The 53218-nt window shown below is 63.7% G+C and carries 65 protein-coding genes (2 of these 65 cut by a window edge); 36 read left to right on the top strand and 29 right to left on the bottom strand.

Going from position 1 to position 53218, the window contains the following annotated elements:
- Window positions 1-257 carry the end of an Hvo_1808 family surface protein gene (locus ACGYLY_RS08805; protein ID WP_395282032.1) on the top strand. It extends 1201 nt beyond the left edge of the window, so only the last 257 of its 1458 coding nucleotides appear in the window; its start codon lies off the left edge, out of view; it ends in the stop codon at window positions 255-257.
- Window positions 258-325: 68 nt separating this feature from the next.
- Here the strand turns inward: ACGYLY_RS08805 and ACGYLY_RS08800 are convergent, their stop codons facing one another.
- Window positions 326-1402 carry a transcription initiation factor IIB family protein gene (locus ACGYLY_RS08800; RefSeq protein WP_395284132.1) on the bottom strand — a complete coding sequence of 359 codons (1077 nt, stop codon included), beginning with the start codon at window positions 1400-1402 and terminating at the stop codon, window positions 326-328.
- A gap of 213 nt (window positions 1403-1615) precedes the next feature.
- Here ACGYLY_RS08800 and ACGYLY_RS08795 point away from each other — a divergent pair, with 213 nt between their 5' ends.
- Both ACGYLY_RS08795 and msrA read left to right on the top strand, forming a co-directional pair.
- Complete coding sequence (locus ACGYLY_RS08795) at window positions 1616-1942, top strand: hypothetical protein (RefSeq protein ID WP_395282033.1); 327 nt, start codon at window positions 1616-1618, stop codon at window positions 1940-1942.
- A complete protein-coding gene (msrA, locus tag ACGYLY_RS08790) occupies window positions 1939-2472 on the top strand; it encodes a peptide-methionine (S)-S-oxide reductase MsrA (protein WP_231184080.1) in 534 nt (177 codons plus the stop codon). Before ACGYLY_RS08795 ends, msrA begins: the two co-directional genes overlap by 4 nt.
- Window positions 2473-2479: 7 nt before the next feature.
- Here msrA and pabB read toward each other — a convergent pair whose 3' ends face one another.
- The 6 genes from pabB to ACGYLY_RS08760 all read right to left on the bottom strand — a co-directional run bounded on the left by pabB (window position 2480) and on the right by ACGYLY_RS08760 (window position 8300).
- Window positions 2480-3940 (bottom strand): aminodeoxychorismate synthase, component I, encoded by a 1461-nt coding sequence (pabB, locus tag ACGYLY_RS08785; RefSeq protein ID WP_395282034.1) that lies wholly within the window; start codon window positions 3938-3940, stop codon window positions 2480-2482.
- Window positions 3924-4601: a helix-hairpin-helix domain-containing protein gene (locus tag ACGYLY_RS08780; protein ID WP_395282035.1), complete on the bottom strand. Its 678-nt coding sequence runs from the start codon at window positions 4599-4601 to the stop codon at window positions 3924-3926. Before ACGYLY_RS08780 ends, pabB begins: the two co-directional genes overlap by 17 nt.
- 26 nt (window positions 4602-4627) lie before the next feature.
- Window positions 4628-5431 carry a shikimate dehydrogenase gene (locus ACGYLY_RS08775; protein ID WP_395282037.1) on the bottom strand — a complete coding sequence of 268 codons (804 nt, stop codon included), beginning with the start codon at window positions 5429-5431 and terminating at the stop codon, window positions 4628-4630.
- 39 nt (window positions 5432-5470) lie between these two features.
- Entirely contained in the window at window positions 5471-6613 is a 1143-nt protein-coding gene (locus tag ACGYLY_RS08770) for a sodium:calcium antiporter (protein ID WP_395282038.1), read from the bottom strand.
- 52 nt (window positions 6614-6665) lie between these two features.
- On the bottom strand, window positions 6666-7826 hold the full coding sequence (locus ACGYLY_RS08765; protein ID WP_395282039.1) for a sodium:calcium antiporter: 1161 nt from the start codon (window positions 7824-7826) through the stop codon (window positions 6666-6668).
- A gap of 78 nt (window positions 7827-7904) precedes the next feature.
- Entirely contained in the window at window positions 7905-8300 is a 396-nt protein-coding gene (locus tag ACGYLY_RS08760) for a universal stress protein (RefSeq protein ID WP_395282040.1), read from the bottom strand.
- An 80-nt stretch (window positions 8301-8380) separates the two neighbouring features.
- On the opposite strand from ACGYLY_RS08760, the gene ACGYLY_RS08755 reads away from it, so the two are divergent.
- The 5 genes from ACGYLY_RS08755 (at window position 8381) to ACGYLY_RS08735 (ending at window position 13706) form a co-directional block, all read left to right on the top strand.
- Window positions 8381-9724 (top strand): D-aminoacyl-tRNA deacylase, encoded by a 1344-nt coding sequence (locus tag ACGYLY_RS08755; protein ID WP_395282042.1) that lies wholly within the window; start codon window positions 8381-8383, stop codon window positions 9722-9724.
- 116 nt (window positions 9725-9840) lie between these two features.
- The gene (ftsZ, locus tag ACGYLY_RS08750) at window positions 9841-10986 is read left to right on the top strand and encodes a cell division protein FtsZ (RefSeq protein WP_395282043.1); all 1146 of its coding nucleotides are present in this window, start codon (window positions 9841-9843) and stop codon (window positions 10984-10986) included.
- 65 nt (window positions 10987-11051) lie between these two features.
- A complete protein-coding gene (locus ACGYLY_RS08745; protein ID WP_231184071.1) occupies window positions 11052-11228 on the top strand; it encodes a protein translocase SEC61 complex subunit gamma in 177 nt (58 codons plus the stop codon).
- A 10-nt stretch (window positions 11229-11238) separates the two neighbouring features.
- On the top strand, window positions 11239-11676 hold the full coding sequence (locus ACGYLY_RS08740; protein ID WP_007981573.1) for a transcription elongation factor Spt5: 438 nt from the start codon (window positions 11239-11241) through the stop codon (window positions 11674-11676).
- Between the two features lie 236 nt (window positions 11677-11912).
- Window positions 11913-13706, top strand: a complete 1794-nt coding sequence (locus tag ACGYLY_RS08735) for a M3 family oligoendopeptidase (RefSeq protein ID WP_395282045.1) — start codon at window positions 11913-11915, stop codon at window positions 13704-13706.
- Here ACGYLY_RS08735 and ACGYLY_RS08730 read toward each other — a convergent pair.
- Entirely contained in the window at window positions 13679-14650 is a 972-nt protein-coding gene (locus tag ACGYLY_RS08730; protein ID WP_395282046.1) for a type II CAAX prenyl endopeptidase Rce1 family protein, read from the bottom strand. The two genes, ACGYLY_RS08735 and ACGYLY_RS08730, sit on opposite strands and share 28 nt — an antisense overlap.
- A gap of 118 nt (window positions 14651-14768) precedes the next feature.
- Window positions 14769-16769, bottom strand: coding sequence for an ATP-dependent protease LonB (lonB, locus tag ACGYLY_RS08725; protein ID WP_395282047.1), 2001 nt, complete (start codon window positions 16767-16769; stop codon window positions 14769-14771).
- A 236-nt stretch (window positions 16770-17005) separates the two neighbouring features.
- Here lonB and ACGYLY_RS08720 point away from each other — a divergent pair, with 236 nt between their 5' ends.
- From ACGYLY_RS08720 to ACGYLY_RS08700, 5 genes are all read left to right on the top strand, one after another.
- Window positions 17006-17524, top strand: a complete 519-nt coding sequence (locus tag ACGYLY_RS08720) for a nicotinamide-nucleotide adenylyltransferase (protein ID WP_395282049.1) — start codon at window positions 17006-17008, stop codon at window positions 17522-17524.
- Window positions 17525-17683: 159 nt separating this feature from the next.
- Window positions 17684-18451: an S-adenosyl-l-methionine hydroxide adenosyltransferase family protein gene (locus ACGYLY_RS08715; RefSeq protein WP_395282050.1), complete on the top strand. Its 768-nt coding sequence runs from the start codon at window positions 17684-17686 to the stop codon at window positions 18449-18451.
- A 25-nt stretch (window positions 18452-18476) separates the two neighbouring features.
- Window positions 18477-18962 (top strand): NUDIX hydrolase, encoded by a 486-nt coding sequence (locus ACGYLY_RS08710; RefSeq protein ID WP_395282051.1) that lies wholly within the window; start codon window positions 18477-18479, stop codon window positions 18960-18962.
- 40 nt (window positions 18963-19002) lie between these two features.
- Window positions 19003-19149, top strand: a complete 147-nt coding sequence (locus tag ACGYLY_RS08705) for a hypothetical protein (RefSeq protein ID WP_395282052.1) — start codon at window positions 19003-19005, stop codon at window positions 19147-19149.
- 179 nt (window positions 19150-19328) lie between these two features.
- A complete protein-coding gene (locus ACGYLY_RS08700) occupies window positions 19329-19478 on the top strand; it encodes a hypothetical protein (RefSeq protein WP_395282054.1) in 150 nt (49 codons plus the stop codon).
- A 37-nt stretch (window positions 19479-19515) separates the two neighbouring features.
- Here the strand turns inward: ACGYLY_RS08700 and ACGYLY_RS08695 are convergent, their stop codons facing one another.
- Both ACGYLY_RS08695 and ACGYLY_RS08690 read right to left on the bottom strand, forming a co-directional pair.
- Complete coding sequence (locus ACGYLY_RS08695) at window positions 19516-20583, bottom strand: asparagine synthase C-terminal domain-containing protein (protein WP_395282056.1); 1068 nt, start codon at window positions 20581-20583, stop codon at window positions 19516-19518.
- Window positions 20583-21269 (bottom strand): PHP domain-containing protein, encoded by a 687-nt coding sequence (locus ACGYLY_RS08690; RefSeq protein WP_395282057.1) that lies wholly within the window; start codon window positions 21267-21269, stop codon window positions 20583-20585. The genes ACGYLY_RS08695 and ACGYLY_RS08690 overlap by 1 nt, the downstream gene beginning before the upstream one ends.
- 857 nt (window positions 21270-22126) lie before the next feature.
- Here ACGYLY_RS08690 and ACGYLY_RS08685 point away from each other — a divergent pair.
- Window positions 22127-22297 carry a hypothetical protein gene (locus ACGYLY_RS08685; protein WP_395282059.1) on the top strand — a complete coding sequence of 57 codons (171 nt, stop codon included), beginning with the start codon at window positions 22127-22129 and terminating at the stop codon, window positions 22295-22297.
- 154 nt (window positions 22298-22451) lie between these two features.
- Here ACGYLY_RS08685 and ACGYLY_RS08680 read toward each other — a convergent pair whose 3' ends face one another.
- Window positions 22452-22679 carry a hypothetical protein gene (locus ACGYLY_RS08680; RefSeq protein WP_395282060.1) on the bottom strand — a complete coding sequence of 76 codons (228 nt, stop codon included), beginning with the start codon at window positions 22677-22679 and terminating at the stop codon, window positions 22452-22454.
- Between the two features lie 119 nt (window positions 22680-22798).
- On the opposite strand from ACGYLY_RS08680, the gene purL reads away from it, so the two are divergent.
- Window positions 22799-24934: a phosphoribosylformylglycinamidine synthase subunit PurL gene (gene purL / locus ACGYLY_RS08675; RefSeq protein WP_395282062.1), complete on the top strand. Its 2136-nt coding sequence runs from the start codon at window positions 22799-22801 to the stop codon at window positions 24932-24934.
- 158 nt (window positions 24935-25092) lie between these two features.
- Here the strand turns inward: purL and ACGYLY_RS08670 are convergent, their stop codons facing one another.
- The gene (locus ACGYLY_RS08670) at window positions 25093-25245 is read right to left on the bottom strand and encodes a hypothetical protein (RefSeq protein ID WP_231184059.1); all 153 of its coding nucleotides are present in this window, start codon (window positions 25243-25245) and stop codon (window positions 25093-25095) included.
- Window positions 25246-25633: 388 nt separating this feature from the next.
- Here ACGYLY_RS08670 and hisF point away from each other — a divergent pair, with 388 nt between their 5' ends.
- Window positions 25634-26449, top strand: a complete 816-nt coding sequence (gene hisF, locus ACGYLY_RS08665; RefSeq protein ID WP_395282063.1) for an imidazole glycerol phosphate synthase subunit HisF — start codon at window positions 25634-25636, stop codon at window positions 26447-26449.
- A 43-nt stretch (window positions 26450-26492) separates the two neighbouring features.
- On the opposite strand, the gene ACGYLY_RS08660 is transcribed toward hisF, so the two are convergent.
- The 4 genes from ACGYLY_RS08660 to coxB form a co-directional block, all read right to left on the bottom strand.
- On the bottom strand, window positions 26493-27509 hold the full coding sequence (locus ACGYLY_RS08660; RefSeq protein WP_395282064.1) for a lysylphosphatidylglycerol synthase transmembrane domain-containing protein: 1017 nt from the start codon (window positions 27507-27509) through the stop codon (window positions 26493-26495).
- 105 nt (window positions 27510-27614) lie between these two features.
- Entirely contained in the window at window positions 27615-27899 is a 285-nt protein-coding gene (locus tag ACGYLY_RS08655; protein ID WP_395282066.1) for a DNA-directed RNA polymerase subunit L, read from the bottom strand.
- A 120-nt stretch (window positions 27900-28019) separates the two neighbouring features.
- Complete coding sequence (locus ACGYLY_RS08650; RefSeq protein ID WP_395282067.1) at window positions 28020-28883, bottom strand: heme-copper oxidase subunit III; 864 nt, start codon at window positions 28881-28883, stop codon at window positions 28020-28022.
- A gap of 105 nt (window positions 28884-28988) precedes the next feature.
- Window positions 28989-29765, bottom strand: a complete 777-nt coding sequence (gene coxB, locus ACGYLY_RS08645) for a cytochrome c oxidase subunit II (RefSeq protein WP_231184055.1) — start codon at window positions 29763-29765, stop codon at window positions 28989-28991.
- 108 nt (window positions 29766-29873) lie between these two features.
- Here coxB and cyoE point away from each other — a divergent pair, with 108 nt between their 5' ends.
- The 5 genes from cyoE (at window position 29874) to ACGYLY_RS08620 (ending at window position 34371) form a co-directional block, all read left to right on the top strand.
- Window positions 29874-31256 carry a heme o synthase gene (gene cyoE / locus ACGYLY_RS08640; RefSeq protein ID WP_395284133.1) on the top strand — a complete coding sequence of 461 codons (1383 nt, stop codon included), beginning with the start codon at window positions 29874-29876 and terminating at the stop codon, window positions 31254-31256.
- Window positions 31253-31915, top strand: a complete 663-nt coding sequence (locus tag ACGYLY_RS08635) for a hypothetical protein (RefSeq protein ID WP_395282068.1) — start codon at window positions 31253-31255, stop codon at window positions 31913-31915. Before cyoE ends, ACGYLY_RS08635 begins: the two co-directional genes overlap by 4 nt.
- A 194-nt stretch (window positions 31916-32109) precedes the next feature.
- Entirely contained in the window at window positions 32110-33048 is a 939-nt protein-coding gene (locus ACGYLY_RS08630) for an ABC transporter ATP-binding protein (RefSeq protein ID WP_395282069.1), read from the top strand.
- The gene (locus ACGYLY_RS08625; RefSeq protein WP_231184051.1) at window positions 33045-33806 is read left to right on the top strand and encodes an ABC transporter permease; all 762 of its coding nucleotides are present in this window, start codon (window positions 33045-33047) and stop codon (window positions 33804-33806) included. Before ACGYLY_RS08630 ends, ACGYLY_RS08625 begins: the two co-directional genes overlap by 4 nt.
- A 64-nt stretch (window positions 33807-33870) precedes the next feature.
- Window positions 33871-34371: an SHOCT domain-containing protein gene (locus tag ACGYLY_RS08620; RefSeq protein ID WP_395282072.1), complete on the top strand. Its 501-nt coding sequence runs from the start codon at window positions 33871-33873 to the stop codon at window positions 34369-34371.
- 39 nt (window positions 34372-34410) lie between these two features.
- Here the strand turns inward: ACGYLY_RS08620 and ACGYLY_RS08615 are convergent, their stop codons facing one another.
- Window positions 34411-35001, bottom strand: a complete 591-nt coding sequence (locus ACGYLY_RS08615) for a hypothetical protein (RefSeq protein ID WP_395282073.1) — start codon at window positions 34999-35001, stop codon at window positions 34411-34413.
- A gap of 73 nt (window positions 35002-35074) precedes the next feature.
- Window positions 35075-35662 (bottom strand): DUF420 domain-containing protein, encoded by a 588-nt coding sequence (locus ACGYLY_RS08610; RefSeq protein ID WP_395282075.1) that lies wholly within the window; start codon window positions 35660-35662, stop codon window positions 35075-35077.
- 121 nt (window positions 35663-35783) lie between these two features.
- Here ACGYLY_RS08610 and ACGYLY_RS08605 point away from each other — a divergent pair, with 121 nt between their 5' ends.
- From ACGYLY_RS08605 to ACGYLY_RS08585, 5 genes are all read left to right on the top strand, one after another.
- Window positions 35784-36128, top strand: coding sequence for a hypothetical protein (locus ACGYLY_RS08605; protein ID WP_395282076.1), 345 nt, complete (start codon window positions 35784-35786; stop codon window positions 36126-36128).
- Between the two features lie 93 nt (window positions 36129-36221).
- The gene (locus ACGYLY_RS08600; protein ID WP_395282077.1) at window positions 36222-36416 is read left to right on the top strand and encodes a hypothetical protein; all 195 of its coding nucleotides are present in this window, start codon (window positions 36222-36224) and stop codon (window positions 36414-36416) included.
- Window positions 36417-36561: 145 nt separating this feature from the next.
- Window positions 36562-36978: a cobalamin B12-binding domain-containing protein gene (locus tag ACGYLY_RS08595; RefSeq protein ID WP_395282078.1), complete on the top strand. Its 417-nt coding sequence runs from the start codon at window positions 36562-36564 to the stop codon at window positions 36976-36978.
- Entirely contained in the window at window positions 36975-37970 is a 996-nt protein-coding gene (gene meaB, locus ACGYLY_RS08590) for a methylmalonyl Co-A mutase-associated GTPase MeaB (protein WP_395282079.1), read from the top strand. Before ACGYLY_RS08595 ends, meaB begins: the two co-directional genes overlap by 4 nt.
- 44 nt (window positions 37971-38014) lie before the next feature.
- Entirely contained in the window at window positions 38015-38953 is a 939-nt protein-coding gene (locus ACGYLY_RS08585) for an alpha/beta fold hydrolase (RefSeq protein ID WP_395282080.1), read from the top strand.
- Here the strand turns inward: ACGYLY_RS08585 and ACGYLY_RS08580 are convergent.
- The 4 genes from ACGYLY_RS08580 to ACGYLY_RS08565 form a co-directional block, all read right to left on the bottom strand.
- Window positions 38930-39307, bottom strand: a complete 378-nt coding sequence (locus ACGYLY_RS08580; RefSeq protein WP_395282081.1) for a Zn-ribbon domain-containing OB-fold protein — start codon at window positions 39305-39307, stop codon at window positions 38930-38932. The genes ACGYLY_RS08585 and ACGYLY_RS08580 overlap by 24 nt on opposite strands.
- On the bottom strand, window positions 39304-40470 hold the full coding sequence (locus ACGYLY_RS08575) for a thiolase domain-containing protein (RefSeq protein ID WP_395282082.1): 1167 nt from the start codon (window positions 40468-40470) through the stop codon (window positions 39304-39306). The genes ACGYLY_RS08580 and ACGYLY_RS08575 overlap by 4 nt, the downstream gene beginning before the upstream one ends.
- A 337-nt stretch (window positions 40471-40807) precedes the next feature.
- Window positions 40808-41074, bottom strand: a complete 267-nt coding sequence (locus tag ACGYLY_RS08570; RefSeq protein ID WP_231184041.1) for an HAH_0734 family protein — start codon at window positions 41072-41074, stop codon at window positions 40808-40810.
- A gap of 73 nt (window positions 41075-41147) precedes the next feature.
- The gene (locus ACGYLY_RS08565; protein ID WP_395282083.1) at window positions 41148-42050 is read right to left on the bottom strand and encodes a hypothetical protein; all 903 of its coding nucleotides are present in this window, start codon (window positions 42048-42050) and stop codon (window positions 41148-41150) included.
- 167 nt (window positions 42051-42217) lie between these two features.
- On the opposite strand from ACGYLY_RS08565, the gene ACGYLY_RS08560 reads away from it, so the two are divergent.
- The 5 genes from ACGYLY_RS08560 to ACGYLY_RS08540 are packed head-to-tail and all read left to right on the top strand — an operon-like array spanning window position 42218 to window position 44417.
- Window positions 42218-42499, top strand: a complete 282-nt coding sequence (locus ACGYLY_RS08560; RefSeq protein ID WP_066143248.1) for a 50S ribosomal protein L44e — start codon at window positions 42218-42220, stop codon at window positions 42497-42499.
- A 4-nt stretch (window positions 42500-42503) separates the two neighbouring features.
- Window positions 42504-42677: a 30S ribosomal protein S27e gene (locus tag ACGYLY_RS08555; RefSeq protein ID WP_231184039.1), complete on the top strand. Its 174-nt coding sequence runs from the start codon at window positions 42504-42506 to the stop codon at window positions 42675-42677.
- Window positions 42674-43474 carry a translation initiation factor IF-2 subunit alpha gene (locus tag ACGYLY_RS08550; RefSeq protein WP_395282084.1) on the top strand — a complete coding sequence of 267 codons (801 nt, stop codon included), beginning with the start codon at window positions 42674-42676 and terminating at the stop codon, window positions 43472-43474. The genes ACGYLY_RS08555 and ACGYLY_RS08550 overlap by 4 nt, the downstream gene beginning before the upstream one ends.
- Window positions 43471-43653: an RNA-protein complex protein Nop10 gene (locus tag ACGYLY_RS08545; RefSeq protein WP_231184037.1), complete on the top strand. Its 183-nt coding sequence runs from the start codon at window positions 43471-43473 to the stop codon at window positions 43651-43653. The genes ACGYLY_RS08550 and ACGYLY_RS08545 overlap by 4 nt, the downstream gene beginning before the upstream one ends.
- Before the next feature lie 5 nt (window positions 43654-43658).
- Window positions 43659-44417 carry a proteasome assembly chaperone family protein gene (locus tag ACGYLY_RS08540; RefSeq protein ID WP_395282085.1) on the top strand — a complete coding sequence of 253 codons (759 nt, stop codon included), beginning with the start codon at window positions 43659-43661 and terminating at the stop codon, window positions 44415-44417.
- Between the two features lie 18 nt (window positions 44418-44435).
- Here ACGYLY_RS08540 and ACGYLY_RS08535 read toward each other — a convergent pair whose 3' ends face one another.
- A complete protein-coding gene (locus ACGYLY_RS08535) occupies window positions 44436-44963 on the bottom strand; it encodes a hypothetical protein (RefSeq protein ID WP_395282086.1) in 528 nt (175 codons plus the stop codon).
- A gap of 239 nt (window positions 44964-45202) precedes the next feature.
- Here ACGYLY_RS08535 and ACGYLY_RS08530 point away from each other — a divergent pair, with 239 nt between their 5' ends.
- Window positions 45203-45766: a J domain-containing protein gene (locus ACGYLY_RS08530; protein WP_395284134.1), complete on the top strand. Its 564-nt coding sequence runs from the start codon at window positions 45203-45205 to the stop codon at window positions 45764-45766.
- Window positions 45767-45771: 5 nt separating this feature from the next.
- On the opposite strand, the gene ACGYLY_RS08525 is transcribed toward ACGYLY_RS08530, so the two are convergent.
- Entirely contained in the window at window positions 45772-46554 is a 783-nt protein-coding gene (locus tag ACGYLY_RS08525) for a MarR family transcriptional regulator (protein ID WP_395282087.1), read from the bottom strand.
- A gap of 244 nt (window positions 46555-46798) precedes the next feature.
- Here ACGYLY_RS08525 and artA point away from each other — a divergent pair, with 244 nt between their 5' ends.
- Together artA and ACGYLY_RS08515 are read left to right on the top strand one after the other, a co-directional pair.
- Window positions 46799-47740, top strand: a complete 942-nt coding sequence (gene artA, locus ACGYLY_RS08520; RefSeq protein WP_395282088.1) for an archaeosortase A — start codon at window positions 46799-46801, stop codon at window positions 47738-47740.
- Window positions 47727-48413, top strand: coding sequence for a metallophosphoesterase (locus tag ACGYLY_RS08515; protein WP_395282089.1), 687 nt, complete (start codon window positions 47727-47729; stop codon window positions 48411-48413). The genes artA and ACGYLY_RS08515 overlap by 14 nt, the downstream gene beginning before the upstream one ends.
- 24 nt (window positions 48414-48437) lie before the next feature.
- Here the strand turns inward: ACGYLY_RS08515 and ACGYLY_RS08510 are convergent, their stop codons facing one another.
- The 3 genes from ACGYLY_RS08510 to ACGYLY_RS08500 form a co-directional block, all read right to left on the bottom strand.
- Window positions 48438-49346 (bottom strand): diacylglycerol/lipid kinase family protein, encoded by a 909-nt coding sequence (locus ACGYLY_RS08510; protein WP_395282091.1) that lies wholly within the window; start codon window positions 49344-49346, stop codon window positions 48438-48440.
- A gap of 105 nt (window positions 49347-49451) precedes the next feature.
- Window positions 49452-50711 carry an NAD(P)/FAD-dependent oxidoreductase gene (locus tag ACGYLY_RS08505; protein WP_395282093.1) on the bottom strand — a complete coding sequence of 420 codons (1260 nt, stop codon included), beginning with the start codon at window positions 50709-50711 and terminating at the stop codon, window positions 49452-49454.
- Between the two features lie 74 nt (window positions 50712-50785).
- Window positions 50786-51424 carry an NUDIX domain-containing protein gene (locus tag ACGYLY_RS08500; RefSeq protein WP_395282094.1) on the bottom strand — a complete coding sequence of 213 codons (639 nt, stop codon included), beginning with the start codon at window positions 51422-51424 and terminating at the stop codon, window positions 50786-50788.
- Window positions 51425-51501: 77 nt separating this feature from the next.
- Here ACGYLY_RS08500 and ACGYLY_RS08495 point away from each other — a divergent pair, with 77 nt between their 5' ends.
- Window positions 51502-52695, top strand: coding sequence for a threonine synthase (locus tag ACGYLY_RS08495; RefSeq protein WP_395282095.1), 1194 nt, complete (start codon window positions 51502-51504; stop codon window positions 52693-52695).
- Between the two features lie 11 nt (window positions 52696-52706).
- Window positions 52707-52892 carry a hypothetical protein gene (locus tag ACGYLY_RS08490; RefSeq protein WP_395282096.1) on the top strand — a complete coding sequence of 62 codons (186 nt, stop codon included), beginning with the start codon at window positions 52707-52709 and terminating at the stop codon, window positions 52890-52892.
- Window positions 52893-53052: 160 nt separating this feature from the next.
- On the opposite strand, the gene ACGYLY_RS08485 is transcribed toward ACGYLY_RS08490, so the two are convergent.
- Window positions 53053-53218: the 3' portion of a pyridoxal phosphate-dependent aminotransferase gene (locus ACGYLY_RS08485; RefSeq protein WP_395282097.1), read on the bottom strand. Its footprint extends 977 nt past the window's final position; the window shows 166 of its 1143 coding nt (coding positions 978-1143); its start codon lies off the right edge, out of view — the gene reads right to left on this strand; its stop codon occupies window positions 53053-53055.

Below are 53218 nucleotides of genomic sequence, written 5' to 3'. Positions count from 1 at the left end.
GGCGGACCAAATGGGAGACGAAGCGGGACGCGACGGAGTTTCGGCGGGCGTACCGCGACCTGCTTCGCGGACGGAACGCGACCCGCGTCGGGCCGAACACGTGGCGCATCGAAGCGGGACCGTTCGCCGACGCCTTTCGCATCGACCGTCACGGACGGACCGTGACCATCGTCAACGGCCCGACCGTCGGGGATTTGAACGACGTTCGGCCGGCGACGAACACGAGGAAGCAAACGCGACTTGCACGGATTCGGTGATGTCGTTTCGTCCCGTTCGCCGGCGATAGATGTCTCTCATCGTCGCTGTCTCGAATGAAAAGAACCGATTACGCCGTCGCCTCGTCGGTTGCGGCCGTCGGCGGGAGCGCGTCCGCTTCGTCCGCGGCGGTCAGCAGGTCGTGGTAGCGGTTCCGAATCGTGACGGTGCTCACGTCCGACACCTCGCTCACCTCGTCCTGCGTGAGTTTCTCCTCTTCGAGGAGCGCGGCGGCGTACAGCGCCGCGGCGGCGAGTCCGACGGGCGATTTCCCGCTCGTGATGCCCGACTCCTTCGCCGTCTTGAGCAGGTCGTGGGCGCGGCGCTTGGTCGCGGGGATGAGGTCGAGTTCGCTCTCGAACCGTGCGAGGTACTGCTCGGGGTCGGCGGGTTGGACGCCGAGGCCGAGTTCGCGCACGATGTAGCGGTAGGTGCGCTTGAACTCCATGCCGTCGATTCGGCTGACGGTGGTCAGTTCGTCCATCGTGCGGGGGACGCCGCTCTGTCGCGCCGCGGCGTACAGCGAGGCGGTCGCAACGCCCTCGATGGAGCGCCCCGGCAGGAGGTCCTCGTTCAGCGCGCGACGGTAGATGACGCTGGCCATCTCCCGGACGTTGTCCGGCAGGCCGAGCGCGCTCGCCATCCGGTCGATTTCGCCCAGCGCCTGCTTGAGATTGCGCTCCTTGCTGTCGCGGGTGCGGAAGCGCTCGTCCCACGTTCGAAGCCGTTGCATCTTCTGTCGTTGGCGGGAACTCAGCGACCGCCCGTAGGCGTCCTTGTCCTGCCACCCGATGTTGCTCGACAGGCCCTTGTCGTGCATCATCTTCGTCGTCGGCATCCCGACGCGGGACTTCGAATCGCGTTCGCTCGCATCGAAGGCCCGCCATTCGGGACCGTGGTCGATACCGTCGGCTTCGACGACGAGGCCACACTGGCTACAGACGGTCTCCGCGTGTTCCGAGTCGGCGACGAGGGAGCCACCGCATTCGGGACACATCTGGTCTGCTCGCTCCGCTTCCCGCTCTCCTTCGCGTTCGCTCGTCCGCCCTTCGGTTTTCTCGTTCTCGTTCCTCAGCTTTTCCGTTCGCGTGCGTTCCGAGTGCGCTACGGCCTTCTGGTCGTCTTCGTGAACTTTCGTACTCATGATGGAATGAACCGGAGTTGCCCTTCGATAGAACCAGAGCCAAGGGCGCTCCGCTAACTATAGGTTAGCTCCTAAACTATATAAATGTATTGCTTGAGATGGCAAGCTTTCGGATTTAAAAGTAGCTTTACGGGCTGAATTCAGTATTCTCTGGCAACATCTATCGATTCGATTGAATTGTCCATAAGAATATGGCCGGGTTTCTTGAGCGGAGATATGACGCGACAGACGCGACGAACGTTTCTGGCGACCGCCGGTGCAGTCGGGTTTGCGGGCTGTTCTTCGGTCGCGGATAAGACGCCGTTTCCGGCGGACGAAAGTGAGCGTGAGACGCGAAAGGGCGGGCGGACCGACGTTCCCGTCGCCGACGATTTCGAGGTGCTCGACGAGTGGCACGCCGTTTCACGGCAGGGGACGCTCTCGAAATCGACCGACGACGCGTATTACGGTTCGCATTCGTTCCGTTCACTCCGACGAAAGTCCCTGAAAAACCGTCCGCCACCGCAGAGTCTTAACGCGTCGCGGACCAACCGTCAACCATGACAGAGAAAGCGACGCTCGCAGGCGGTTGTTTCTGGTGTCTGGAAGCGGCGTACGAGGAACTCGACGGCGTCGAGTCCGTCACGTCGGGCTACGCCGGTGGCTCGGTCGAGAACCCGACCTACGAGGCCGTCTGTTCCGGCGAGACGGGGCACGCGGAAGTCGTCCAGTTGGAGTACGACCCCGAGACGCTCGGCTACGACGAACTTCTGCAGGTGTTTTTCACCATCCACGACCCGACGACGCTCAATCGGCAGGGTCCCGACGTGGGCAGTCAGTATCGCTCGGCCATCTTCTACCACGACGACGAACAGAAGGACGTCGCCGAGGCGTACATCGACGGTCTGGAGTCGGAGGGCGCGTTCGATGACCCCATCGTCACCGAAGTCGAACCGCTCACGGAGTTCTACGAGGCCGAAGGCTACCACCAGGACTACTACGAGAAGAACCCCAACGACGCCTACTGTACGATGAACGCGCAGCCGAAGATTCGCAAGGTGCGCGAGAAGTTCGCCGAGAAGGCAAAGCAGTAAGTTTCGACTATTCGACCGAGAACTCGCCGCCCTGTTCGAGCGCTTCGTCGATGGCGTTGACGAGCGCCTTTCCCTTCGCCAGCGTCTCCTCGTACTCGGCCTCGGGAACCGAGTCGTGGACGATTCCGGCACCGACGCGCAGGTGGTACTCCTCGCCGTGCCGGACCAAGGTTCGGATGACGATGTTCAGGGTCGCGCGTTCGTCGAAGCCCAGAACGCCGATGCTGCCGGTGTACGGCCCGCGCCGCGCCGATTCCAGTTCGTCGATGATTTCCATCGTCCGGGGTTTCGGCGCGCCGGTGATGGTGCCGCCGGGGAACACCGCCGCGACGGCGTCCGTGATGGAGACGTCGGGTCGTCGCCGACCCGTGACCTCCGAGACGAGGTGCATCACCTCGGAGTAGCGGTCGATGCGGCGGTAGTCCGTCACCTCGACGCTTCCGTACTCGGCTATTTTGCCGAGGTCGTTTCGCTCCAAATCGACCAGCATGGCGTGTTCCGCACGCTCCTTGTCGTCCCCTTGCAGTTGGGCCGCGAACGTCTCGTCCTCCTCGGGCGTCGACCCGCGCGGCCGCGTCCCGGCGATGGGTTCCGTCCTGAGGCGGTCCCCGTTCACGTCAAGCAGGAGTTCCGGGCTTGCGCTCACCAGATCGATACCGGGGAACTCCAACAGCGCCGAGTAGGGCGCGGGGTTGACCCGGCGCAAGGCGTCGAAGGCCGCCACCGGATGCACGCTCGCGGGCGCTTCGAGTCGCTGTGAGATGTTCGCCTGAAACGTATCGCCGTCGTGGATGTACTCCTTGACGCGTCGGACGCGCTCCGCGAACGCGTCCTTGCCGCAACTGCTGACGAACGGCCCCCGCTCGTCGGTCGGCGGTGCGCCGATGGTTCCGTCGCCTTCGATAGCCGCCGTGGCGAGCGAGAGCGCCGTCTCTCGGGCCTCGTCGTACGTCTCGTCGGGGTCGTCCAGTCGCAAACACGCCGTCACACGGAGCGTTTCTTCCGACCCCGCCTCCCACGCGGCGACGCAGTCGTACAGGCCGAACTGGAGGCGGGGTAGATGTCGGTCGTCCGTCGCCGACCCGGGCAGCGTTTCCAGTTCGCGGACGAGATCGTACGAAAGCCACCCGAACAACCCACACGGGTACGGAACGTCGCAGTCACCGCGGACCAGTTCCTCGTCGGCGAGTGCCGACGAGAGAGCATCGAGGCTCGATTCGGCGTCCGAGTCCGTCCGGAGTCGGCTCGCCGGTTCGACGCCAAAATAGCCCCATCCCGACTGGCCCCCGGTCGTCGCGAGATAGAAACCGCCGGGGCCGTCGCGCGCCCGTCGATACGCCCGAAACGGGTCTGTGACTCGCACGCGGACTTCGACGGGTATTCTCGCACCGCGCGGCGCGTCCCGTGCCGCCTCGCGGAACGAGGCCCGCGAGGTGACTACGTCCGCTTCGTCACATCGATTTCGCACGATCCATCCAGCCTTCGATTCGCGTCGTCGAGAGGTCGGTCTCGCGGGCGATTTCCGCCGGGTCGGCATCGGCCAACTCGACCGTGTTTTCGACGCCAGCGTTCCGGAGTCGTTCGGCGTAGGCCGGACCGATTCCCTTCACGTCTTCGAGCGGTCGGGCGTCGGTATCGGCACCGGCGGATTCCTCCGCTTCCGCTTCGGCCTCGGTTTCTTCGGCTTCCGCTTCCTCCGTCTCCGACGGTTCTACCTCCGTTTCCGTCTCCGATTCCGGTTCTTCGGCTTCGGTTTCGGATTCCTCCGCTTCCTCCGACTCCGCGTCGGGTTCCGCTTCCGGTTCGGTCGCCTCCGTCTGTGCGGGTTGTCCCGCCTCGGCGCTCGGTCCCGTCGCCTCGGCCGGTTCCGCCGCCGTGTCGGGTTCCGCTTCCTCGATGTGATCCGTCGGTTCCCCCTCGTCGACGAGTTCTTCCGTCGAAACGCTCGTCTCCGTCTCCGTTTCCGAGGAGTCCTCGGTCATTTTCACTGCTTTCTCCGATTCCACCGTGGGCTGTGCTCTCGTCTCGGTCGGTTCCCGCTCTATCGTCACTCCGCCGTCACGATCTCGCGATTTCGACCGCTCATCGCCAAGACCGAGCAACGATTTCAGCCGTGTGATAAGCCCCATTGGGGGATAGTACAAAGTCCCTTCACTTAAAGGCGTCTTCGCAAGGCGGCGTCCATGCGCTCAACCGGTGCATCCGTTTCGGTCCATAGTTCAAATGCGGCAACCCCTTGAAACAGAAGCATCCACGCGCCGTCGACGGTCGTCGCGCCGCACGCGGACGCCTCGCGGAGCAGTCGCGTTTCGAGCGGGCGGTACACCGCGTCCATCACCGCGAGGTCACCGTGGAGCGCATCGGCGGGGACGGGCGACTCGTCGGATTCCATCCCGACGCTCGTCGCGTTGATTAGCACGTCGGCCGCCGACACGAGTTCGGGGAGTTCGTCCAATCCGTGTGCCGTCGCACCGCTCACGTCCGCCGCGAGGGACTCCGCTCGCGAAACGGTTCGATTGGCTATCTCCACCGTCGCGCCGTCGTCGGCCAGCATGAAGGCGATGGCCCGTGCCGCGCCGCCCGCACCGACGACGACGGCCGACGCTCCGTCACGGGACACGCCGTGTCGTTCGAGCGCTCGACGCGCCCCTTCGGCGTCCGTGTTGTGGCCCGTCGGGACGGAACCGTCGGGTCCGGAGAAACCGACGGTGTTCACCGCGCCGATGCGTTCCGCGAGCGGGTCGGGGTCGACATGCGAGAGGCAGCCCTCCTTGAACGGAATCGTGACGTTCAACCCGCTCACGCCGAGCGCGTTCGCTCCCTCGATTGCCGGGCCGATGGCCTCGGGTTCGAAGGTGACGTAGCGGGCGTCCATGTCCAGTTCGTCGTAGGCGGCCTCGTGCATCGGTGGAGAGAGCGAGTGGCCCACCGGGTTGCCGAGGAGTCCGTATACGTCCATATCCGAAGAAGGGAGCGGGGGGACTTAATCGACGGGTCCTCAGGCACCGAGCAAGTAGACGGCGAGGCCGATGAAGAGAACGTAGAACAGGCCACTTCCGAGGAAGGGCGTCGGGTCGAAGTCGTCCTCGCCGACGTGGCGTGCGCGGAAGAGGACGATGCATCCGGCGACGATGGCGAAGAGGACGGAGACGGCGTTCAGGAAACCGGCGGTTCCCCACGCGAGGCTGAGGTCCCACGGCGTGAACAGGATGCCGAGGGTGACGGGAAGGGTGCCCTGGAACGCCATCGCGCCCGTGATGTTGTTGAGCGCGAGCGTGTCCTTGTCGCGCGCCAACCAGATGACGCTGTTGAACGCCTCGGGGAGTTCGGTCGCCACGGGGGCGATGAGGAGCGCGACGATGGCGTACGGGATGCCGACGTCCCTCGAAACCCACTCCACTTGGTCCACGAACAGGTGGGCACCGTACACGATGAATCCGAGCGCGATGAATGTCTGGAGGGCCGTGAGGAGGAGGTGCGGGTCGGAGCTATGGTCGGCGTCCGTGTCGATGCCGACCCGTTCGGCCAGTCCTTCGATCGCGATTCCGATGTGGAGGTCGTCCATGTCGTCGCTGTCGGCCAGTTTGCCCGCACGGAGCGAGCGGTAGAGATACGTGACGTACAGGGCCACGAGGACGACGGCGATGGCGACCCGAATCGGAACTCCCGCGACGGTGGTCCCATCCGGGACGAGTGCGGCGGCGAACGCGAGGGTGTAGCCGACGAGGAAAAAGGAGAGGTCGCGCGTCGTCGCGCCCTCGTTGAACTGCAAGTTGGCGTCGTTCGTGCGACGGTCGGCGAAGTAGTAGGCGCTCGCGCCGACGAGGAACATGGCGATGGTGGCGAGCATGAACGGCGCGCCGAGAATCGCGCCGACGCCGATGTCGGACGCCGCCGACCCGCCCTTCAGGATGGCGATGACGGGAATCGTCGTCTCGGGGAGGGCGGTTCCCATCGCGGCGAGGATGCTCCCGGTCGCGCTCTCGGAGATGCCGAGGCGGTGGCCGAGCCATTCCACGCCGTTGGTGAACACCTCCGCTCCGACGAGGAGAAAGCCGAAGGATGCGAGAAGCAAGAGCCCTTTCGTCGACGATTTCGACAGAGCGAGCGGCCGCACCGCGGCCGCGACTGGAAGCGACATATCCCGTACTTGCCGCGGCAGTCAAGTAAGCGATTCCATCCGACGAGCGGGGTCAGTGACCGGCGATGCCGCCGACGTCGAGAACGGCGACGTGATAGACGACCACCGCGAGGAAGATGAGGTAGAACAGTCCGCCGATGAGGAACGGTCGCGGCGACATGTTTCCGCCGTCGACGCGGCGCGCGCGGAGGTAGAGTACGCATCCGCTGATGATGGCGAGAATGGCCGACAGGCCGTTCAGGAAGCCGGACGTTCCCCACTGGAACGAGAGGTCCCACGAGGTGAACATGATTCCGAGAGTGACGGGGAGGGTGCCTTGGAACGCCATCGCCCCCGAGATGTTACCGAGCGCGAGCGTGTCCTTGTCACGGGATATCCAGATGATGCTGTTGAACTTCTCGGGGAGTTCGGTGGCGAGCGGCGCGATGAGGAGCGCGACGATGGCCGTCGGGATGCCGAGCACCTCCTCCGAAACCCACTGGGTCTGGGAGACGAACACCTGTGCTCCGCCGATGATGAAGCCGAGCGCGATGAGCGTCTGAATCGCAACGAGAATCGAATGCGGATTACCCGAGTGGTTCTCGTCCGTGTTCATGCCCGGGAAGCGGGAGATGACGCCCTCTATCATCAATCCGAGGTGGAGGTCCTCCAAGTCCTCGCCTTCGACCAGTTCGCCGCTCTTGAGCGAGCGGTAGAGGTAGAACAGGTAGAGCAGGACGAGCAGTGCGGCGATGCCGTGGGAGATGAGGTCGCTGTGAATCAACGCGGCGGCGAACGCGAGGGTGTAGCCGACGAGGAAAAAGGAGAGATCGCGGCGGGTGGACGTACTGTTGAAATGCATCTCTTTCCCGTACCTCCGTCGCGTCCCGAAGTAGAGGACGCTCGTTCCGACGAGGAACATGGCGATGGTGGCGAGCATGAAGGGCGCACCCAGAATCGCACCCACACCGACTTCCTCCGCGGCCTTCGTACCCCCACCGCTCCCGAAGATGGCGATTATCGGAATCGTCGTCTCGGGGAGGGCGGTTCCCACGGCGGCGAGGATACTGCCGGTCGCGCTTTCGCTCACGCCGAGATGGTGGCCCAACCATTCGACCGCGTTCGTGAACACTTCCGCCCCCAACAGCAGCAGCAGGAACGATGAGAGGAGTAGTAACGAGTTTTCCCACACCCGTGGTAAAATCGCCATCGGTGTAGCGAGTATCGGATTCATACTACGGGCATCTTCAAAAGCGGTCTAATTAAGCGGTTCTATCTGGAACCGGAGGTGTTTCCACTCCCGCGAGACCGTTCACGGAACCGTCGTCACCGGCACGCTTCCCGATTTCACTACCGTTTTCGCCGCACTGCCCAGGACGAACGTACCTACCCGTCCCGTGCCATGATGACCCATGATGACGTGATCGTGGTCGCCCTCTTCGACCATCGAGATGATGTTCCTGCCGATGCGGTTCGACGCCTTGAAACTGGCCAGATGGATGTCCACCGCCACGGTGGGGTCGCTCTCGATATCGGTTTCGTCGAGTTCCGCATTCACTCGGTCCATCAGGGCGTCCGTGTCCTCTCCCCGGACGTCGGTGAAATGGACGATGTCGAGGTCCGCGTCGTATCGCCTCGCGAAGTCGATGGCGAAGTCGAGTGCCCGCATGCTGCAGTCGGAACCGTCCACCGGAACGAGAACCTTCATACGTGTCCACACTTCGTCCCGGTTCTTAACGGTTTCCGGGATTCGACGGACTTTTTCGCCGTCCGAACGGAGAACCGTTCGTGATTGCCGTCGTCGTCAGTAGGGCAGATTACGCCTCCGAACACATCGGCGAGTGCCTCCTCGCCGAGACGGAGTGGAGTACACACGAAGACGAAACGCGACCGGACGCCGAGGGTGGCGGAGAGTACTACCGGACGGACGGGTTCGAACTCCGGGAGTTCGACGCCCTCCACCTCGACATCGAGAACGTCGCCGGGGCGTTTTCCGACCCGGACATGCTTCTGTTCGCCTCGCGTCACTCGGGCGACACCGGTCCGCTGTTGACCGCCCACTTCACGGGGAATTTCGGTCCGGCCGAGTACGGCGGCGAGGACAGGTCTCTCGCCGAGGCCTGTCCGAACGCCCACGCACGGTTGCTCCGGGCGTTCCACGACCACGCGCCCGAGGGGTACGAAGTCGGAATGGAGTGCACCCATCACGGGCCGAGCGAGGTCGGCGTTCCGTCGATGTTCGTCGAACTGGGTAGCGACGACGAGCAGTGGGACGACCCGGAGGCCGCCCGCGCCGTCGCGCGTGCCATCCTCGACTTACGCGGCGTTTCGCCCCACCGGGAGCGCCAACTCGTCGGGTTCGGCGGGGGTCACTACGCCCCGCGCTTCGAGCGGATCATCGAGGAGACGGACTGGGCGGTGGGGCACATCGCGTCGGACTGGAACCTCGACTCGCTGGGGCTTCCGGAGGCACACCCCGACGTGATTCGGCAGGCCTTCGAACGAAGCGGGGCGAACCACGCCGTCTGTGAGGGCGACGAGGGGGACATCGCGGACGTCATCGCCGACCTCGGCTACCGCGTCGTGAGCGAGACGTGGGTTCGGGAGGTGTCGGGGGTCCCCCTCGCCCTCGCCGAGGAGATGGAATCCGAACTCTCGTCCGTCGATTCGGGGCTCCGGTTCGGCGAGCGGGCGGCCGACGTGCCGTCGGACCCGGACGAGTGGCGGTTTTCCGTTCGGGCGTTCCCCGAGGAGTTGCTCGCCGCGGCGGCGGGCGTGGACCGGGAGGGCGTCTTCGACGTCGTCTCCGAGCGGACGGTCGCGTTCGAAACCGAGGAAGGCGGCACGCTGGTGTGTGGGCGCGCGTCGGTCCGTACGCGGGCCGACTATGAGGCGATTCTCGACGAACTGGTCGCGTTGCTCGAACGGAAGTACGAAACCGTCGCGCGCCGGGACGACGAAGTCGTCGTCCGCGAAGTCACCTTCGACCCCGAAAAGGCGCGCACGCTGGGCGTGTCCGAGGGACCCGCCTTCGGCAAACTGTCCTCCGGGGTTTCGGTGACCGTCGACGGGCGAACGATTCCGCCGGAAAAGGTCCGGACGGAGCGGACACATGTCTTCCCCGTGGAGTGAACCGCCGGGACGACTCGACCATATAACTTTTTTTCACGATGGTTTGATATGAGTCAGACGACCGTCGACTAGAGGGGAAAGATAATTAATGTGCGTTCGTAAAAGAAGCTTCAAGGATGGATTCAATCGTTGAAGACGCTATTGAGGAGGCGGAAGGGCAACAACAGGGTGCCCCACAATCAGAAATCGGAGGTGCCTCGCAGGACACCGGCCTGTCGGGGACGATGACCGACGAGGAACTGCAGGACGTACTCGAGGAACTCCAAACCAACATCACCGTCGTCGGGTGTGGCGGTGGCGGCGGAAACACGGTCAATCGAATGGCCGAGGAGGGAATTCACGGGGCGTCGCTGGTCGCCGCGAACACGGACGTTCAGCACCTCGTCGAGATCGAGGCCGACACGAAGATTTTGATGGGAGAACAGAAGACGAGCGGACGCGGTGCGGGGTCGCTCCCGCAAGTCGGCGAGGAGGCCGCCCTCGAAAGTCAGGAGGAGATTTACGACGCGATTCAGGGCTCGGACATGGTGTTCGTCACCGCCGGACTCGGCGGCGGCACCGGCACCGGAAGCGCCCCTGTAGTCGCCAAGGCGGCCCGCGAGGCCGGCGCGCTCACCATCGCCATCGTCACGACGCCGTTCACGGCGGAGGGTGAGGTCCGGCGCACCAACGCGGAGGCCGGACTCGAACGCCTGCGCGACGTGAGCGACACGGTCATCGTCGTCCCGAACGACCGCCTGCTCGACTCGGTCGGCAAACTCCCCGTCAAACAGGCGTTCAAGGTCGCCGACGAGGTTCTGATGCGCTCGGTGAAGGGTATCACGGAACTCATCACGAAATCCGGCCTCGTCAACCTCGACTTCGCCGACGTTCGTACCGTCATGGAGAAGGGTGGCGTCGCCATGATCGGACTCGGCGAGAGCGACTCCGACCAGAAGGCACAGGACTCCGTGAAGAGCGCCATGCGCTCGCCCCTCCTCGACGTGGACATCAGCGGCGCGAAGTCCGCGCTCGTCAACGTCACCGGTGGCAACGACATGTCCATCGAGGAGGCCGAGGGCGTGGTCGAACAGATTTACGACCGAATCGACCCCGACGCTCGCATCATCTGGGGGACCTCCATCGACGAGAGCCTCGACGGCACGATGCGCACCATGATCGTCGTCACGGGCGTTCAGTCGCCCCAGATTTACGGCCGCAACGAGGCCGAACAGGCACAGGCGAAACAACAGCAGGCAGAAGACATCGACTACGTCGAGTAATCGAGCACTTCTCCCGTCTCTTTGTAGTAAGATAGAAAAAGCCGGATAGCCAAGCATCACCAACAATGGACGTCAAGCTAGACCTCGCGTCGTACATGCGCGTACTCAAACTGGCGAGTACGCCGTCGTGGAACGAGTTCTCGAAGATCGCACAGATCGCCGGTGCCGGCATCTTGCTCGTCGGACTGCTCGGGTTCACGATTTTCGCCGTCATGAGCTTCATCACCAACGCCCCCGTCTAGGTGAATCTATATGCCAATTTACGCAGTAAAGACCACGGCAAGTCAGGAACGCACCGTCGCGGACATGATCATCAACCGCGAGGAACCGGAGATTCACGCCGTCCTCGCGCCCGACTCGCTGACGAGTTACGTCATGGTCGAGGCCGACGACCACCGAGTCATCAACCGCGTCTTGGAGGAGATTCCCCACGCGCGGAGCATGGTCCCCGGCGAGAGCAACATCTCCGAAGTGGAGCACTTCCTCTCCCCGACGCCGGACGTCGAAGGCATTGCGGAGGGCGACATCGTGGAACTCATCGCCGGACCGTTCAAAGGCGAGAAAGCGCAGGTCCAGCGCATCGACGAGGGCAAAGACCAGGTGACGGTCGAACTGTACGAGGCCACCGTCCCGATTCCGGTCACCGTGCGCGGGGACCAGATTCGCGTGCTCGACAGCGAAGAGCGGTAGCTCCTCTGACCCCGTGCTCCGGAAGAACTCCGTCCTTCCCCGACCCGACCTCGTGCTCCCGAAAACGAACCACGTCGGTTCGAGCGACCAGTACGTTTTTTACGCCTCGTAAACGACAGTTTTCTAACTTGGTAGCACGATGACCCGCTTCACCTCCTTCTGATTCGACGCCCGATTTCGGGTCGTACCGCCGCTCGACTACCCATCAGCGACAGCAACCGCACACGACGGACATCATGAATTCGATACCGACCAGAGACGAAATCGCAGAGGAGTACAAGTGGGACCTCTCGAACATCTTCGAATCGCCGGACGAGTGGAGCGCCGCGCTCGCCGAAACCGAATCGCTCGCCGGATCGCTCCGCGAGCGGGACCCGAGGAGCGCGGACGGCTTTCTCGACATCCTCACCGACCTCGAAACCCTCGTTCGACGGGAACAACGGCTCGGCCTCTACGTCCGACTTCGATGCAACGAGGACACTGGGGACCCCGACCGCGAGGAGCGGCGCGCCGAGTTCCGGTCGGTGTCGGACGACGTCGACCGGACGAAGACGGCGGTTCGGCGTCTGCTCCGGTCGTTCTCTCCCGAGCGAGTCGAAGAGTTCGTGCGCGAGAACGACGACCTCGCGGCGTTCCGGCGCTATCTCGACGACGCCGTACGGATGGACCGCCACGTTCGCTCGCCCGAAGTCGAGGAGGCCCTCACGACGCTGAATCACGACGTGCCCGAGGAAGTGTTCCGAGCGCTCGTCAATCGTGACTTCGAACCGCCGACCGTGGATGGCCCGGACGGGGAGTCCGTTCCGGTGACTCGGAACAGGCGGGCGAAACAACTCACATCGACGGACAGGGAGTTCAGACGCCGCGTGTACGAGGCGTATCGCGGCGAACTGATCGCGTCCAAACACGCGATCGCGACGGCGTACGCCGAGAAGGTGAAGACGCACTCGAACCGCGCGGCGGTGCGGAACTTCGACTCCGTTTGCGACCGAACGTTCAACAAACAGAGCTACCCCGAGACGGGGCTTCGGATCGACTTCCCGACGGACGCACACGACGCGCTCCTCGATGCGCTCCGGTCGAATCTCGGCCCGTACCACCGGTATCTCCGCCTCCGTCGTGACCGTCTCGGCGTGGGAGAGCTATGCCCGTGGGACACGGACGTCCCGCTCGCCGACGGAGAGGGGCCAGAAATCCCGTACGACGAGGCGCTCGACCATCTCCTCGCTGCCGTCGAACCGTTGGGCGAGGAGTACCGGAACCGCTTGGCGGGATTTCTGGACGACGGTCGAATCGACGTGTACGAAACCGAGGAGAAACGCTCCGACATCGTCGCGTACTGCCCGTCGTCGTACGACACCGGCGCGTACGTGCTGGCGAACTACGACGACGACGTGCGGTCCCTGTTCGTTTTGGCGCACGAACTCGGCCACGCGATGAACACGTCGTATCTGCGCGAGGCGCGCCGACCGCTGTACGCGACCACGCCGCGCCCCGTCGAGGAGGTTCCGAGCCTGCTTCACGAACTGTTACTCGCGCGGCACCTCATCGAGACCGGACGGTATCGAGAACACGTCTTCGACCGCCTCCTCGATACCGTCGGCGGCAACTTCTTCGGAGCGGGAATGTGGTCCGCGTTCACGCACGAAACCTACGAGGTGGTCGAAGGTGGTGGCACCCTCACCGCGGAGCGCCTCGACGGCATCTACGCCGATCTCCACGAGGAGTTCCATGCGCCGGTCGTCCCCGACGAGTACACCGCCTCTGGATGGCTCACCGGCAGTCACGCGCGGGAACCGTACCACTTCTACCAGTACGTCCTCGGCGTGGTGGGTGCCACCGTCGTCTTCGACCGACTCACCGACGGCACGCTGTCGCCCGAGGAGTACCGCGACTTCCTCCGCACCGGCGGTAAAACGAGAGCGGTCGAGACGTTCGCGGACCTCGGCATCGACGTTCGCGTCGCCGACCCGTACGACCGCGCGGCGTCCGTCTTCGAGGACTACGTGAACCGGTCGCCGTGGGCGTGAACGACGAACTCCAGCGCGTTGACGAGGTAGTGCGCGACGACGACCACGAGCAAACTCCCCGTCAGGACGAACGCGCTGGCGAGCACCGCGCCGAGCGTCCCGGTGACGAGTATTCCCGCCGGGCCTTGCGCCCCGTGGCCCGACGCGAAGGCGACCGACGAGGCGACGACGAGGAACCACGGCGAGATGCCGAACCCGACGGCGAAGGCGCCGACCAGCGAGGAACGGAACAGCAGTTCCTCGAACCCGGCGATTATCGGGAGGACGAGGACGAGCAGGACGACCCACCCCCCGAGCGAGTCGGGCGTGAGGAGTTCTCGAAGGCCGTCCTCGTAGTCGATGTCCAGCGCGTCCGCGGCGCGCTGGCCGAGTTCGTTCCCGACGTACAGCGCCACGCCGAGGACGATGCCGATGCCGAGTTGGGTGACGGTCACGCTCCCGAGACCGAGCGCGGCGGCAGGTATCGCGGCGAGTACGGCCGCCACGAGGAGGATCAGGCCGAACAGCCCCTGGCTGAACGCGACGTTGACCAGCAGCATACCGGGCGTGAACTCCTCCGCGGCGGATTCGGGGGTCGCCTCGTGGGCGACTTCGACGGTCCCGGTTGCGGGTTCGACGCTCGCAGTCGCCGTTTCGTCGTCGCGTGTATCGGAATCCGCCGGGACCGCGGATCCGAATTCGCGTGTGCGTGACGTCTCGTCACCCGAAGCACCCTCGTCCGCGGCGGGTTCCCTCCGTTTTCCGTGACCGAACCCGCGTCCGTTCGTGCGCGTTCCGGTCGTATCGACGGAAGCCACCGAATCGTAACCGTCGGTAGACGGTTTCACGTCGTCCGTTTCGTCCTCCCCGACGAACATCCCCTGCGAAGCGCGAGCGAGCGCGATCAGAACGAGGAGGACGACGAGCGTGACGGCGGCGAACGCGTTCCAGTTCGGCGAGGGCATTCGGGTTCCAATTCGGACGCCGGCAGTGAAAAGCTATCTACCGCGGCGGCGGGACCGGAGGGATGGCCGCCGCTCGGGAGCTGAAACCGAAGGAAAAACGAATTCTCGTCGTCGACGCTTACTGCGGGCTCGGACTGCTACCGGGCTGGGTGCCGCCGACCTTGCGGTCGAGGGCGTGACCGGTGATGTCCTTCAGCCGATTGATGAGGCTGTCCTTCTCGGATTCTCCCGTGAGCGCGACTTCGAGGACTTCGCTGATGTGCGAGACGGGGATGATTTCGACCATCTCCTCGTACTCTTCTTCTATCATCACGTCCTGCTCGTTGGCCTTCGGGATGATGACCGTCTCGACGCCCGCCTTCGCGGCGGCCTCGATTTTGTGCGTGACGCCGCCGACCGGGAGCACGTCGCCGCGGACCGACAGGGAGCCGGTCATGGCGATGCTCTGGTCGATGGGGATGTTCTCCAGCGCGCTGATGACCGCCGTGGCCATCGTCACCGACGCGGAGTCACCCTGGACACCTTCGTACGCCTGCACGTACTGGATGTGGATGTCCTTCTCCGAGATGTCCTCGTCACTGAACTTCTTGATGATGGCGCTGACGTTCTGGACCGCCTCCTCGGCGATGTCCTGCAGTTTCCCGGTGGCGATGACCTGACCGGGACCCTGCGACGGCGCGACTTCGGCCATGACGGGCATGACGATACCGCTGTCCTCGCCCATGACGGCCAGACCGTTCACGCGACCGACCACGTCGCCGGCGGAGACCGTGAGGTCATAGTCCTTCCGGCGCTCGATGTAGTCGTCCGCGATCTGTTGTTCGATGGAGCGCGAGCGCTGTTTGGCCTGCAACACGTGGTCGCGCGTGGTGTTCTCTGCGTCCTCGGCGCGAGCGATGTCGCCCGCGACACGGACCAGTCCACCGAGGTCACGCAGTTTCAGCGTGAGGTGGTCTTTCCGCATCGCACGGCGCTGGGCTTCGAGGATGACCTCCTCGACGGCCGTGTCCGTGAAGTGCGGAAGCCGACCGTCCTTTTCGACTTCCTGAGCGACGAAGCGCGCGTACTTGCGGCGCATCTCCGGCGTGTCGTCGATGGTGTCGTCCATGTAGACTTCGTACCCGTACCCCTTGATACGCGAACGGAGTGCCGGGTGCATGTTCTCCATCGCGTCGAGGTTCCCCGCCGCGACCATGACGAAGTCGGTCGGGACGGGTTCGGTGTGAACCATCGCGCCCGAGGAGCGCTCGGACTGGCCGGTGATGGAGAACTCGCCCTCCTGAATCGCCGTCATCAGCTTTTGCTGACTGCGGATGTCGAGCGTGTTGATCTCGTCCACGAACAACACGCCCTTGTTCGCCTTGTGGATGGCACCCGGTTCGACGCGGTCGTGGCTCGGCGTCTCCATTCCACCGGACTGGAACGGGTCGTGACGCACGTCACCGAGCAGGGCACCCGCGTGGGCACCCGTCGCGTCCTCGAAGGGGGCGCTGGTGACGTCGCTGTTGTTGACCAACAGGTTCGGAATCATCGCGTCGGAGCCACGCGACCCGTAGCGGAACGCGAGGTAGATGACACCGGCCGCGAGGATTCCGAGGAGCGGCTTTCCGGCGAGGAGGAGCGCGTACCCCACCACGATGGCGATGATGACCCACATCAAAAACGAGCGCATTTGGTTGCGCTTTCGGGCCTCCTCCTTGTGCGCCTCGATGATTTGTTCGCCCTTTCCGGCGGGAACCGTCCGAACCTTCGGTTCGTTCCCGTCGTCGGGGTTGTGATAGACGAGGACGTCTTGCAAGTCCTCCTTGGGGAGGAGTTGGCTCATCGCCTTCGCCAGCATCGATTTCCCGGTCCCGGGGGACCCGATCATCATGACGTGACGGCGCTGTTTCGCCGCCTTGAGGATGATGTCACGGGCGTGATCCTGTCCGATGACCTGATCGACCAGTCGGTCGGGGATTTCGACTTCTTCCGTGCTTTCTATCTCCAACCCACCCAGCAGATCGTCTTCGGAGATGTCGTCGGCGACCTTGGCGTCCACCTCGCTCCCAAGGCTATCGACGTCCATCTCTTTCTCGGCTTCCTGCTCCGATGGTGAAGCTTCGGTGTCGTTACTCATAGAATTCGTTCTGTGTAGTTGAAAACATGGCTGGCGAACTGATATACTTTCTCCCTACTCTCGACCCCGCACACTCCATTTCAGGCCGTCAAACTGTGGAATTGAAGGGATATAGCCATATCGTTCCCGGCGTCGAATACCGGATTCGAAACCGTTCGACCCGATTTTCGGCGAGGATGGACCGCTCGGACGGACGACTCGTCACCCTTATAAAAACGCTACACGACGGGTTCACCATGACCCGCGGGTTCTACATTGGGCGCTTCCAACCCTACCACAACGGCCACCACAACGTGATCGATACCATCGCCGAGGAGGTCGACGAACTCGTCCTCGGCATCGGAAGCGCGGGCGACTCACACAGCCGTCACGACCCGTTCACGGCTGGCGAACGAATCATGATGATAACCAAATCCCTCGTCGATTACGACCTCGTGACGTACGCCGTCCCCATCGAGGACTTGGACCGGAACTCCGTGTGGGTGAGCCACGTTCAGAGCATGAGTCCCGACTTCGACGTGGCCTACTCGAACAACCCCCTCGTGATCCGTCTGTTCGAGGAGGCGGGCGTCGAGGTTCGGCAGTCCCCGATGTTCAACCGCGACGTGTTGGAGGGAACCGAAGTCCGCGACCGGATGGTCGACGGCGGCGACTGGCAACGACTCGTTCCCGACCCGGTCGTCGAAGTGATCGAGGAAAGCGACGGCATCGACCGAATTCAACAGGTCAGCGACTCTGATTCGAACGGGATTTAGCTCCAACTCGGTTGGAGCGTAACCGATGCAAGCCTGCTTCGAAGCGTCCTGATCCATCGCAGCTCGTCCGAATTATTTTATTCTTTATAACCTGATAATAAGGAAAACTTACATCAACTCGGTTGCGAACTATCCCTATAACCGTAGGTGAGTTGCCAGATGATAACGTTAACTTCAGACTTCGGAACGCCATACCCGGCGGCGATGAAGGGCGTGTTGCTCCAGCACACCGACGCCCGTCTCGTCGACATCGGCCACGACTTCCCGCGACAGGACGTTCGAACGACCGCCTTTTGGCTTCGCGAGGTGCTTCCGTACTTCCCGCCCGCCGTCCACCTCGTAGTGGTGGACCCCGGCGTCGGCACTGACCGCGCGGCACTCGTGGTTCGCGCGGGCGACCACGCCCTCGTCGGACCGGACAACGGCGTCTTGCTTCCCGTCGCCCGCGAACTGGCCGACGACGACCCCGAGGTGTTCCGAATCGCGGTCGAAGACCCGGACAGCGCGACGTTCCACGGGCGAGACGTGTTCGCGCCCGCCGCCGCCCGCGTCCACGAAGCGGGCGTGGACGCGCTCGAAACGCTCGAAGATGTGGTCCCGACGGACGAGTTCGAGGACCTCGGCTTTCCCGACCCAACCGTTCAGGACGGGTCCGCGACCGGAGAAATCCTCGCCGTGGACGGCTTCGGGAACGCCATCACGAACGTTCCCGGCGAGTTCCTGAACGAGGCGGACGAGGTCGAGATAAACGGTATACTCGGCCCCGTCGAACCGTCCTACGCCCACGTCGACCCGGGCGAACGCCTCGTGACGGTCGGCAGTCACGGCAACGTCGAACTCGCGGTCAATCAAGGGCGCGGCGACGAGGCGTTCGACGGCGTCGCTGCCGGCGACGAAGTCCGTCTCGATAGCCGACCGAAACGGTGAATCCGATTCGGTCGACCTCTTTCCCATGGAGACGACCCGCCACTTCACCGCGACGACGTACGTCGTCCACGACGGCGAGTGTTTGCTTCACGACCACGACCGACTGGACATGCTCCTCCCGCCGGGTGGCCACCTCGACCGGGACGAACTCCCGCGTGAGGCCGCCGTGCGCGAAGTCCGCGAGGAGACGGGTCTCGACGTGACGCTGCTCGAACCGGAGACGGGCGTCACCGCCGATTTCGGCCGGGAACTTCCCTCCGCGGAACACACCATGCTGTACGACGTGGACGTTTTCAACGGAGCGGTCGCCCACCAGCACATCGACTTCGTCTACTACGGCGAGGCGGCGGACCGAACGCTCGCGCCCGACGACGGCGAACGCGCGATCGACCGTTGGCGCTGGTTTTCGCCCGACGACCTCCGGACACACGACGGTCTGACCGAGGAGGTCGTCGCGCTCGGCATCGAAGCCATCGAGTGCGTCCGATCCGAACGCCGAAACCGGGATTAAGAGGTATATAATAAGGTCTATCCGGTGAATCGGGTGATTCATGAGCATCATGGACCGCCTGTTCGGTACCGACGACGACCTCCGACCGTCCTTCGTCTGTACCGGGTGTGGCAAGGCATTCGATGGCGAGCGGAAACTCTGTCCGGACTGCGGCAGCGAGCAGGTCGTCACACCCCGTCCACGATGACACGTCAGTTCGATTTCGCAGTCATTATTTCTGAATAACTGGAACGTGACAGAAGAGAAGACCTCTCTGTCGGCGTTTTTCGGCGGTTAGGCGGCGTATAATAATATCAGCCCTGCTGTTCTAACAGTTCGAGAATGGGATTTGTCAGTCGAGTCGGTCTAAAATTGGAGCACGCGGACTTGACACGGTTCGAGTGTAAATCGTGCGGTGCGTCGTACGAACTCGATCGACAGGCGTGTATCGACTGTGGCGGTCACTGCATCGGATATAGCGATTTCTGGCTTCGACGAGAGCTTCTCCTGAAGGCGTCGAACGAGCGACGGCGCTGAACGCGTGAAAACGCATCGTTCCACACACGTTCCGAAATCAGTCCAGCCGTGAGCGAACGTACTTCGTCACGTGGTCGTCCATCCGGCGCTTGTACCCCGCCCGTCGCGCCAGTCGGTCGAGTTCCCGCGCCACGAGACTGCCGTACTGCACCGCCTTTTTGTCCCTCGTCGCGACCTCCTTCGGGACGAATTCGCGCGCCGCGTTCCTGAACGTCGATTTCCGAACGCCATCCGAGACGAGCATCGTGCCCGGAAGGCGGAGCGCCGCCCGCACGACTCGGTCGTCGAGGAGTGGCGCGACCGGTTCGACCCCGGCGGCTCGAAGGGTCAACACGTCCCGCGGCAACTGTTCCGGGAGCGTGCGAATCGTTTCGCGAACCGCACCGCGTACCGTTTCCGCTTCGACGCGGTGGTCCGCGCGGGCGACTTTCTCGTAACCGCCGAACAGTTCGTCCGCGCCTTGCCCCACTGCGAGTCGGTCGTGGCCGTCCGCGCGTGCCCGCTCGGCGGTCAGGTAGAGCGGGAGCGCGATTTGGACGTCCATCGCGTTGGTTCGGCCGATGGCACGGGCGACTTCGGGGACCGCGCGTTCGATGTCCTCGTGCGTTATCTCGACGACGCGGATTTCACGGTTCATGAGTTCGGCGGCGGTTCGCGCGGCGTCCACGTCGTGACTGCCGGCGTACCCGGCGACGTACAGCGGACGGTCGAAGGCGCTCCCGACCACGGCGGAATCGACGCCGCCGGAGAACGCGACGGCGAGACCCTCGGCGGGTACCGACTCCAAGCTGGCTTCGATGGCCGTCCGAACCGCCGAAATCGCCGTTTTTTCGTCCTCGAACGGCGACGAGTCGGGGAGCGTCCACAGTCGCTCGTCGTCCTCCTCGGTTCGCCCGTAGCCCGCGGGAACCGGGACGGGGGTATCGAGTTCGGTGGGGTCGTGACTCCATGTCCTCGCATCGGTTTCCTCGGAGAACAGCGGATAGCGACCCAACACGTCGCGGACGAGCGTCCCGTCGAGTTCGCCGGCGAATCCCGTGCCGCCCGGCAGCGGATCGTTCGTTTCGACCGCGCGCCGAACGTCCTCGGGTGAAAGCCCTTGCATCAGCCGAAGTACTGTCCGACGCGGTTGACGACGCGGCGTTTCGCACCGCCCGCGGCCTGCCGGAAACTGATACGCCACGGCGTTCGTTTCCCGTTGACCTCGGTTCGGCCGTCGACGATAGCGCCGAGGATGGCTCGCTTGTCGTGGGTTTTCACGTCGATCTTCGTCACCGCCTGTCCGACCATCTCGCTGATGTGAGCGTCGCTCCCGGCAGTCATCGGGACGCCCTGGTCGCTAGCGAACGACCTCGCCTTTCGATTTCCACGCCCCGTCAACAGGCGCGAGTTGTACACCTCGATAGCGTCGGCTTCCGCGAGCTTTTTCCCGGTGATGTTCGCGGCGACGCCGCTGCGCGATTTCTGAAACGGGTGGGGGACGATGGCGACGCCGCCCTGCTCCCGAATTTTGTCGAGCGTCTCGCCGAACGAGAGGCCCGGCGGGATGCGCTCTTCGATACCCAATCCGAGAACGTGCCCCGCACGGGACGTGATCTCCATGCCGGGGATGCCGACCAGCCCGTATTCTGGGGCGAGTTTCGCGGCCTCGAGGCTCGCGTCGATTTCGTCGTGGTCGGTAACGGCGATGGCGTCCAAATCGACTGCTTTGGCTTGCTCCAGTAGCAGTTCGATGGGGTCACGGCCATCGTGGGAAAGTGCGGAATGACAATGCAACTCGACCGATAGCACGGGCGAACGTTGGCAGTACGCCGGGAAAAGCAACTCGGTCCGCGGACGGGTGTCGCGCTCGTCATCGTGACACGTGGTAGTCGGGAGGAATACCGACTCGCGACGCTCTTCAAACAAACGGTGATAGCGAACCGGAGTGAACGGTTATGAGAACGACTGAGTACCCAGCAGGTACGGTTTCCGCGCATGAATACGGGCGATGGAGGCAACATCGCCCGTCGAGTGGGTGGTGGGTGAAAACGGTCACTCGCGTTTCATGCAATCATAGGCATCGATATTGTTCGGCTGACAGTCCGTCTCTTATCGTTCCCCTCCTTCTGGACCTTTCATAGCAGTTCATACCATTGCCGACAAAGTATTTAGCTATTGTGGTGGAATTGGGCAGTAAGGAGGACGGAAGAATTTCGTAAGCGAAAAAAGGAACAGTAATTGGCTAAAATATGAGTTAAAATTGTATGTTCATATGATTCTTGATTGCCCCGTGTCGGTACCCCTCCGAAGCATCCGGGCGTGGTTGCTGTCGCGCGGTTGCTCACGCTGGAGGCCGAGAGGGGGACACGGTGCCAGTCGGGTACCGTCATAGAAACCTGCGCTCGAAAACGGATGTTCTACCACTTGAAGCTTCCAAACGGACCCCATCGGCGGACGTCCCACCGTTCATCTCCGACGAGCACAACGGTTTCTCTCGCGGCCGTAAATCACGATGCGTTTCGCGTCGCCGCTCTCGCGCTCGCCGGCTCCTTACGCGATGGGCCACCAACTCCGGAGATATCTATTTTTATTGTGTTATGTCCGAGTGGCTGTATGAAAGGAGTTTGCAGAAAGCTTTTACCGGAATGTGCTCACCAAGTAGTTATATGGTCAACAAGATAGGGCACGAGACTTTCACCGAGAGAATCATTTTGAAGACGCTCACGTTTTCAGTGACGCCGCTCGTCGTCATGCTGGTTGCGACTGGCCTCCTGTTCAAAGGTCGGTTCACAGCCGCGAGCCACTGGGTTGCGCACGACTGGCGCGAACCGCTGTAACGGTGTGGATCCATGCGGCTTGAATGAGCAAGCACCACATTCAGGCCCCTTCTATTCCTACGACGGTACGTCGAAGGGGTGCTGTATTACATCCACAAGGCCCCTTCGCCTCTGACATTCCTCGCGCTTCCGATCCTACCGCTTCGAGAGTGTTCTACGCTCCGTTTCCTGCCGTGAGTCGGAGTAACGTAACTCGCGAGGGTATCGTCCGCGTGGTCGAAAGTTCCCCCTCCGACGAGCGTGAGACGACCACGATCGAGTCACGGTGAGACGTCGGTACCGTCGTTTCAACGTCGTCGCTCGTTTCTTCATTCGTGACAGCGCTCGTCTTCGTCCCCGTGACGGTGGCGAGAGACGGTTGCGTTTCGACGGTCGTTCCCACGGACGTCGGTATCATCCTCGGAGTCGCGTTATACACAGGGCTTCAGTCAGTCGCACGAAACCCACCACGTTCGTGCATATGGAAAGGCATTAATCCGCCCTGTTTGTACAGCAGGGTGAATGAGTTTGTCCGAGTCCGACCGAGAGTTGGTCGTGGCAGAACTCGGCCGCGACCCGACGCCGGCCGAGGAAGCGCTGTTCGAGAACCTCTGGAGTGAACACTGTGCGTATCGGTCGTCGCGTCCCCTGCTGTCCGCGTTCGAATCCGAGAGCGAGGAGGTCGTCATCGGACCGGGTGACGACGCGGCGGTTGTTTCGTTGGATGAGTCAACGTACATCACGATGGGTATCGAGAGCCACAACCACCCCTCCTACGTGGACCCGTACGACGGCGCGGCGACGGGCGTCGGCGGCATCGTCCGCGACACGCTGTCGATGGGCGCGTACCCCATCGCGCTCGCCGATAGCCTCTACTTCGGTGGCTTCGACCGCGAACACTCCCGCTACCTGCTGGAAGGGGTCGTCGAGGGCATCGCCGATTACGGCAACTCCATCGGCGTGCCGACCGTGACCGGAAGCACGCAGTTCCACCCCGACTACGAGGGGAACCCGCTCGTCAACGTGGCCTGCGTCGGACTGCTTCCCGCCGAGCGCCTCATCACGGCCGAAGCGCAGACGCCGGGCAACAAACTGCTCCTCGTCGGCAACTCGACGGGGCGGGACGGACTGGGCGGCGCGAGTTTCGCCAGCGAGGACCTCGCCGAGGACGCGGAGACGGAGGACCGCCCGGCGGTACAGGTCGGCGACCCGTACACTGAAAAACTCCTCATCGAGGCGAACGAGGAACTCGTGGACGGCGGACTCGTCGAATCCGCTCGGGACCTCGGCGCGGCGGGCCTCGGCGGCGCGTCGAGCGAATTGGTGGCCAAGGGCGGTCTCGGGGCCGACATCGAACTCGACCGCGTCCACCAGCGCGAACCGAACATGAACGCGCTGGAGATCCTGCTCGCGGAATCGCAGGAACGCATGGTCTACGAAGTTCGTCCCGGGAACGTGGCTGCGGTGGCCGACATCGCCGAGAAGTACGACCTCGGATGCACCGTCATCGGCGACGTGACCGACGGCAACTACGTCTGTGAGTTCGACGGCGAAATCGTCGTGGACGTGCCCGCCGAGTTCATCGGCGACGGCGCGCCGATGAACGATCTCCCGTCGGAAACGCCGACCCAACCCGACCGCGACCTGCCGGAAACGGACGTCCGCGAGGCGTTCGAAGCGGTCGTCGGGTCACCCAACTGCGCGAGCAAGTCGTGGGTGTACCGCCAGTACGACCACGAGGTTCAGACGCGTACGTCGGTCCTGCCCGGCGACGATTCGGCCGTCCTCGCGATCCGGCGGGCGGGACTCGGCCTCGCGTTCTCCTCCGGCGCGAACCCGAACTGGACGACGGCCGCACCCTACGACGGTGCCCGCGCGGTCGCACTCGAAAACGCGACGAACCTCGCGGCCAAGGGCGCGACGCCGCTCGCCGCGGTCGATTGCCTGAACGGCGGCAACCCGGAGAAACCCGACGTGTACGGCGGGTTCAAGGGTATCGTGGACGGCCTCGCCGACATGTGTTCCGCTCTCGGCGTTCCCGTCGTCGGCGGGAACGTCTCGCTGTACAACGACTCGCCGAGCGGCCCGATTCCGCCGACGCCGACGCTGGCGATGACGGGCACCACCGAAGAGTACGACGCGCCGCCCACTGAACTCGCGGGCGACGGAACCGTGCTGCTCGTCGGCGAACCCGCCGCCGAACTCGGCGGTTCCGAGTACCTCGCGCAGGTCGGCGGTACCGACCGCTTCCCCGCGCTTCCCGACAACGCCGCGGAACTCCTCGGCGGACTCCGAGCGGTCGCCGCGCAGGACGGCACGCTCGCGGTCCACGACGTGAGCGACGGCGGCCTCGCGGTGACGCTCGCCGAGATGGTTTCGGAGGATGCGGGCGCGGTCGTCTCGCTCGAAGACGTCGGAGACGCCGACGCCGCCCATATCACCGAATCGCTGTTCAGCGAACTCCCCGGCCGCGCGGTGGTCGAGACGAACGACCCGGACGCGGTGGTCGAGGCGCTGGACGGCGTCGCTCCCGTCACCGAACTCGGCGAGGCGAACGGTTCGGGAACGCTCCGAATCGACCTCGACGGTGAGGAACTTCGATACTCGGCGAGCGAAATCGCGGACCTCCGTGACGTCCTCGTTCGGGAACTCGAATAGGGAATCGCGGTCGCTCGGTCGCTGTTTCTCGATTCGAAAGTGGAACGGGACGGGATGGGGATCTCCGCGTCCGTCTCCGCTCGTTGGACGGGTCGTTCCGATTCGCTAGAAATGCTCATCGCTCCTCGTCTATCGCCTCGAAAACGGAATTCGACCCCTCAGAGCAACAGTGGAACGCCGACCACGACGGCGAGACCGATGACGAGGACGACGAATCCGGTCGTCACCTGTCCCATCGTGAACTCCTGCATCGGGGAGGTCAGTCGCGACATTCCGTCCGTGTGCTGTACCGGGTCGGTGTCTTCTTGCATGGTTGCAGTTCTGCGTGCGCGGTACTTCGATGTATCGGTGTTCGGGGCGATGTGATATAGTCCGCGGTATCTTTCGAAACCTTCGCTCCGGATACGTTGGTTGTGCTTTCTCTACGACGAGTACAGACGTCACATGACCGCACCGTTACCGCGACAGCCACACCCTCCCCAACCGATTCGTTCCGTTCGCATCGCTCACTTCACTCATCCCTCGCACGCTTCAGCGAGGCGACGCGGCCGAGCGTGACCGCGTCGCCTCGCCAGCGCGCGCCACAGTGAAACTCTGAAACCTCGAATCCCCGATGTCGCTGGAACCGTCTCGTCGTTTGTTCGCAACGGTTTCCAGTAACCCGACTCCTTTTGCCACCCGGTTCCCAACCCACACCCAATGACGCTCACGAAGCGGATAATCCCGTGCATCGACGTGGATTTGGACGACGACGGGAACCCGGCGGTGTACACCGGTGTCAACTTCGAGGACCTGAAGTACACCGGCGACCCGGTGGAGATGGCCCGGCAGTACAACGAGGCGGGCGCGGACGAGTTCGTCTTCCTCGACATCACAGCCAGCGCCGACGGCCGCGAGACGATGCTTTCCGTTGTCTCCGAGGTGGCCGACGAGGTGTTCATCCCGCTCACCGTCGGCGGCGGGATTCGGACGCGAGAGGACATCAAGGAAACCCTCCGGGCGGGGGCGGATAAGGTATCAATCAACACCGCCGCGCTGGAGCGCCCCGAACTCGTCACCGAGGGCGCGACGGCGTTCGGCAACCAGTGTATCGTCATCAGCGTCGACGCCCGACGGCGGTTCGACGAGGCGGGCGAACACTACGAAGAGGTGGACGGCGAGTCCTGCTGGTTCGAATGTACGGTCAAGGGCGGCCGCGAGGGAACCGGCATCGACGTGGTCGAATGGGCGAGGGAGGCCGAATCGCGCGGCGCGGGCGAGCTGTTCGTCAACTCCATCGACGCCGACGGGACGAAGGATGGCTACGACGTCCCGCTGACGAAGGCCGTCTGCGACTCGGTTTCGACGCCCGTCATCGCCTCCTCGGGATGCGGCGGGCCGGAGGACGCCTACGAGGTGTTCGCCGACGCGAACGCGGACGCGGCGCTCGCGGCGTCCATCTTCCACTTCGGCGAGTATTCGATTCGGGAGGTAAAGGAGTACCTCGCGGAGCGGGACGTGCCGGTTCGATTGTAGTCAACCACTCACGCTCGAAGACGAGTTCGACGCATCCCGGCGCTCAGACGGAGTACGTCTCGTAGAGCGCGGCCACTCCGCCGAGAGCGAGGACGATCCAGTAGCTCGCGATGCGATACACGAGCGCGATGGCGGCCGCGGTGTCCGCCGTCTCCGGTGTGAGGGCGACGAGGAGCGCCACGATGGTGACTTCGATACTTCCGAGACCGCCGGGGGTGGGGACGATTCCGGCGACCGTGCTCGCCGGAACGACGAACAGGACGACGAGCGGGTCGAGGGTGACGCCGAACGTCAACCCCGCCAAGTAGAGCGGAAGGATGAAAAACACCCACCCACCGTAGGCGTACGGGAGCGTTCGCCTGACCGCCGTCGGATGGGTTCGAATCTCGTCGATTCCGAGGAAGAACTCCCGGATTCGTTCACGGACGGATTCCATCTCGACGCGAGAAGTGCGGGCAGCGATCGGTTCGAGGAGGCGGCTCACGAACCGTTCGACGAACTCCCGTTTCTGCCATCCCGCGTACACGACCGCCGGAACGACGACCGCTAATCCGGCCATCCCGGCGACGAGGTAGTTCGCCAGTCCGGAAATGTCGGTTCGGACCGCGAGGGAAACACCGCCCACGATATCGAAGGAGAAGAACGGAAACAGGTTGAGGAGGTCGGCGGTGACGACGCCCGCGAGGCTCTCCTGAAAGGTCGCGCGCTCGTCGGACGACAGGACGAGCGCGATAAACGGCCCTCCTCCGGCCTTGCCGAACGGGGTCGCGTAATCGGCGAACGTCGCCGCGAAGTAGATGACGACGAGTGACCGAAGCGGGATTCGAACGCCGACGGTCGAGAGGATGATGTCCCACGCTTTCGACCAGACGACGAGGCCGACGACGCTCGACGCGCACGCGACGACTATCCACCGCCAGTCGGCCCTCGCGAACGTCCGCCGTATCGCTTCCCATCCGATGACGCGACCGAACAGGTAGAGCAGTAATCCGGCGACGAGGAAGCCGACGAGTGCCTTTGCGACCGTGCGACGCTCTATCGAAGTACCCGTTTCTGACATACGTCATCCCGTTTCGGTTCGTTCACCGCACCGCCGGTTCGCGAGGCACTAGTCGGGTCGCACGGTTGTGTCTGTCGGCGTCGAAACCGTTCGACCGGGTGAGAATCAGGCCGCAGATTCGAACGCCTCGCGGAAGGCGTTCGTCTTGTCTTTGACGTTCTGTGCTCCGGCCTCCAACGCGTCGAGGGGGTCGACGCCGTCCTCGGTCTTGATGGTGAGGAGCGGGTCGGTCTGGCCGCCCGACTGTTCGGGGTTCAGGTCGTACGTCGCCGCTGCGACGCCCTCGGTTTCGAGGAGTGCACCCTTCAGCACGTTCATGAAGGTGTGGTCTTCGCCCCCGATTTCGATCCGGAGTTCCGTATCGCTCTTCTCGATAACCCGCAGTTCCATACCCCCGAATTCTCCGTTGTCGCGTTTCAATCTTGCGAAGCGCGTATTTTCGCGTTCGCGGGGATGGCCGAGGCGGTCACTCGGGAATGGGATAAAAAAGAGAACGTAACGGAGTCGCGGTTAGAACTGCATCTCCGCGCCGACGTACAGCACGACGACGAGGAAGATCCAGACCACGTCCACGAAGTGCCAGTACATCGAGACGGTCGACACGGAGACGTGGCGGTCCGCCGAGTACTGTCCGGTGAGCGCACGAACGAAGACGATGCCGATGAGTACCGCACCCATCGAAACGTGCAGGCCGTGCAGACCGGTCAGGCCGAAGAACGCGCTGTTGAAGATGCCGCCCGTGAAGGTGAAGTGGTCGTGGACGATGAACTCGTAGTACTCGTACACCTGCCCGCCGATGAACACGATTCCGAGGAGGAGCGTCGCGCCGAGTCCGGCGATGAAGCGGCTGCGGTTGTTCTTTCGCAGTTCGACGTGCGCCCAGTGGAGCGTGATGCTGCTCGCGACCAGCAACGCCGTGTTGGCGATGACGAGCGAGCCGACGAGGTCGGGCATTTCTGCACCCGTCGGGGGCCACGTCCCCGCGCGGATGAAGAAGTAGTAGACGAACCCGGCCCCGAACGTCGCGATTTCGGACCCGAGGAACGATATCATTCCCCAGCGGAGCGCGTTCGAACCCGCTTCGTGGGTGTCCCTGCTCCAGAAGTGTTTGACGAATGCGTGATACAACCAGCCGTACAGTCCGACGAGGAAGACCAGGGCGCTGGCGATGAACACCGCGGGACCGATGGTCGGCCCGACGAGCGGTTCGGAACCGCGTCCAAGGATGAACAGTGCGGCACCGACGTAGAACCCTGCCCCGCCTATCGCGGTGATGAAGGGCCACCACGACGCCTCGCCGAAGCCTTTCGGCCAGTCTTCGACGGCCGGGAGGTGATGGCCGTGCTCCTCTGTCGAATCGTCCGTTACCGTCATACAGAGACGGTTACTGCCCGACTACTAAAAATGCACCCAAAGGCGCTCGGCGGAAGCGGGAGAGAGACTCCGCTAAGGGAGTATCGAAACGAGAGAAAAGCGGTCTCAGGCCGACGTGCTGTTGCCGCCCGAGGTGCTGTTACCCGACGTGCCGTTCGAACTGCCGCCCGACGAGTTCTCCTGTTGCTGTTGTTTCAGCCACTTTTTGTACTCCTCGTTGGAGACGACTTTGATCTTACTCAGCATGTTGGAGTGACCGACACCACAGTACTCCGCACAGTAGACTTGGTAGGTGCCCGTCTCAGTGAGCTTCGTCTTGAGAGTGTGATGCTGGTTCGGGATGGCGTCCTGTTTCAACCCGAGTTCCGGGACGTGGAACGAGTGAATCCAGTCCTTCGACGTGACGTTGAAATATACCGGTCTTCCCGTCGGAACGACGAGTTCGGAGGATCCCGTTATGTTGTGGTCGGGATAGTTGTAGGTCCAGACGTAGCGCTGGCCGACGACGTCCACGTTGACGGCGTTCGCTTCCTGATTCATCGCGTCCTGTGGCGTCGTCGTGATGTACTGGTTCGCCATCACACCGTAGGAGGCGTAACCGACGAAAAGGAGGACGATTGCGGTGGCGACCGTCCACGTGATTTCGAGGCGTCGGTTCTCCTTCGTGGGGAGGGGTTCGTCGTTGTTGCGGAACTTCAGCACGGTGTAGATGAGGATACCCTCAACGAGCACCGCGATGGGAATTCCTGCGTACAGCAACTGTCCGTTCAGCGTTTGAATCAGGCGTTCAGTCGTCGAACTGTACGCCGCCACAGGGTCGACGGCGACCGCGAGGAGCGTCGCGCCGAGCGCCGCGACGAACGCTATCCGCTTGGAATCCATATTGACCTAGGCTTCGGAAGAGACCCATAAATATGTGCTGTCTTCGTCGTCGCCGAAAGTCGGATGGTCTAAGTACGCGGGCACACAAATCGTCAAACAACGGTGCCATTGCAGGACTCCTCATCAGGACGGTTCGAACGTACACTGACAGCGACCGCAGTCGGCGTGTACCTGTTGATCGTCGTCGGTGCGACGACGTCGCTCGTCAACGCCGCGTCGGCGTGTTCGACGTGGCCCGCCTGCAACGGCCATTGGCTCGTTCCGCTCACCGACCCGAAACTCCTCATCGCGTGGACGCACCGCGCCGTCGCGCTCGTCGTCGGCCTGTGTCTTCTCGCGACGGCTGCATTGGCGCTCCTTGGGGATTTACGACCACGCGTGAAGGCCACCGTCGGCTTCGCCGCCGTCCTCTATCCGGTGCAGGTCGTGTTGGGTGCGTATGCGGCGACGACGGCGACGACGGCTTCGTTCACCGCCGTCCACCTCGTCGTCGGAATGGCCATCTTCGTCGGCGTCGTCCTCGCGCTCGCGTGGACGCTCGAACCCGAAGCGAACGGCGACCCGGTCGGCATGAGCTTCACGGACCCGGAACCGGTCGACGCGTCGGGCACGACCGGAGAACTCTCGGGTATCCGTGCGACGGCTTTCGCCTACTTCCGTCTGATGAAACCGCGGCTGATGTGGCTGCTCTGTCTCGTCGCTTCCGCCGGAATGGCGCTCGCGGCGGGACCGAACCTGGAAGTGGGTACCGTCGTCGCGACGCTCGCGGGCGGCGTCCTCTCCATCGGCGCGAGTGGGACGTTCAACCACGTCCTCGAACGCGACGTGGACCAGCGGATGAATCGCACCGCCGACCGCCCGGCCGCGACGGCGCAGATCCCCGTCCGGAACGCCATCGCCTTCGGCGTCCTGTTGGCCGTCGCGTCGCTGGCCGTCTTCCTCTCGGTGAACCTGCTCGTCGCCGTGTTCGGCCTGTTCGCCATCGTGTTCTACAGCGTGATTTACACGCTCATCCTGAAGCCGAACACGGTACAGAACACCGTCATCGGCGGCTTGGCGGGGTCGCTTCCGGCGCTCATCGGGTGGGCCGCCGTGACGGACGGCGTCGGCCTGCCCGCGTTGGTGCTGGCCGGGGTCATCTTCCTGTGGACGCCCGCCCACTTCTACAACCTCGCGCTGGCGTACAAGGACGACTACGCACGCGGCGGGTTCCCGATGATGCCCGTCGTCCGCGGCGAGGCCGAAACCCGCAAACACATCCTGCTCTGGCTCGGCGCGACGCTCCTCGCGGCGGGCGCGCTCGCCACGGTAACGACCCTGGGATGGCTGTATGCCGTCACGACCGTCGTCTTCGGCGCGGTCTTCCTCGTGGCAGTCGTGAAACTGCACCGCGAACGCGACGATACGGCGGCGTTCCGCTCGTTCCACGCGTCGAACGCCTACCTCGGTGCGCTCCTCGTCGCCATCGTCGTCGATGCACTCGTACTATGAGCACCGGTTTCGCACGATACCGACCGACCGGCGAATCGCTGCTGTGGGGAGCCGTCGTGCTGAACGCGGAACTGTTCGCGCTGTTGCTCTACTTCGCCATCTCGAACTACTCGGGCGGCGAACTGCGCTACCTGTTGTACCCGTTTATCTGGATAAACGTCGCCCTCCTCGCAGTGGTGAAGACGAATCCCGTCGCCCGGAACGACCGCGATAGGCTGATCGGACTCGTTCTCGCGTCGGGGTACTTCCTGCTGGTCGCCTACTTCGGCGGCCTGTTCGGTCCCGCCCACTCGATGCCCGGCATGCCCGCGAGCGGCCTCCGAATCGCGTGGCTTCCGCCCGGATGGGGGCCAGCGCTCCTCTTTCACAACGGCCTCGTTCGGGTGTCGCTCATGCCGTTCAAGGTGGTCGGCTATCTGGCGCTCGCGTACCTCGTGTACGCGACCATCCTCGACGCGGCGGGGTCCGCAATTTCCGGCCTCCTCGGCCTGTTCTCGTGTGTGAGCTGTTCGTGGCCCATCGTGGCGTCGCTCGTCACCGGCGTCGCGGGCGCCGGGTCGGGACTCGCCGCCACGGTTTCGTCCGGGTCCTACGACATCTCCACCGTCGTCTTCGTCGTCACCGTCGCGCTGCTGTACTGGCGGCCGACGATTCGATGATAAAGACGACACTCGGGGATCGCTCCACTCGATAGCCGACGCATCGGGGACGTCGTTTCGACCGAGCTACGGAGCTCCGTGCGGAAACGCGCTGCTTTCGTTCACTCGTTTTCCGCCTTGTCGTAACCCCACGTGATCTGCTTCGCGGTAGTCGAATCGAACCTCTTACCTAGGCACGGCGAGAAGTTTCTGGCATGTCCGACGCACTCGTCGCCGAGAACGTTCGGAAGGAGTACGGCGATACCGTCGCATTGGACGGCGTCTCACTCTCGGTCGGCGCGGGCGAGGTGTTCGCGCTCATCGGGCCGAACGGTGCGGGCAAGACAACACTCATCCGGTCCCTGACTGGGACGACGACTCCCGGCGGCGGGACCGTCTCAGTCCTCGGTGTTCCGCCCGGTACCGTGGACAAATCACGGGTCGGCCTGCTTCCGCAGTCGTTCGACCCGCCGGCCCGCCTCTCGGCGCGGGAACTCGTCGCGTACTACGCGGGCTTATACGACGGTGCCCGCGACCCGGACGAAGCGCTCGCGGACGTGGGGCTTTCCGACACCGGCGATACGTGGTACGAGAACCTCTCGGGAGGACAGCAACGTCGGGTGTGCGTGGCCGCGACGCTGGTCAACGACCCCGATATCCTGTTTCTGGACGAACCGACGACGGGAATCGATCCGGCGGGACGCCGCTCGCTCTGGTCGCTCGTCGAGGATCTCGCGGCGGGCGGAACGACGGTGTTTCTGACGACCCACTACATGGCCGAGGCGGAGCGACTGGCCGACCGGGTCGGCCTCCTCGCGGACGGAAAAATCGTCGCCGTCGGGACGCCCGACGCGCTCATCGGCGAACACGGCGGCGAGAGTCGCCTCGTCGTGGAGACGGCGACACCTCGTGCCTCCGTCGAAATGGGGTACACGGTCGAGGAGACCGAATCCGGGTTGGTCTTCGACGGCGTGACGCCCGCCGACATCGGCGACGTCGTCGCGGATTTGAACTCGCGCGGCGTGGAGTACGAGGCGCTGACGTGGAGCGAACCCGACTTGGAGGACGTGTACCTCCGACTGACGGGGGCATCCATCGGGCCAGAGACGACGCGACGCGCCGGCGAGGCCGCGATCGCCGGGGGTGACCGATGACGACGGTCGGTCGCGTTCGTTCGGAGGCCGGTGCGGCGTGGCGGTCGTTCCTCCGCCGCCGCACGGCGGTCTTCTTCACGTTCTTCTTCCCGGTCATCCTCATCCTCATCTTCGCGGTGTTGGTGCAGACGAACCCGGGGTCCGGTGGTTCAGGCGGCCTGTTCTCGAAACCGGCGGCGTACTACCTGCCGGGCTACCTCGCCGTCGTCGTGCTGTTCACGCCGCTGTCGCGCGTGGGGAGTTCGGTGTCCCGTCACCGCGAATCCAACCGGTTCGAGAAACTGGCGACGACGCCGCTCACCCGCGCCGAGTGGTTGCTCGCGCACACGCTCGTCAACGTCGTCATCATCGGGTTGGCGGGCATCATCATCCTCGCGCTCATGGCGCTGGTGACGAACGCGGGCGTCTCGTTCGGCGCGTTGCCCCTCGTCGCGGTGTTCATCGCGCTCGCCGTCGGGTTGTTCTGCGGCCTCGGGGCGCTCCTCGGCAGTTTCGCCGGGTCTGCGGACGGCGTCATCGCCGCCAGCAACGCCATCGCCCTGCCGCTCCTCTTCCTCTCGGACACGTTCGTCACGCCGGACCTCCTGCCGTCGTGGTTCCAACCGGTGATGAACCTCTCGCCGCTCACCTACTTCGCACGCGGCGTGCGGATACTGACCTACTCCGGCGGGTCGAGCGGCGGCGACTTGGTGGTTCTCGCGGTGCTCGCGGTGGCGTTCTTCCTCGCCGGGGCGTACGCGATTCCCGAGACGGACTGAGCGTATCGTATTAGCTATTCTACACGACCACAACGAATATTAGCGACCGGAAAGAACCCGCGGTATGGTCAATCGTCCCTCCCCGGAGTCGAAGTTACGCCGCTGGCATCGACTCGTCGAACACTACACGCCGGACGGCGCGCTCGGACGCTTGCTCCTCTCGATGGGTTTCGGGTCGCTTAGCGTGTTCTTCTTCGGAACTGCCTTCGCCAGCCTGAGTAATACCGGACTGTTCGGAATTTTCCTCTTCTTCCCGTTCCTCATGTCGATAAGTTTAGGTGCCCTGCTGTTGACCGTCGCCGTCCTGTGGCCGGTGTACCTCTCGCTCATCGGGAACGTGGAGTCGGCACGGGCGTATCCCGAATCGTCGGTCTCGTCGTCCTCGACGTCCGTATCGTCCGGGAACCACGACGAGCAGGACGACGCCGTGGAGATACTGAAACGGAAGTACGCCGCCGGAAAGGTCTCCGAGTCGGAGTTCGAACGCCGACTCGAAACGCTCCTCGGAACGGAGGAATTCACTTCGCGCTTCGACGGGCGAAGCCGCGAACTGGAGCGAAATTAGCGGAGAGGGAGTTCGGCTTCGACCCGAGTCAGTCCGTTTTCATCTCGGAGTCGCTCGGCCGGTCGCGTTTCGTTTCCCGTCGAGTGTAGGTCGGCGACTCCGATCGTCGAGGTCGAAGACGCGAATACCCCTGTAGCGAAGCGACTGCACCGCCCGTTCGGCTTCCTCCTCGCTCGGGAACTCGATTTCAGTCTCCCCGCCATCGCTCCCGGGAAAGTGAACGAGTCCGAGTTTCGAACCCCCCGTTTCGTCTTCGTCGTCTCGTGCCCCGTTCGCCCGTTCGTGTTCGACTTCCCGAATCGTGGAAAGCGGCACTGTCGGGTCCTGTCGCCAGCGTAACGAGGCCCATCGGGCTCCGATAATGGCGACGACAACGACGGCAACCGAGACGGCGGACCCCATCGAGAGCAACCGGTCGGGAAACCCGAGGACGTCCCGAACGATGCTGGCGAAGGTTCCGACCGTGAACAGCGTCGTCACGACGGACGCCCAGCGACGGAGGCGACCGCTCTTTTCCCAGTCGAGACGTTTCTCGCGGACGATACCGCGCGGTGTCGTCCGTATACGAAGCTCGTCGTCTCGGACGACGTGTTTCCCTCGGGCGGTTCGAACGCTATCGTCGCGCGCCATTCGTCGGATTCGAGTACGCTCGCCAATACCCTCATTGTTTTCCCGAAAAAGAGATCGGTAAAATGCGGGAACGTTACGCCGGAATGGTCCAGCCGTAGATGTGATTGAGCATGACGTACGTGACGACGCCGAGCGAGAGCGAGAGAATCCACGCCGATGCCGCGATTCTGCCGACCTTCGCGTGTGCCGTGTCGCGGAGTTCGGCGGGCGTGTGGGTGAGTCCGAGGACGAGGGCGTACAGCACGACCGGAACGGAGACGACGGAGAGGACGATGTGAACCGCGAGCATTACGAGGTAGGCGTAGTAGACGAATCCCTCCACGAGGATGTGTTTCTCGCCGCCGCTTCCGCCGACCTTCGTGAGGTAGAGCGCGAGGAAGACGAGGATGAGACAGAACGAGGTTATCATCGCCGCGCGGTGTTTCCTGACTTCCCCGTTGCGAATCCAGTACCAACCGAGCGCGAGCGAGACGGTTGCGACGGTGTTCACGACCGCGATGGCGTCGGAGAGCACGTTGACGGTCCCCCGGCCGATGGACGGATAAATCGGCAGGATGCCCGCGAACGTCCCAAGGACGAGTACGTACCCGATAACCGAGAGGACTGCCGTCACTTTCGCCGGACTCTCCCGCGCACGTTGTCGCGCGTTCGCCGTAGCCATGACGGGCGATTGGGACTGCCGGGGTAAGGTGGCTTCGCTTCGTTCTCATCTCGTGGGATTGGGACGGGAGTTTCTCTCTCCGATGGAATTATTGTATCACGTGTAATATCACTGAATAGTAATGTCCTCCCTCGATAGAATCCCCTCTCCCCGTGCCCTGTTGGTGCTCCTATTCATGGGAATGCTCGTCCTCGCGGCCTTCACCGGCCTCACCGACAGTGACGCGGCCCGGAAACTGCTCCGCGTGCTCATCCCCGTCTCCGGAATGGTGTTCGCGCTCAGCGCCGGCCGCGAGGCACGGTCCCGTCCGGAACTCGCCGCACACTTCGCAATCGGTCTCTCCTGTACCATCAGTCTCTACCTCGAACTCGTCGGCGAGGGCGTGTTCTCCAACCTGTACGTGAACGTGGCGATCATCGTGAGCGGAATCGCGATTCGGGCGACGACGATGCGACGCGACGGATAGTCCAGTCCGAACTATCCGACGAAAACGGGGACGACGGACACGGATACGGATTTCTGGGACGACCCGAAATCCGCGCTCCCCGACTCCGAATCGGTGCTCATCGTCCTCCTCCTCGCCGTCGGAATCATCGTGTTCCTCGACGCCTCCGGCTTCCACGCGATAGCGAACATCGAGGAAGCGCTCCGCTCCGACCCGCTGGATTTCGTCTGGCCCGTCGCGCTGGCCGCGGGAGCGAAAGCCGTCAGCCTCCTCAAGAATCGAGCGGAGGAATCGGTGTTAGAGGAGTGAACACTCCATCGACCACCGCACGCCGCACTACCGACCACCGCATGGAACCGTTGCCCGCGCACAACAACCGGACTTGTTTTTTCGCAACTCGTTTTTCACATGTATTTCCGTTAAAGTGAAACCCGAACGCGGGGAAGGGTGGTGTATGAGCGCAGATCAGGAACAGCAGTCGATTCGCTGCCTCGTCGCCAAGGTCGGACTCGACGGCCACGACCGCGGCGCACACGTCATCGCGCGGGCCTTCCGCGACGCCGGATTCGAAGTCATCTACTCGGGCCTGCACAACGCCCCCGACGAAATCGTGCAGGCCGCCGTGCAGGAGGACGTGAACGTCCTCGGTATCTCCATTCTCTCGGGCGCACACGATACCCTCGTTCCCAAAATCATCGAGGGGCTCAAGGAGTACGACGCGTTCGATGACACCCTCATCCTCGTCGGCGGCGTCGTCCCCGACGACGACAAGGACGAACTCAAGGAACTCGGGGTCGCGGAGGTGTTCGGTCCGGGCACACCGATGGAAGAGACTATCGAGTTCGTCCGTGAAAACGCGCCCGAACGATGAGCGCGACGCACGCGGATTTGCTCGCCGACCTCCTCGACGGGAAGCACCGGGCGCTGGCACGAGTCATCACGAAAATCGAGAACCGCGACCCCGGCTATCGGGAACTCGTCTCGGAACTGCACTCCCACACGGGTGACGCCGAGGTCATCGGCATCACGGGCAGTCCCGGCGCGGGCAAATCGACGCTCGTGGACAAGGTGGCGAACGACTACCGCGAACGCGGCGAGACGGTCGGCGTCATCGCCATCGACCCATCCTCCCCCTTCACGGGTGGGGCCGTCCTCGGCGACCGTATTCGCATGGCGAGCAACGTCGGCGACATGGACGTGTTCTTCCGGTCGATGAGCGCACGCGGCAGTCTCGGCGGCCTGTCGACGGCCACGTCGGACGCCGTGAAAGCCCTCGACGCGTTCGGCAAGGACAAGATCATCATCGAGACGGTCGGCGCGGGCCAAAACGAGATAGACATCGTGAAGACCGCCGATACGGTCGCGGTGTTGGTACCACCCGAGAGCGGCGACAACGTTCAGATGCTCAAGGCGGGCATCCTCGAAATCGCCGACGTATTCGTGGTGAACAAGGCCGACCTCCCCGGCGCGAACCGGACGGTCACGGAACTCACCGAGATGGTCCACATGCGCGACGGGCAACCGACGCCCGAGTTCGGCGACGACGTGGACTACGATTGGGAACCGAAAATCGTCGAAACGGTGGCGAAGAGCGGCGAGGGAGTCGCGGAGTTCATCGACGTCCTCGACGAACACCGCGAGGTCCTCGAAACCACGGGCATGCTCGACGCGAAAGCCCGAACGAGATACGCCGAAGAGATACGGGCGCTCCTCCGCGAGGACGCCAATCGACTCGTCGCGTCCGAAATCGAATCCCGCGGCGGCATCGAGGAGTTGGTCGAAGCCGTCTTCGAGCGGGAAACCGATCCGTACTCGGTCGCCGACGAGGTCATCTCCCCCATCGAGGACTGCCTTCACGACTGATTTCTGGCATAACCGATAAACCAATTCGGGTCGCCATCCTACGTATGAAACTTCGACGGCTCGCCACAGCGACGGCAAGTGGGGTCGGACTCGCCGCACTGGTGAATAAAACGCTCGCGAAGCGTGCGGAACCGCTCGGCCCGCCGTTGGAGGGCTTTCAGGGAACTTACCGCTGGCGTGGGTTCGACGTCGCCTACACGGAGGCGGGCGACCCGGAAAATCCTGACGTGCTCCTTCTCCACGGCGTCCACGCCGCCGCGTCGAACAAGGAGTTCGACCAGATTTTCAAGCAACTCGCACAGAAATACCACGTCATCGCACCCGACCTGCCCGGATTCGGTCGGTCGTCGCGCCCGCCGGTCGTCTACACCGCCGAACTCTACACCTCCTTCATCATCGACTTCGCGGACGACATGACCGACGACGCCATCTGTCTCGCCTCCTCGCTCACGGGGTCTTACGCCGTCCTCGCGCAGGTGGAGACGGGGGCATTCTCGCGGCTGGAACTCATCTGCCCCACCGACGACGCCGGAAAGCGTCGGACGTGGCTCCGCACGTTGCTTCGCTCGCCGGTCGTCGGAACGGCTTTGTTCAACGCGCTCGCCAGCAAGCGCTCGATTCGACGGTTCAACGACCGCGACGGTTACTACAGCGAAGCGTCGTACACGGAGAAGGACGTGGAGTTCGAGTGGCAGACGGCCCACCAACCGGGCGCTCGCTTCGCCCCGGCGTCGTTCGTCTCGGGGTACCTCAACCCCGAGGCGGACCTCGGCGACGAAATCGCCCGCGTGGACGTTCCCGTGACGCTCGTCTGGGGACGGGAAGCGAAGGTCACGCCGCTCGAAGGCGGGCAAGAACTCGCGGACGAAGGGGATACGCGCCTCATCGTGTTCGACGAGGCGCGACTGCTTCCGCACGTCGAACATCCCGGCCCGTTCCTCGAAGTGCTGTTCGACGAACTAGAACCGCTCGAACTGCAGTAGTCGGTCGCCGCTCGTTTTCGATCGTCCGATCCCCAGCGACACCGAGTCCCCGACTTCCACACCGTCGGGGGCCATCGCGGTCACGCGGACCGGTCCGAAGTCAGCGATGGCCGTCGTGTACGGCGCGTCGTCCGTGAACGACGGTGCCGCGACGTGAACGACCGTGTACGTGTCGATCTCGCCGGTTTCGGGAAGCGGCGTTTCTTCGAGGTGGGCGTCACCGCACTCGGGGCAAATTCGGCGCGGCGGCAACGACCCGTGTCCGTTCGCGCATTCGAGGTAGTACGCGTCGCCCGCCTCGATGGCGTCCACCCACTCGTCGTAGCCGGTGTTGCCGTGGGCGTTTTCGCTCATTGTCCGACCTCCAGAACGTGAACCGTCGCGCTCGCGACGGTACCACCCGCGTTGTGCGCCACGCCGACGTTCGCATCCGGCACGGCGTCGCTGTTCGGATGGTCACCGCGCAGGATGCGCGTCATCTCGACCATTTGACTGGCACCCGTCGCCCCGACCGGGTGGCCCTTGGCCTTCAGGCCGCCGGAGAGGTTGACCGGGCGGTCCCCGTCCCGCGTCGTCTCGCCGCGTCGCGCCGCGCCGATTCCTTCTCCGGGTGCGTAGAAGTCGAGCGCTTCGAGCGCCAGCACCTCCGCGATGGTGAAACAGTCGTGGACCTCGGCTACGTCCACGTCGCTCGCGTCGATTCCCGCCTCGGCGTACGCCTCTTCGGCGGCCTCCTCCGCCGCCGGTGTGCGGGCGAGGTACTCGCGCCCCTGGAGCGCCATCCGGTCGCCGCCCTGTCCGGTCCCCGTCACCGAAACCGGCGCGGACAGGTCGTTTTCTTCGGCGTACTCGTCGCTGACGAGGACGAGCGCGGCCGCCCCGTCCGTGATCGGGCACGCGTCGAACAGGCCGAGCGGTTCGGCTATCATCGGCGCGTCGAGGGCCTGTTCGACCTCGATTTCCTTCTGGAACTGGGCGTGCTCGTTCGGCACGGCGTTCTCGTGATTTTTGACCGCGATGTGGGCCAAGTCCTCGCGCGACCCGCCGTACCCCTCGAAGTAGGCACGCGCCATCAGCGCGTACGCGCCGGGGAACGTCATCCCTGCGCGAACCTCGTAGAGGTCGTCGGCCGCGATGGCGAGGGCTTCGGTCGTCTTCGCCGTTCCGAGGTTGTTCATGCGCTCCGCGCCGCCGACGAGGAGGACGTCCGCTTCGCCGTTTCGGACGTCCTTGACCGCCTGTCGAATCGCGACGCCGCTGGACGCACACGCGCTCTCGTAGCGCGTCGCGGGTGCGAGAACCCCCGCCGCTTCGGCCATGAGCGGTCCTTGGTGGCCCTGATGCTCGGCCAATTCGCCCATGAAGTTCCCGTAGTGGAGCGCTTCTACGTCCTCACGGGGCACCTCCGCGTCGGCGAACGCGCCGTCGCTCGCTTCGGCGAAGAGGTCCCTGCCGGTCCGTTCGGGATGCTTCCCGAAGTGAGTCAGTCCGACTCCCGCGATCCGAACGCCTGTCATGGGAGAACGTACGAGCGGTGCGGTTAAGAAAGCCACTCCTTTCGGTTTCGAGCCGATTGGGAGAAATTTCAGCCGATACGATCCCGAAATTCTGGACGGGTGGGCAGTTCGACGCCGACGTATTCGTAATTATTTTTCAAAACTGACCGGTTCGGCGGGAAACCGACAGTTCGTGCAAGCGTGACACGTTCACGCTTGCACATCGGTACCGTCCTGCACTTTTCGCGATTTCGGGCGGACGATTTTCGGGATCGAACGAGGCGTCGTTGGAACGTTTCCGGGAGGCGTGGCTCATCGGGTACGAGAGGGAAAACGGGAGAATTCGAGATGACGTAACTTAGACGGCGAGGTCGTCTGCGTGCTTGACGACCTCGACCGCGCCGGCGTCGATGGATTCGGTGTCGAGCCAGTGGGGGACGTAGTTTCGGCGCTCGAAGTCGCCGCGCTCCTCTTCGCGGCCGATGACGCACCACAGTTGGGGTTCGTCCGGACCGTGCCAGTCGCCCTGACGGCTGATGGAGAAACAGACCTGCTCCTCGTCGTCGTAGTCGATGATGGCGTTCTTTCGGATGCCGGGGTCCCCGTGGATGATGAGCCGCTTCATACGTGGCGATTTGTAAGGCGGTCAATTAAGCGCTTCGCAACCGCCTTTTCGCCCCGCCCCGGGTCACCCCTCGTTAAACGTAGTACGGGACGTTGTCCATGTGATAGACCATCTCGTCGCCGAGCGTGTCGAGGTAGTTCGAGTGGTCGTTGCCGACCTGTGACGTCGCATCGTACTCCACGTAGTTCGGGGCGGGCGTGTTGCCGTCCTCGTACCCAGTCTCGCCGAGCGCTTGGTCGAACTCGATGGTGTTGTACACCCACTGCAGCACGTCGTCGGCGGTGTTGTGGTAGTTGAACGTCGCCGTCGTCTGGTTCGAGATGGCGTTGTAGGTGTCCATCCACTCCGTGGTCGGGGCCTCGTTGTCCTGTGCCGCCCCGAGCATGTGAACGGAGTCCACGGCGTAGCCCCGGTCGGTCCACCACGAGGTCACGTCGAGCGAGCGGAGCGAACTCAGGAGCACCTGCGCGCCGAGCGAGTGGCTGGCGAATCGAAGCGTCACGTTCGGGCAGTAGTATTTGAGGTCCACGGCGAACTGCGCGAGTTTGACGCCGTTGTTCTGCGCGACGGTCTGGGCTTCGCCCCACCCGTAGTCGGCACCGCCGCCCGCGTCGTTGTCCCACGAATAGCCGACGAGCGCCCCGCCGTAGCCCGCGGCTTCGAGGTTGTTCTTCGCCGAGAGGAACTTGTCCTTCGCGTTCTGCTCGGGCGTGTCTCCGGATTTGTGCCACCCGTGGATGAAGACGGTCAGTTCGTCCACGCACGCGGTGTCGACGCCGGGTACGTCGCCCGTCGTGTCGTAGCCCGTCCGCGTGTGTCCCGCGGTGAGGCTACCGTCGTCGTTGAAGTGGCCTCGCGTCGAAACGATGGGGATTCCGTACCGTTCTGCGCTCGCCGTTCCGGTACCGAGAATCGTGAGTCCAACCGCCGTCGCGGCGCTTCCCTCGATAAATCGTCGTCGATTGACGTTTGTCATGGTTCTCCGGGCAATGATTCAGCCTAACACATATTCAAATTTTTTATTTGAACAATTGAATAAAACAGTCTCATGGGTGGCGCTATATATCCGCCCTCGCCCGACCGAAGTGGAAACCAAACGGGTTTTAAGTCCCCGCGCGCAATTTCTCCGTAAGGTCGATATCTATGCAGATGCCACGTCGATTTAACACGTACTGCCCGCACTGTCACTCGCACCACGAACACGAAGTCGAGAAGGTCCGCACCGGCCGACGAACCGGCATGAAGTGGGACGCTCGCCAGCAGAAACGCGGCAAGGCCGTCATCGGTAACGCCGGTGGTTTCTCGAAGGTTCCCGGTGGGGACAAGCCGACGAAGAAGACCGACTTGAAGTACCGTTGCAGCGAGTGTGGCAAAGCACACCTCCGTCCCGGGTGGCGCGCTGGCCGACTCGAATTCCAGGAGTAAACCCATGGCAGGAAACTTTTACAAAGTGCAGTGTCCGGACTGTGAGAACGAACAGACCGTCTTCGGAAAGGCGGCGAGCGAAGTCAACTGCGTCGTCTGTGGTCACAAACTCGCCACGCCGACCGGCGGCAAGGCCGAAATCGACGGCGACGTCGTCGAAACAATAGCATCCCGATGAAATACAGTGGCTGGCCCGACACTGGCGAACTCGTCGTCGGTAAGGTCGACGAGATAGAGGACTTCGGGGTGTTCATCGACCTCGAAGAGTACGAGGACAAGCGTGGGCTCGTCCACGTCAGCGAGGTCGCCAGTGGCTGGATCAAGAACGTCCGCGACCACGTCAGCACCGGACAGACCGTCGTCTGTAAGGTTCTCGACGTGGACGAGGAGTCACAGCAGATAGACCTCTCCATCAAGGACGTCAACGAACATCAGCACAGCGACAAGATTCAGGACTGGAAGAACGAGCAGAAGGCCGACAAGTGGATGTCGCTCGCCTTCGGCGAGGACATGGGCGACGAACAGTACACCCACGTCGCGAACGAACTCCTCGCCGAGTTCGGCAGCATCTACGACGGCTTCGAGCAGGCGGCGATTCACGGTCCCGAAGCGCTCGACGGTACCGACCTCGAAGACGAAGAGGTCGAGCAGTTGGTCGAAACCGCCCGCGAGAACGTCTCGGTTCCCTACGTCACCGTCACCGGCTACGTCGACCTCCGTAACCCGGGGAAAGACGGCGTCGACGGTATCAAGGACGCGCTCGAAGCCGCGGAAGGCAACGGCGACATTCCCGACGAAGTGGAACTCGACGTGACCTACGTCGGTGCGCCCGAGTATCGGGTTCGCGTCAAGGCACCGAACTACAAGACGGCGGAAGCGCAACTCGAAGAGAGCGTCCACCGTGCGGAAGTCGCGATGGAAGGCACCGACGGAAGCGCGGACTTCCACCGCGAACGCCACACCGACGACGAATGAAATCGGACATCCGGGTGTGTTCCGCGTGGAAGGCGGAACACGACCGCCCGGTGTACACCCTTTCTGCGACGTGTCCCGACTGTGGAGCGAAGGCCGTAAACAGTGCGCCCGCGCCGTTCGACCCGAACGACCCGTACGGGGAGTACCGACGCGCACTTAAGCGGCGCGCCCACGAATAAGGAACATGGACGAAATCGACATCGAAATCGTCGCAAACCCGGATCTGGAATCCCCCGTCCTCATCGAGGGATTGCCGGGGGTCGGTCACGTCGGCAAACTCGTCGCCGAGCACCTGCTCGAAGAGAAGGAGAGCGAACTCGTTCGACGGGTGTACTCGGAATTTCTCCCGCCGCAGGTGAGCGTCGGTGACGACGGCACCGCGTCGCTCGTCTGCATCGAACTCCACGCCCTGACGCTCGACGATCAGGACGTTCTCGTTCTGACGGGGGACTATCAGGCACAGGACAACGTCGGCCACTATCGGCTGACGAACGCGTTCCTGGACGTAGCGGAGGAGTTCGACGTCGAACAGGTCTTCGCGCTCGGCGGCGTTCCGACCGGCGAACTCATCGAGGAGTACGCGGTGTTGGGCGCGGCGGCGACGACGGAGTTCGTGGACGAACTGGAGGAGGCGGGCGTCGAGTTCCGCGAGGACGAACCTGCGGGCGGTATCGTCGGAACCAGCGGTCTGCTCCTCGGTCTCGGCGGCCGACGCGGAATCGAGGCGACGTGCCTGATGGGTGAAACGAGCGGCTACCTCGTGGACCCCAAAAGCGCACAGGCGGTGCTCGAAGTCCTCCAGAACGTTCTCGACTTCGAGGTCGATTTCAGTTCGCTCGAAGAGCGCGCCGAGGAGATGGAAGAGGTCGTCAACAAGATAGAGGAGATGGAGTCTCAGCAGGCGCCGATGGCGTCAGACGACGACCTTCGGTACATCGGCTAGGCGGGACCGCTTGTACGGTCAGAACAGCGAGCGCTCCTGTCCGTTGTAGATGTGATACACGGCCGAGACGAGGAAGAACGTGAGGAAGAACCACGTCCAGAATTCGAAATCGAGCATGTGTATCGAAAAGAGGTGGAGTTTCGCCGCGAACAGAACGATGAACTCCAGTACGCCGAGTCCCAGGTAGTACGCCGCCCACGAGACGTCGTGTTCCGGGACGACTTCCATATACACCTCGACCTGCCGCGCTTGGTCTTCGAGGCTTAATTCCTTCGACCGCTGGTCGTAATCGATAATGCCGAGGTCGTCGAGTTTCGGGAGGTGGGTTTGGTGAAGCGAAACGTAAACGCTCTTTCTGACGTTTCGTGGAGGCGGGGACTCGCCGGTTTCGACGGTGGCGATATGCTCGGCGAGGTCATCGACCCCTAGTGAATCCCCCGATTGACGGAGGTAGCGAATCGTCTCACGCCGTCGTTCGTTCCGCAAGACGTTGTGGATCTGACTCTCGTCGAGTTCCCCTCTCGTCTCCGGTTCGGTCAGTTTCATTGCTTGGAGCCAAACATGGGTTATCCTTGCGTCCGGTACACGCACATATATTATAACCAAGGGTATTAAGTTTGCCACCCAGCGAGTTTTTATTTCAACCAACAACCATGTGAAATATGGCGTCGGCATTCGATTTGTGATTCGCAGTCAGGACAGTCTCTTCCCGATTCGAGGCAGCCTCCCGAGGTATTTCCCGTCCGGCGGGGATTTGATTACCGTTCGTGCCCTACAGAGACAGCATGCCCGAGTGGTTGGTCCTCGGATTGTGGCTAACGCTAGCCGTTGCAGTCGTCATCGCCGGCATCTTCGTCGTCGGCGTTCGGCTGTTTCCGACGCCACAATCCACGAACGCCACCTACATCTTCGGGGAGGGACGACGGCGTATCGAAATCCGCCAGTACCTCCGCGCCATCGGCGAGAACTTCGCCGAGGACCACTTCGTCGAGGGGCAGCACGTCGCGTTTTATCTCCCCGAACGGGACGTGGCCATCACGTTCGACGCCCGCGCCTTCTTCCGAATCGAGAAGTCGCCGACCTACGCCGTGCTCGTGGAACACGAGATGCCGGGCTATCACCTCGGGGACCGACTCCCCTTCGAAACGCCGACCTTGGAACAGGAGGAGGACGTGGATACGAGGCAGGCCGCGTTCGCCATCCTCGGCGTGCCGACGGGCGCGACGCTTTCGGAGGTCAAAACGGCCTACCGAGAGAAGGTGAAGGACGTGCATCCCGACCACGGCGGCTCACGCGAGGAGTTCCAACGGGTTCGGGAGGCGTACACGACCGCCAAAAACCACCTGTAGCTGAGTCACTCGATGTTCGCCACTTCGTAAGCGACGCCGACGTCGCGCAGCGCGTCGGTGACGCGCCCCACGCTGTCCGAGGTTGCGACGATGACAACGTCCAAGCCGCGTTCGGCCGCCGAGGCGGCCACCTCCCCCGGCGCGAACGTCGTGTCGGGGTCAAGCCCCGCGGACCGGAGGGCCACGACGGCTTCGACGCCCGTCGCAGCGAGCACCGGACCGTCCTCGCACGCGGCCGCCAGCGCGTCCGAGTCCACCGTCCGACTGCCGCCCGAACGAACCGGGGGTACCTGATACACCGTCACCCGACCCGGTTCGAGGTCGATGATGCCCTCGAACTCGGTGACGCCGACGTCCGTTCCCTCCTCCGCGTCGGTCGTGGCGATGCCCGTCGCGGGTCCCGAATCCCCCGGCGTCGCGTGGAGGAGACCGCCTTCGAGCGAGAGCGAGACGGTCGTTCCCGCCTCGATATCGGTGCGTGCGATGGCCGCGTCCTCCCCGACGTTGCCGAGGATGTCGTCCGTCACGTGGTCCGCAAACCGGCGAACGTCCGTCGCGGACTGGAGAAGCCAATCGACGCCCTCCTTCGTCGCCCGATAGCGCGAGCGTCCCTCCTTCGTCACGAGACCGTCGTCCACGAGGCCGCGAATGTACTCGCTGACGGCCTGACTCGTGACACCGACAGCCTCGGCGATTTCGCCCTGGCTCACCGCCGGTTGGCGGTCCGCGATTTCGGCGAGGATGCGAAACCGGGTTGCGGTCCGTTTGTCCTCCAACACGTCGGCCATGCCCGAATTCTCGGGCGGAACGATAAAAATACCAGCGGTCGAGCGGTGTGACCGTCGTCCGGTTTCCCGTTCGCGGATGGACACGGACTCGGAACCGATGATCGTAACTCGACGGTCGGCAGATGGATGTCAACGTGAGGATGACTGCGGGGCACGTGTTCGCTCAAATCCGCGTGGAACGGCTCCGTGTACGTCTGGACGGGAGAGCGTCAACTCTATATTTTCCGAGAACAACCGACGAAGCGTGATCGAAGTCATCCCCGCCGCCCTTCCCGGCCCCCTCCCGTGGTTGACGACGACCGTCCCCGATTACCTCGTGTGGGTGGTCATCGCCGCGTTCGTCGCCACCGCCGCGCTCGAACGGTACGACCGCGGGATAGCCCGGACCGTCGGTGCGGGCGCATGGGTGCTCTTCGGCGTCTTTTGGGGCGTTCTCTTCCCCCGGTTCGCGTTCGAGATGCGGAGCTTCATCGAAGGGGGGCTCAGCCTCCTCGCCGTTCCGCTGTGTGTCTACGCGGGCTACCAACTCTACTCGGGACGGGACTCGCTGTTCGTCCTCTCCCGCGGCGTCGCCGCGATGGGACTCATTTACGTCCCGTTTCTGACCATCGAACCGCTCCGGCAGTGGTTGGTGGAACTCGTGAGCGCCCAGACGAACGCCGTCATCCGGCTTCTCGGATACGACCCCGTGTTCACGATCGCGGAGCAAAACGGCTACCACAGCGCCTTCATCTTCACCGACGGCGCGGGCCATCAGTACTACACCTACCTCGTTCTGGCCTGCACGGGAATCGGCAGCATGAGCATCTTCGGCGGCCTCATCGCCGCGGTCAAGGCACCGCTTCGGCGAAAGCTCCGGGCGTTCGCGCTGGCTATCTCCATCATCTGGGTGCTGAACGTCGTCCGCAACGTCTTCATCTCAGTCGCGTTCGGAAACCAGTGGTTCCAACTGTTCGTTGGCCCCGTCACCTCGCTCACCGGCTACACCGACCCGCGGATGGTCTCGTTTTTCATCGCGGACCGCGTGCTGAGTCAACTGCTCGCGGTGGTCGCGCTCGTCTTCATCCTCTGGTTGGTCGTCCGAGACCTCCCGGAACTGCTGACGGTCATCGAGGACGTCGTCTACCTCGTTACCGGCCGCGAGTACGACTTCCAACGGAGCATCCGTGCCGATGGCGGACGTTGAGTTCGCGGACCGGGCGGCCTACCTTCCTTCCGCCGACGCGCTCGTCCTCGCCGACCTCCACATCGGCCGTGACGCGACGTCGAACGTCTCGTTTCCGCTCGGCGAACGGCACGATTTGACGGCGCGATTGTCGACCCTCATCGACCGATTTTCGCCGACCGAACTCGTCCTCGCGGGGGACGTTCTCCACGCCTTCGACCGACTCCCGGAGGAGGTCCACGATACGTTCGCCGACCTCGAAGCGCTCGCGGGCGACGCGGGAGCGACCCTCGTCGTCGTCCGCGGCAATCACGACACGAGGGTGGACGAACTGACTGACACGCACGCGGAGTACCCGCTCGCGGACGACACGGTGGTCTGTCACGGCCACGAGGAACCGGAAGGGAGCGCCCCGCGGTACGTCATCGGTCACGACCATCCGGCCATCGAAATCGAGGGGAAGCGGCGGCCTTGTTATCTCCACGGACCGAACGCGTACCGGGATTCGGACCTGCTCGTGCTGCCCGCGTTCAGCCGATTCGCGAGCGGAATGGTCGTAAACGACCTTCGAGGGTCCGGTTTTCAGTCCCCCCTCGTCACCGGCACCGACCCGCTCTGCCCCATCGTTCGTGACGAAGAGACCGACGAAACCTACCGTTTCCCGCCGCTCGCGGAGTTTCGAACGCTGTTGTAGTCTGCTTCCGGGACGGCGCTTTCGTCACCGGTCCGGGTTCGGTTCGTATCCCTCTCCGACCGAGAACCGCATCGCTTTCGGACGACAGCGGACGTCGAGTTCGGCGCGTCGAATCATCTCCCCGTCGAGGCTGAACTGCACCGGTTCGCCGTCGTGTCGGAGGTGCAGTCGCGGAACCTTCACGCGATTCACGTACCCCGATTCCCGCCGAAAAAGAACGTCGGCGGCACCGGTAGCGAGGTAGTCGAACGACGGCGCGCGTTGGATGACGACCACGTTCAACAGGCCGTCCTCCACGTTCGCGCGTCGTCCGCGCTCGCTCGGGAACCGTCGCCCGTTTCCGATGAGGAGCATGACCGCCTCGCCCGACCATATCGGGTCGGTTCGCGGTCCCGCGCGGATGTCGAGTCGCAAGCCGTCGAAGTCGCGCACCTCGGATAACGTGCTCAGCACGTAGGCCACCGGTCCGAGTCGGCGCTTCATCTCCGGCGTGGTACGGGCGCTCGCTTCGGCGGTCAACCCGCCGACGCAGGAGTTGACGAAGGGACGACCGTCCGCGGTTCCGAGGTCGAGACGCCGCTCTTCGCCCGATTCGAGCACCTCGAAGGCGTGGGCGACGCTCCGAATCCCGACGTTGTCGGCGAAGTCGTTGCCGGTCCCGGTCGGTATCACCCCGAGGCGAACTCGGTCGAGTGCGTCCGCGGCGTCGACCCCCCTGACGACTTCGTTGAGCGTTCCGTCGCCGCCGCAGGCCGCGATGACCGACGCACCCTCTCTCGCCGCCTCCTCGGCGAGCGTCACGGTTTCGCCGCGGGCGGTGCTGTCCCGAACGTCGTACCCGCGGCGGAGCGCGATGTCGCGGGCCTTGACGCCCTTCTTTCGGTCGCCGCCGTTCGGATTTCGAACGAGAACCGCCGTACCCTCCGTGGTCACGTGTTTATTTCGGCGGAGGGCCGTCAAAGACCTATTGCCCGTTTCGACGCGAACCGACCGGTATCGAAACGTGATTCCGACGGTTATCGAAACGTGAGTCGACCGCTATCGCAGGTTGCCGTACACGGCCAGCGCGGCCTTTCGTCCGCTCTCAATCGCGGCGTTGAGCGAGGAGGCCTCGGTGTACTCTCCGGCGAGGTATACCGACTTCTCGTGCGTTCGATTGCCGGGCAATCGGTCGAAAATACCCGGCGGTTGGGCGAACTGAGCGAACTCTATGCGGTCGGTGTGGACGCGTTCGAGGTTCGGAAACGTCCGCTCGGGATACCACTCGCGGAGCGCCGCTTTCACTTTCGCCGCCAGTTCCTCGTCGGAGTCGTCGGGCGTCCCGAGAAACGTCGCCGAGAGGAGTTCCCGGTCGTCGGGAGCGTATTCAGGCGCGACGGACGACAGCGGAACGACTTCGTTCGGCGCGTCGTCGTCAACGTTGAGCAGGAGTCGGTTTCCGACGTCGAGCGGTTCGGCGTGGGAGAAGTACTGGGTGACGCAACCGTGGGAATCGGTCGGAATCGACTCCACGCCCGACAACTCGCGGGCGGACTTCGGATCGGTCGCGACGACCGCGGCATCGGCGATGAGGGTTTCGCCGCCGGCTTCGACGTTCACTTCGTCGCCGTTCGGTTCGACCGCGGAGACGCCGTCCCCGAGCCGAATCGTCGCACCGGCGATCCGCGCCTTCCGCGCCAACTGGTCGGCTATTTCTCCCATGCCGTTCGCGGGCACCGCGATGTCGCCAGTCGAGAGCATCTTGAACGTAAACTCGAAGACTTTCTTCGAGGTCGAAAGCGACCGGTCGAGGGTGATGCCGCCGTAGAACGGCCCCGCGAAGTTCTCGCGGAACGCGTCGGAAAACCCCCGTTCGCGGAGGTACTCCTCGATGGACTCGTCCTCCCCCGAGAAGATTTCGCTGTTCGGCGTCCGGGCCAGTTCGCGGCGGAGTTGTAAGGTCCGCAGCTTGTCGCCGAGACGAACCTCGCGGTTCGCCAGCGACCCGAACGCCGCGCTCGGGTCGCGGACGGGGTCCGCCAGAACCGACTGCTCGCCGGGACGGGCGAGCACCGCACCCGGCGCGAAGCGGCGCAGATCGAGGTTGTCGTAGTCGAGTTCCCGCCGTGCCGCCGGGTAGGCGGTGAAGAGCACCTGAAACCCGCGGTCGAGGACGAATCCGTCTTTTCGGCGGGTTCGGACTCGACCCCCCACTTCGTCCTCGCGTTCGAACACCTGCACGTCCAGTCCCAACCGGGCGAGATGTCGGGCGGCCACGAGCCCCGCGAGTCCCGCCCCGGCGACGATGACCGTGGTCATACGAACTGGTCGGTCGTCCGTCCTAAACGTCTCTCGGCCGATCTGGTTGGGGTGGTGGAAATGATTGCGGTGAGCTACCGTTCCGCGTCCAACGAACGGATCTCCTCCGCGAACTGCGTTCCGCCCGGTATCTCCTCCACTCCGAACCACGACGCGTTCTCGATGGCCGCCGCAGTCGGATGAATCTCGCCGCCGACCTGCCGGGCGACGAATCCGGCTTGCAACACCGGCATCGGCACGCCGTTTCCGTAGTCGAAGCGGAGCGTCTCGGTGAACAGCAGGTCGGTCGCCTCGCACTCGATTCCGGTCTCCTCGCGGGTTTCTCGCTCCGCTGTTTCGGCGACTGATTCGCCTCTATCGCCTTGCTCACGGAATTCTCCGTTCGCTATTTCCGAGACGCTGCGCGTCTCGCCTTGCTCGCGGTATCCTCCGCTCGCTTTCTTCGAGGCGTGTAGCGCCTCGCCTTTCCCTCCCGGTGGTTCCCACTCCGAGGAATGGCCGGAGTCCTGAACCAATAGTACTCGTCCGTCCTCCACCACGAAACAGACCGCGACCCACGGAAAGATGTCGTCCGGCGTACGTGGGAAATCGTACTCCGGAACGTGAATCGGGTCGCGCACACGGTGAGGGACGTCGCCCCAGCGCTCCGTCAGCGATTCCTGGAGGGCTTCGACGCGGTCCGCGAGAACCGACTGAACCTCGTCCGATCGCATGTCCGACAGTTGTAGTGCAGGGGCAAAAGGGGCGGGGGATGAACAGGGCTTAGTGTCCCGCCTGCCCACCATCGGGCATGGAGACGACGGACGCATTCATCGGCCTGACGTGCGTGGATTGCGGCGAGACGTTCGACGCCGAGGTGGGGACACACCGCTGTCCCGACTGCGACGGCATCCTCGACCCGGACTACGACTATGACGAAATCGACGTGTCACGTGCGGACCTCGAATCCCGACCGTTCGATACGATGTGGAAGTACGCGGAACTGCTCCCGTTCACCCGCGAATCGGCGGTGACGATGGACGAGGGTGCGACGGCGCTCGTGGACTGTCCGACCCTCGCCGAGGAGATGGGCGTCGAACGCGTCCTGTTCAAGGACGAGGGGCGCAACCCGACGGGGACGTTCAAGGACCGCGGTCAGACGATGGCCGTGACGGCGGCGGCCCAGCACGGCGCGACGAACATCGCGCTCGCCTCCGCCGGAAACGCCGGACAGGCCGCCGCGGCGTACGCCGCCCGCGCCGACATCGAATCGCACGTCTTCCTCCCGACCCGCTCCGGGTTCACCAACAAGGCGATGGTCAACGTCCACGGCGGCGACATGACCGTCGTCGAGGGGCGAATCGGCGACGCCGGTGCGGCCTACGCCGACGCGATGGAAGAGGAAGACGACTGGTACTCCGTCAAGACGTTCGTCACGCCCTACCGCCACGAGGGCAAGAAGACGATGTTCTACGAAATCGCCGAGCAGATGGACTGGGACGTCCCCGACGCCATCGTCTACCCGACCGGCGGCGGCGTCGGTCTGATCGGCATGCACAAGGCCGCAAAGGAGTTCCGCGATTTGGGGCTCACCGACGACCTCCCGGCGATGTACGCCGCTCAAGCGACCGGGTGTGCGCCCATCGTGAAGGCGTGGGAGGGGGGCAAGGACGTTCACGAGGCGTGGGAGACGCCGGACACCATCTGCGGCGGCATCGAGATTCCCGACCCCGGCGCGAGTCCCATGATTCTGGACGCGCTCCGCGAGAGCGACGGCGGCGCGGTGGCGACCAGCGACGAGGACATCCTCGACTCGGCGGTCGCGGTCGCACAGAAGGAGGGCTTGGAGATGGGCGCGACCTGCGCCGCCGCCGCCAGCGGCGCATGGGAACTCGCACAACGAGGGGAGTTCGACGAGGACGATACTGTCGTCATCCTCAACACCGGCGAAGGCAACAAGGACGACGACGTCCTCCGCAGTCACCTGATGGGAATGGGCGTCTGAGGCGAGAACTGATGGCCCGCTCTCCAAGACGGCGTGCACTCGTCGCATTCGCCGCCGGATACGTCGTGGTCCTGCTCGTTTCGCTCTTCGCGTTCGAATATGATCTTCCGCGAGCCGTTGTGTCCTCCCTCTTCCCGGCAATCGGCGCGGCCGTCGGCGTCTACATCGCCAACCGTTTCGTCCTACGGAATCGCTGAACGAGGGAGTTCTCTCGACGGGACGCTGTTTTTCGTCCGTAGATTTATATTGGAGACCGGAACCAGTGTGGTTCGAGGTGATGAAAATCGTAGTTACGCCTCACCCGTACGGCGGTGGTTCGGTCACCGTTTGACGGTCGGTCAAAACAGTCAGCTCCCGCTACAGCAGGTCGCTCTCGACCAACCGCTCGACGGCTTCTTCGATTCGGTCGAGGCTCGCCGCGTAGGAGATACGAGCGTAGCCGGGTGCACCGAAGGCGCTGCCCGGAACCGTGGCGACGTGGGCCTGTTCCAGCGCGTCCTCGCACCACTGCTGGTCGTCTTCG

The organism is Haladaptatus sp. CMAA 1909 (assembly GCF_043952005.1).
GTDB lineage: Archaea > Halobacteriota > Halobacteria > Halobacteriales > Haladaptataceae > Haladaptatus.
This window is presented reverse-complemented; position numbering and strand designations above follow the sequence as displayed.

What these genes read in the sequence shown, in the direction of transcription:
- ACGYLY_RS08795 (WP_395282033.1), top strand. Translation starts at nt 1,616, where the DNA reads ATGACGCGACAGACGCGACGAACGTTTCTGGCGACCGCCGGTGCAGTC.
- msrA (WP_231184080.1), top strand. Translation starts at nt 1,939, where the DNA reads ATGACAGAGAAAGCGACGCTCGCAGGCGGTTGTTTCTGGTGTCTGGAA.
- ACGYLY_RS08780 (WP_395282035.1), bottom strand. Translation starts at nt 4,601, where the DNA reads ATGGGGCTTATCACACGGCTGAAATCGTTGCTCGGTCTTGGCGATGAG.
- ACGYLY_RS08775 (WP_395282037.1), bottom strand. Translation starts at nt 5,431, where the DNA reads ATGGACGTATACGGACTCCTCGGCAACCCGGTGGGCCACTCGCTCTCT.
- ACGYLY_RS08770 (WP_395282038.1), bottom strand. Translation starts at nt 6,613, where the DNA reads ATGTCGCTTCCAGTCGCGGCCGCGGTGCGGCCGCTCGCTCTGTCGAAA.
- ACGYLY_RS08765 (WP_395282039.1), bottom strand. Translation starts at nt 7,826, where the DNA reads ATGAATCCGATACTCGCTACACCGATGGCGATTTTACCACGGGTGTGG.
- ACGYLY_RS08760 (WP_395282040.1), bottom strand. Translation starts at nt 8,300, where the DNA reads ATGAAGGTTCTCGTTCCGGTGGACGGTTCCGACTGCAGCATGCGGGCA.
- ftsZ (WP_395282043.1), top strand. Translation starts at nt 9,841, where the DNA reads ATGGATTCAATCGTTGAAGACGCTATTGAGGAGGCGGAAGGGCAACAA.
- ACGYLY_RS08745 (WP_231184071.1), top strand. Translation starts at nt 11,052, where the DNA reads ATGGACGTCAAGCTAGACCTCGCGTCGTACATGCGCGTACTCAAACTG.
- ACGYLY_RS08740 (WP_007981573.1), top strand. Translation starts at nt 11,239, where the DNA reads ATGCCAATTTACGCAGTAAAGACCACGGCAAGTCAGGAACGCACCGTC.
- ACGYLY_RS08735 (WP_395282045.1), top strand. Translation starts at nt 11,913, where the DNA reads ATGAATTCGATACCGACCAGAGACGAAATCGCAGAGGAGTACAAGTGG.
- ACGYLY_RS08730 (WP_395282046.1), bottom strand. Translation starts at nt 14,650, where the DNA reads ATGCCCTCGCCGAACTGGAACGCGTTCGCCGCCGTCACGCTCGTCGTC.
- lonB (WP_395282047.1), bottom strand. Translation starts at nt 16,769, where the DNA reads ATGAGTAACGACACCGAAGCTTCACCATCGGAGCAGGAAGCCGAGAAA.
- ACGYLY_RS08720 (WP_395282049.1), top strand. Translation starts at nt 17,006, where the DNA reads ATGACCCGCGGGTTCTACATTGGGCGCTTCCAACCCTACCACAACGGC.
- ACGYLY_RS08715 (WP_395282050.1), top strand. Translation starts at nt 17,684, where the DNA reads ATGATAACGTTAACTTCAGACTTCGGAACGCCATACCCGGCGGCGATG.
- ACGYLY_RS08710 (WP_395282051.1), top strand. Translation starts at nt 18,477, where the DNA reads ATGGAGACGACCCGCCACTTCACCGCGACGACGTACGTCGTCCACGAC.
- ACGYLY_RS08705 (WP_395282052.1), top strand. Translation starts at nt 19,003, where the DNA reads ATGAGCATCATGGACCGCCTGTTCGGTACCGACGACGACCTCCGACCG.
- ACGYLY_RS08695 (WP_395282056.1), bottom strand. Translation starts at nt 20,583, where the DNA reads ATGCAAGGGCTTTCACCCGAGGACGTTCGGCGCGCGGTCGAAACGAAC.
- ACGYLY_RS08685 (WP_395282059.1), top strand. Translation starts at nt 22,127, where the DNA reads ATGGTCAACAAGATAGGGCACGAGACTTTCACCGAGAGAATCATTTTG.
- purL (WP_395282062.1), top strand. Translation starts at nt 22,799, where the DNA reads ATGAGTTTGTCCGAGTCCGACCGAGAGTTGGTCGTGGCAGAACTCGGC.
- ACGYLY_RS08670 (WP_231184059.1), bottom strand. Translation starts at nt 25,245, where the DNA reads ATGCAAGAAGACACCGACCCGGTACAGCACACGGACGGAATGTCGCGA.
- hisF (WP_395282063.1), top strand. Translation starts at nt 25,634, where the DNA reads ATGACGCTCACGAAGCGGATAATCCCGTGCATCGACGTGGATTTGGAC.
- ACGYLY_RS08660 (WP_395282064.1), bottom strand. Translation starts at nt 27,509, where the DNA reads ATGTCAGAAACGGGTACTTCGATAGAGCGTCGCACGGTCGCAAAGGCA.
- ACGYLY_RS08655 (WP_395282066.1), bottom strand. Translation starts at nt 27,899, where the DNA reads ATGGAACTGCGGGTTATCGAGAAGAGCGATACGGAACTCCGGATCGAA.
- ACGYLY_RS08650 (WP_395282067.1), bottom strand. Translation starts at nt 28,883, where the DNA reads ATGACGGTAACGGACGATTCGACAGAGGAGCACGGCCATCACCTCCCG.
- coxB (WP_231184055.1), bottom strand. Translation starts at nt 29,765, where the DNA reads ATGGATTCCAAGCGGATAGCGTTCGTCGCGGCGCTCGGCGCGACGCTC.
- ACGYLY_RS08635 (WP_395282068.1), top strand. Translation starts at nt 31,253, where the DNA reads ATGAGCACCGGTTTCGCACGATACCGACCGACCGGCGAATCGCTGCTG.
- ACGYLY_RS08630 (WP_395282069.1), top strand. Translation starts at nt 32,110, where the DNA reads ATGTCCGACGCACTCGTCGCCGAGAACGTTCGGAAGGAGTACGGCGAT.
- ACGYLY_RS08625 (WP_231184051.1), top strand. Translation starts at nt 33,045, where the DNA reads ATGACGACGGTCGGTCGCGTTCGTTCGGAGGCCGGTGCGGCGTGGCGG.
- ACGYLY_RS08620 (WP_395282072.1), top strand. Translation starts at nt 33,871, where the DNA reads ATGGTCAATCGTCCCTCCCCGGAGTCGAAGTTACGCCGCTGGCATCGA.
- ACGYLY_RS08615 (WP_395282073.1), bottom strand. Translation starts at nt 35,001, where the DNA reads ATGGCGCGCGACGATAGCGTTCGAACCGCCCGAGGGAAACACGTCGTC.
- ACGYLY_RS08610 (WP_395282075.1), bottom strand. Translation starts at nt 35,662, where the DNA reads ATGGCTACGGCGAACGCGCGACAACGTGCGCGGGAGAGTCCGGCGAAA.
- ACGYLY_RS08605 (WP_395282076.1), top strand. Translation starts at nt 35,784, where the DNA reads ATGTCCTCCCTCGATAGAATCCCCTCTCCCCGTGCCCTGTTGGTGCTC.
- ACGYLY_RS08595 (WP_395282078.1), top strand. Translation starts at nt 36,562, where the DNA reads ATGAGCGCAGATCAGGAACAGCAGTCGATTCGCTGCCTCGTCGCCAAG.
- meaB (WP_395282079.1), top strand. Translation starts at nt 36,975, where the DNA reads ATGAGCGCGACGCACGCGGATTTGCTCGCCGACCTCCTCGACGGGAAG.
- ACGYLY_RS08585 (WP_395282080.1), top strand. Translation starts at nt 38,015, where the DNA reads ATGAAACTTCGACGGCTCGCCACAGCGACGGCAAGTGGGGTCGGACTC.
- ACGYLY_RS08580 (WP_395282081.1), bottom strand. Translation starts at nt 39,307, where the DNA reads ATGAGCGAAAACGCCCACGGCAACACCGGCTACGACGAGTGGGTGGAC.
- ACGYLY_RS08575 (WP_395282082.1), bottom strand. Translation starts at nt 40,470, where the DNA reads ATGACAGGCGTTCGGATCGCGGGAGTCGGACTGACTCACTTCGGGAAG.
- ACGYLY_RS08570 (WP_231184041.1), bottom strand. Translation starts at nt 41,074, where the DNA reads ATGAAGCGGCTCATCATCCACGGGGACCCCGGCATCCGAAAGAACGCC.
- ACGYLY_RS08565 (WP_395282083.1), bottom strand. Translation starts at nt 42,050, where the DNA reads ATGACAAACGTCAATCGACGACGATTTATCGAGGGAAGCGCCGCGACG.
- ACGYLY_RS08560 (WP_066143248.1), top strand. Translation starts at nt 42,218, where the DNA reads ATGCAGATGCCACGTCGATTTAACACGTACTGCCCGCACTGTCACTCG.
- ACGYLY_RS08555 (WP_231184039.1), top strand. Translation starts at nt 42,504, where the DNA reads ATGGCAGGAAACTTTTACAAAGTGCAGTGTCCGGACTGTGAGAACGAA.
- ACGYLY_RS08550 (WP_395282084.1), top strand. Translation starts at nt 42,674, where the DNA reads ATGAAATACAGTGGCTGGCCCGACACTGGCGAACTCGTCGTCGGTAAG.
- ACGYLY_RS08545 (WP_231184037.1), top strand. Translation starts at nt 43,471, where the DNA reads ATGAAATCGGACATCCGGGTGTGTTCCGCGTGGAAGGCGGAACACGAC.
- ACGYLY_RS08540 (WP_395282085.1), top strand. Translation starts at nt 43,659, where the DNA reads ATGGACGAAATCGACATCGAAATCGTCGCAAACCCGGATCTGGAATCC.
- ACGYLY_RS08535 (WP_395282086.1), bottom strand. Translation starts at nt 44,963, where the DNA reads ATGAAACTGACCGAACCGGAGACGAGAGGGGAACTCGACGAGAGTCAG.
- ACGYLY_RS08530 (WP_395284134.1), top strand. Translation starts at nt 45,203, where the DNA reads ATGCCCGAGTGGTTGGTCCTCGGATTGTGGCTAACGCTAGCCGTTGCA.
- ACGYLY_RS08525 (WP_395282087.1), bottom strand. Translation starts at nt 46,554, where the DNA reads ATGGCCGACGTGTTGGAGGACAAACGGACCGCAACCCGGTTTCGCATC.
- ACGYLY_RS08515 (WP_395282089.1), top strand. Translation starts at nt 47,727, where the DNA reads ATGGCGGACGTTGAGTTCGCGGACCGGGCGGCCTACCTTCCTTCCGCC.
- ACGYLY_RS08505 (WP_395282093.1), bottom strand. Translation starts at nt 50,711, where the DNA reads ATGACCACGGTCATCGTCGCCGGGGCGGGACTCGCGGGGCTCGTGGCC.
- ACGYLY_RS08500 (WP_395282094.1), bottom strand. Translation starts at nt 51,424, where the DNA reads ATGCGATCGGACGAGGTTCAGTCGGTTCTCGCGGACCGCGTCGAAGCC.
- ACGYLY_RS08495 (WP_395282095.1), top strand. Translation starts at nt 51,502, where the DNA reads ATGGAGACGACGGACGCATTCATCGGCCTGACGTGCGTGGATTGCGGC.
- ACGYLY_RS08490 (WP_395282096.1), top strand. Translation starts at nt 52,707, where the DNA reads ATGGCCCGCTCTCCAAGACGGCGTGCACTCGTCGCATTCGCCGCCGGA.